Origin of the sequence: Pseudomonas sp. NCIMB 10586 (assembly GCF_023127895.1) — a bacterium.
Classification (GTDB): Bacteria; Pseudomonadota; Gammaproteobacteria; order Pseudomonadales; family Pseudomonadaceae; genus Aquipseudomonas; species Aquipseudomonas synxantha_A.
In genome coordinates this window covers 461372-516369 of sequence record NZ_SPKQ01000018.1, presented here as the reverse complement: position 1 = coordinate 516369, position 54998 = coordinate 461372, and the positions used below count along the sequence as shown (strand labels likewise).

Annotated in this window: 58 protein-coding genes and 5 tRNA genes (2 of these 63 running past the window's edge); 34 read left to right on the top strand and 29 right to left on the bottom strand. The window is 60.2% G+C overall.

All coding sequences use genetic code 11. The annotated features are described in order from the left end of the window. The 5 genes from prfA to E4P01_RS10310 form a co-directional block, all read left to right on the top strand. On the top strand, positions 1-715 hold the 3' portion of the coding sequence (prfA, locus tag E4P01_RS10330; protein WP_032878002.1) for a peptide chain release factor 1. It extends 368 nt beyond the left edge of the window; 715 of the gene's 1083 nt are visible here — the last part of the coding sequence; its start codon lies off the left edge, out of view; it ends in the stop codon at positions 713-715. Then, positions 716-1546 (top strand): peptide chain release factor N(5)-glutamine methyltransferase, encoded by an 831-nt coding sequence (gene prmC / locus E4P01_RS10325; RefSeq protein ID WP_216090716.1) that lies wholly within the window; start codon positions 716-718, stop codon positions 1544-1546. Further along, positions 1540-2295, top strand: a complete 756-nt coding sequence (locus tag E4P01_RS10320; protein ID WP_216090717.1) for a molybdopterin-synthase adenylyltransferase MoeB — start codon at positions 1540-1542, stop codon at positions 2293-2295. Before prmC ends, E4P01_RS10320 begins: the two co-directional genes overlap by 7 nt. Beyond that, the gene (gene murI / locus E4P01_RS10315; protein ID WP_078820239.1) at positions 2288-3082 is read left to right on the top strand and encodes a glutamate racemase; all 795 of its coding nucleotides are present in this window, start codon (positions 2288-2290) and stop codon (positions 3080-3082) included. The genes E4P01_RS10320 and murI overlap by 8 nt, the downstream gene beginning before the upstream one ends. 110 nt (positions 3083-3192) lie before the next feature. Then, entirely contained in the window at positions 3193-3711 is a 519-nt protein-coding gene (locus E4P01_RS10310) for an acyloxyacyl hydrolase (protein WP_005784623.1), read from the top strand. Positions 3712-3848: 137 nt separating this feature from the next. On the opposite strand, the gene E4P01_RS10305 is transcribed toward E4P01_RS10310, so the two are convergent. From E4P01_RS10305 to E4P01_RS10250, 12 genes are all read right to left on the bottom strand, one after another. After that, a complete protein-coding gene (locus E4P01_RS10305) occupies positions 3849-4154 on the bottom strand; it encodes a YkgJ family cysteine cluster protein (RefSeq protein ID WP_032803249.1) in 306 nt (101 codons plus the stop codon). A gap of 54 nt (positions 4155-4208) precedes the next feature. Further along, on the bottom strand, positions 4209-4700 hold the full coding sequence (locus E4P01_RS10300) for a DUF2878 domain-containing protein (RefSeq protein ID WP_078820240.1): 492 nt from the start codon (positions 4698-4700) through the stop codon (positions 4209-4211). Then, positions 4693-5964 (bottom strand): cyclopropane-fatty-acyl-phospholipid synthase family protein, encoded by a 1272-nt coding sequence (locus E4P01_RS10295; RefSeq protein WP_078820241.1) that lies wholly within the window; start codon positions 5962-5964, stop codon positions 4693-4695. The genes E4P01_RS10300 and E4P01_RS10295 overlap by 8 nt, the downstream gene beginning before the upstream one ends. Then, complete coding sequence (locus E4P01_RS10290) at positions 5951-6760, bottom strand: DUF1365 domain-containing protein (RefSeq protein ID WP_032877996.1); 810 nt, start codon at positions 6758-6760, stop codon at positions 5951-5953. The genes E4P01_RS10295 and E4P01_RS10290 overlap by 14 nt, the downstream gene beginning before the upstream one ends. Next, positions 6757-8004 carry an FAD-dependent oxidoreductase gene (locus E4P01_RS10285; protein ID WP_216090718.1) on the bottom strand — a complete coding sequence of 416 codons (1248 nt, stop codon included), beginning with the start codon at positions 8002-8004 and terminating at the stop codon, positions 6757-6759. The genes E4P01_RS10290 and E4P01_RS10285 overlap by 4 nt, the downstream gene beginning before the upstream one ends. Next, the gene (locus tag E4P01_RS10280) at positions 8001-8783 is read right to left on the bottom strand and encodes an SDR family NAD(P)-dependent oxidoreductase (protein ID WP_216090719.1); all 783 of its coding nucleotides are present in this window, start codon (positions 8781-8783) and stop codon (positions 8001-8003) included. The genes E4P01_RS10285 and E4P01_RS10280 overlap by 4 nt, the downstream gene beginning before the upstream one ends. Then, positions 8780-9202, bottom strand: coding sequence for a nuclear transport factor 2 family protein (locus tag E4P01_RS10275; protein ID WP_032877993.1), 423 nt, complete (start codon positions 9200-9202; stop codon positions 8780-8782). The genes E4P01_RS10280 and E4P01_RS10275 overlap by 4 nt, the downstream gene beginning before the upstream one ends. Beyond that, complete coding sequence (phrB, locus tag E4P01_RS10270; RefSeq protein ID WP_216090720.1) at positions 9195-10637, bottom strand: deoxyribodipyrimidine photo-lyase; 1443 nt, start codon at positions 10635-10637, stop codon at positions 9195-9197. Before phrB ends, E4P01_RS10275 begins: the two co-directional genes overlap by 8 nt. Then, on the bottom strand, positions 10638-11567 hold the full coding sequence (locus E4P01_RS10265; RefSeq protein ID WP_032877991.1) for a MerR family transcriptional regulator: 930 nt from the start codon (positions 11565-11567) through the stop codon (positions 10638-10640). Positions 11568-11570: 3 nt separating this feature from the next. Next, positions 11571-12530 (bottom strand): DUF523 and DUF1722 domain-containing protein, encoded by a 960-nt coding sequence (locus E4P01_RS10260; protein ID WP_005784633.1) that lies wholly within the window; start codon positions 12528-12530, stop codon positions 11571-11573. 112 nt (positions 12531-12642) lie between these two features. Further along, positions 12643-12858: a TIGR02450 family Trp-rich protein gene (locus E4P01_RS10255; RefSeq protein ID WP_005784634.1), complete on the bottom strand. Its 216-nt coding sequence runs from the start codon at positions 12856-12858 to the stop codon at positions 12643-12645. After that, positions 12855-13841, bottom strand: a complete 987-nt coding sequence (locus E4P01_RS10250) for an FAD-dependent oxidoreductase (RefSeq protein ID WP_032877989.1) — start codon at positions 13839-13841, stop codon at positions 12855-12857. Before E4P01_RS10250 ends, E4P01_RS10255 begins: the two co-directional genes overlap by 4 nt. A gap of 212 nt (positions 13842-14053) precedes the next feature. Between E4P01_RS10250 and E4P01_RS10245 the strand changes: the two genes are divergently transcribed. Further along, entirely contained in the window at positions 14054-14953 is a 900-nt protein-coding gene (locus E4P01_RS10245; RefSeq protein WP_216090721.1) for a TIGR01777 family oxidoreductase, read from the top strand. A 14-nt stretch (positions 14954-14967) separates the two neighbouring features. Continuing rightward, the gene (gene hemH / locus E4P01_RS10240) at positions 14968-15993 is read left to right on the top strand and encodes a ferrochelatase (RefSeq protein WP_005784637.1); all 1026 of its coding nucleotides are present in this window, start codon (positions 14968-14970) and stop codon (positions 15991-15993) included. Between the two features lie 127 nt (positions 15994-16120). Here hemH and E4P01_RS10235 read toward each other — a convergent pair whose 3' ends face one another. Next, entirely contained in the window at positions 16121-18214 is a 2094-nt protein-coding gene (locus tag E4P01_RS10235; RefSeq protein WP_216090722.1) for a TonB-dependent siderophore receptor, read from the bottom strand. A gap of 110 nt (positions 18215-18324) precedes the next feature. Beyond that, on the bottom strand, positions 18325-19485 hold the full coding sequence (algW, locus tag E4P01_RS10230) for a Do family serine endopeptidase AlgW (RefSeq protein WP_005784639.1): 1161 nt from the start codon (positions 19483-19485) through the stop codon (positions 18325-18327). A 101-nt stretch (positions 19486-19586) separates the two neighbouring features. Here algW and E4P01_RS10225 point away from each other — a divergent pair, with 101 nt between their 5' ends. The 3 genes from E4P01_RS10225 to cysN all read left to right on the top strand — a co-directional run bounded on the left by E4P01_RS10225 (position 19587) and on the right by cysN (position 23430). After that, positions 19587-20345, top strand: a complete 759-nt coding sequence (locus tag E4P01_RS10225; protein ID WP_078820249.1) for a Nif3-like dinuclear metal center hexameric protein — start codon at positions 19587-19589, stop codon at positions 20343-20345. A 259-nt stretch (positions 20346-20604) separates the two neighbouring features. Beyond that, positions 20605-21522, top strand: a complete 918-nt coding sequence (cysD, locus tag E4P01_RS10220) for a sulfate adenylyltransferase subunit CysD (protein WP_005784641.1) — start codon at positions 20605-20607, stop codon at positions 21520-21522. A gap of 9 nt (positions 21523-21531) precedes the next feature. Further along, complete coding sequence (gene cysN / locus E4P01_RS10215; protein ID WP_005784642.1) at positions 21532-23430, top strand: sulfate adenylyltransferase subunit CysN; 1899 nt, start codon at positions 21532-21534, stop codon at positions 23428-23430. 193 nt (positions 23431-23623) lie between these two features. On the opposite strand, the gene E4P01_RS10210 is transcribed toward cysN, so the two are convergent. The 3 genes from E4P01_RS10210 to E4P01_RS10200 all read right to left on the bottom strand — a co-directional run bounded on the left by E4P01_RS10210 (position 23624) and on the right by E4P01_RS10200 (position 26993). Further along, the gene (locus E4P01_RS10210) at positions 23624-24523 is read right to left on the bottom strand and encodes an acyltransferase (RefSeq protein WP_216090723.1); all 900 of its coding nucleotides are present in this window, start codon (positions 24521-24523) and stop codon (positions 23624-23626) included. Continuing rightward, entirely contained in the window at positions 24524-26623 is a 2100-nt protein-coding gene (gene pta, locus E4P01_RS10205) for a phosphate acetyltransferase (RefSeq protein ID WP_078820253.1), read from the bottom strand. A 79-nt stretch (positions 26624-26702) separates the two neighbouring features. Next, positions 26703-26993, bottom strand: a complete 291-nt coding sequence (locus tag E4P01_RS10200) for a DUF3565 domain-containing protein (RefSeq protein ID WP_078820254.1) — start codon at positions 26991-26993, stop codon at positions 26703-26705. Between E4P01_RS10200 and E4P01_RS10195 the strand changes: the two genes are divergently transcribed. Then, the gene (locus E4P01_RS10195) at positions 26992-27477 is read left to right on the top strand and encodes a peptidylprolyl isomerase (RefSeq protein WP_003171645.1); all 486 of its coding nucleotides are present in this window, start codon (positions 26992-26994) and stop codon (positions 27475-27477) included. The two genes, E4P01_RS10200 and E4P01_RS10195, sit on opposite strands and share 2 nt — an antisense overlap. Positions 27478-27741: 264 nt before the next feature. Here the strand turns inward: E4P01_RS10195 and rpsT are convergent, their stop codons facing one another. Continuing rightward, positions 27742-28020: a 30S ribosomal protein S20 gene (gene rpsT / locus E4P01_RS10190; protein ID WP_003188401.1), complete on the bottom strand. Its 279-nt coding sequence runs from the start codon at positions 28018-28020 to the stop codon at positions 27742-27744. 253 nt (positions 28021-28273) lie between these two features. On the opposite strand from rpsT, the gene murJ reads away from it, so the two are divergent. The 6 genes from murJ to ispH all read left to right on the top strand — a co-directional run bounded on the left by murJ (position 28274) and on the right by ispH (position 35791). After that, on the top strand, positions 28274-29812 hold the full coding sequence (gene murJ, locus E4P01_RS10185; RefSeq protein ID WP_216090724.1) for a murein biosynthesis integral membrane protein MurJ: 1539 nt from the start codon (positions 28274-28276) through the stop codon (positions 29810-29812). Between the two features lie 119 nt (positions 29813-29931). Then, on the top strand, positions 29932-30870 hold the full coding sequence (gene ribF, locus E4P01_RS10180; RefSeq protein WP_003188404.1) for a bifunctional riboflavin kinase/FAD synthetase: 939 nt from the start codon (positions 29932-29934) through the stop codon (positions 30868-30870). A gap of 14 nt (positions 30871-30884) precedes the next feature. Next, the gene (gene ileS, locus E4P01_RS10175; protein ID WP_078820256.1) at positions 30885-33716 is read left to right on the top strand and encodes an isoleucine--tRNA ligase; all 2832 of its coding nucleotides are present in this window, start codon (positions 30885-30887) and stop codon (positions 33714-33716) included. After that, complete coding sequence (lspA, locus tag E4P01_RS10170) at positions 33709-34221, top strand: signal peptidase II (RefSeq protein WP_032877979.1); 513 nt, start codon at positions 33709-33711, stop codon at positions 34219-34221. Before ileS ends, lspA begins: the two co-directional genes overlap by 8 nt. Positions 34222-34228: 7 nt before the next feature. Further along, positions 34229-34666: an FKBP-type peptidyl-prolyl cis-trans isomerase gene (fkpB, locus tag E4P01_RS10165; protein ID WP_177327426.1), complete on the top strand. Its 438-nt coding sequence runs from the start codon at positions 34229-34231 to the stop codon at positions 34664-34666. A 177-nt stretch (positions 34667-34843) separates the two neighbouring features. Further along, positions 34844-35791 carry a 4-hydroxy-3-methylbut-2-enyl diphosphate reductase gene (ispH, locus tag E4P01_RS10160; RefSeq protein ID WP_005784653.1) on the top strand — a complete coding sequence of 316 codons (948 nt, stop codon included), beginning with the start codon at positions 34844-34846 and terminating at the stop codon, positions 35789-35791. Here ispH and E4P01_RS10155 read toward each other — a convergent pair. Next, positions 35745-36326: a GspH/FimT family pseudopilin gene (locus tag E4P01_RS10155; RefSeq protein ID WP_216090725.1), complete on the bottom strand. Its 582-nt coding sequence runs from the start codon at positions 36324-36326 to the stop codon at positions 35745-35747. The genes ispH and E4P01_RS10155 overlap by 47 nt on opposite strands. Before the next feature lie 206 nt (positions 36327-36532). Here E4P01_RS10155 and pilV point away from each other — a divergent pair, with 206 nt between their 5' ends. The 5 genes from pilV (at position 36533) to thiO (ending at position 39843) form a co-directional block, all read left to right on the top strand. After that, on the top strand, positions 36533-37018 hold the full coding sequence (gene pilV / locus E4P01_RS10150; RefSeq protein ID WP_216090726.1) for a type IV pilus modification protein PilV: 486 nt from the start codon (positions 36533-36535) through the stop codon (positions 37016-37018). Further along, positions 37015-37722, top strand: a complete 708-nt coding sequence (locus E4P01_RS10145; RefSeq protein WP_078820258.1) for a prepilin-type N-terminal cleavage/methylation domain-containing protein — start codon at positions 37015-37017, stop codon at positions 37720-37722. Before pilV ends, E4P01_RS10145 begins: the two co-directional genes overlap by 4 nt. Positions 37723-37727: 5 nt before the next feature. Further along, entirely contained in the window at positions 37728-38258 is a 531-nt protein-coding gene (locus E4P01_RS10140) for a PilX N-terminal domain-containing pilus assembly protein (RefSeq protein WP_078820259.1), read from the top strand. Positions 38259-38269: 11 nt separating this feature from the next. Continuing rightward, positions 38270-38671, top strand: coding sequence for a type IV pilin protein (locus tag E4P01_RS10135; protein WP_032877965.1), 402 nt, complete (start codon positions 38270-38272; stop codon positions 38669-38671). Between the two features lie 62 nt (positions 38672-38733). Then, positions 38734-39843 carry a glycine oxidase ThiO gene (gene thiO, locus E4P01_RS10130; protein ID WP_005784658.1) on the top strand — a complete coding sequence of 370 codons (1110 nt, stop codon included), beginning with the start codon at positions 38734-38736 and terminating at the stop codon, positions 39841-39843. Here thiO and E4P01_RS10125 read toward each other — a convergent pair. Beyond that, positions 39830-40063, bottom strand: a complete 234-nt coding sequence (locus tag E4P01_RS10125; RefSeq protein WP_005784659.1) for a PP0621 family protein — start codon at positions 40061-40063, stop codon at positions 39830-39832. The genes thiO and E4P01_RS10125 overlap by 14 nt on opposite strands. 127 nt (positions 40064-40190) lie before the next feature. Further along, on the bottom strand, positions 40191-41216 hold the full coding sequence (locus E4P01_RS10120) for an outer membrane protein assembly factor BamD (RefSeq protein ID WP_005784660.1): 1026 nt from the start codon (positions 41214-41216) through the stop codon (positions 40191-40193). A 149-nt stretch (positions 41217-41365) separates the two neighbouring features. On the opposite strand from E4P01_RS10120, the gene rluD reads away from it, so the two are divergent. From rluD to E4P01_RS10085, 7 genes are all read left to right on the top strand, one after another. Further along, on the top strand, positions 41366-42328 hold the full coding sequence (gene rluD, locus E4P01_RS10115) for a 23S rRNA pseudouridine(1911/1915/1917) synthase RluD (RefSeq protein WP_005784662.1): 963 nt from the start codon (positions 41366-41368) through the stop codon (positions 42326-42328). Continuing rightward, on the top strand, positions 42325-43050 hold the full coding sequence (gene pgeF / locus E4P01_RS10110; protein ID WP_032877959.1) for a peptidoglycan editing factor PgeF: 726 nt from the start codon (positions 42325-42327) through the stop codon (positions 43048-43050). Before rluD ends, pgeF begins: the two co-directional genes overlap by 4 nt. A gap of 135 nt (positions 43051-43185) precedes the next feature. Next, positions 43186-45750 carry an ATP-dependent chaperone ClpB gene (clpB, locus tag E4P01_RS10105; protein WP_005784667.1) on the top strand — a complete coding sequence of 855 codons (2565 nt, stop codon included), beginning with the start codon at positions 43186-43188 and terminating at the stop codon, positions 45748-45750. A gap of 295 nt (positions 45751-46045) precedes the next feature. Beyond that, positions 46046-46121, top strand: a tRNA-Asn gene (locus E4P01_RS10100). Between the two features lie 9 nt (positions 46122-46130). After that, a tRNA-Pro gene (locus tag E4P01_RS10095) sits at positions 46131-46207 on the top strand. Positions 46208-46212: 5 nt separating this feature from the next. Then, positions 46213-46288 (top strand) — tRNA-Lys (locus tag E4P01_RS10090). A 94-nt stretch (positions 46289-46382) separates the two neighbouring features. Continuing rightward, positions 46383-46459: transfer RNA gene (locus E4P01_RS10085), tRNA-Pro, on the top strand. A gap of 178 nt (positions 46460-46637) precedes the next feature. Here E4P01_RS10085 and E4P01_RS10080 read toward each other — a convergent pair. Genes E4P01_RS10080 through E4P01_RS10070 form a run of 3 tightly spaced genes read right to left on the bottom strand, consistent with a single transcriptional unit; the run spans position 46638 to position 48853 of the window. Continuing rightward, on the bottom strand, positions 46638-47936 hold the full coding sequence (locus E4P01_RS10080) for an NAD(P)/FAD-dependent oxidoreductase (RefSeq protein WP_078820261.1): 1299 nt from the start codon (positions 47934-47936) through the stop codon (positions 46638-46640). A 60-nt stretch (positions 47937-47996) separates the two neighbouring features. After that, the gene (locus tag E4P01_RS10075; RefSeq protein WP_005784671.1) at positions 47997-48170 is read right to left on the bottom strand and encodes a DUF3094 family protein; all 174 of its coding nucleotides are present in this window, start codon (positions 48168-48170) and stop codon (positions 47997-47999) included. A gap of 53 nt (positions 48171-48223) precedes the next feature. After that, the gene (locus E4P01_RS10070) at positions 48224-48853 is read right to left on the bottom strand and encodes a DUF1780 domain-containing protein (protein WP_003188431.1); all 630 of its coding nucleotides are present in this window, start codon (positions 48851-48853) and stop codon (positions 48224-48226) included. Positions 48854-49127: 274 nt separating this feature from the next. Here E4P01_RS10070 and E4P01_RS10065 point away from each other — a divergent pair, with 274 nt between their 5' ends. Together E4P01_RS10065 and E4P01_RS10060 are read left to right on the top strand one after the other, a co-directional pair. After that, entirely contained in the window at positions 49128-49817 is a 690-nt protein-coding gene (locus E4P01_RS10065) for an energy-coupling factor ABC transporter permease (RefSeq protein WP_216090727.1), read from the top strand. Positions 49818-49883: 66 nt separating this feature from the next. Further along, on the top strand, positions 49884-50099 hold the full coding sequence (locus tag E4P01_RS10060; protein WP_003171680.1) for a hypothetical protein: 216 nt from the start codon (positions 49884-49886) through the stop codon (positions 50097-50099). Here E4P01_RS10060 and yacG read toward each other — a convergent pair. Genes yacG through E4P01_RS10040 form a run of 4 tightly spaced genes read right to left on the bottom strand, consistent with a single transcriptional unit; the run spans position 50096 to position 52984 of the window. Next, on the bottom strand, positions 50096-50296 hold the full coding sequence (gene yacG / locus E4P01_RS10055) for a DNA gyrase inhibitor YacG (protein WP_003188437.1): 201 nt from the start codon (positions 50294-50296) through the stop codon (positions 50096-50098). The two genes, E4P01_RS10060 and yacG, sit on opposite strands and share 4 nt — an antisense overlap. After that, positions 50293-50916 carry a dephospho-CoA kinase gene (gene coaE, locus E4P01_RS10050; RefSeq protein WP_032877844.1) on the bottom strand — a complete coding sequence of 208 codons (624 nt, stop codon included), beginning with the start codon at positions 50914-50916 and terminating at the stop codon, positions 50293-50295. The genes yacG and coaE overlap by 4 nt, the downstream gene beginning before the upstream one ends. Next, positions 50913-51779 carry an A24 family peptidase gene (locus E4P01_RS10045; protein ID WP_282442910.1) on the bottom strand — a complete coding sequence of 289 codons (867 nt, stop codon included), beginning with the start codon at positions 51777-51779 and terminating at the stop codon, positions 50913-50915. Before E4P01_RS10045 ends, coaE begins: the two co-directional genes overlap by 4 nt. Continuing rightward, positions 51776-52984, bottom strand: a complete 1209-nt coding sequence (locus E4P01_RS10040; protein WP_078820264.1) for a type II secretion system F family protein — start codon at positions 52982-52984, stop codon at positions 51776-51778. The genes E4P01_RS10045 and E4P01_RS10040 overlap by 4 nt, the downstream gene beginning before the upstream one ends. Positions 52985-53183: 199 nt before the next feature. On the opposite strand from E4P01_RS10040, the gene E4P01_RS10035 reads away from it, so the two are divergent. From E4P01_RS10035 to E4P01_RS10025, 3 genes are all read left to right on the top strand, one after another. Continuing rightward, positions 53184-53597 (top strand): pilin, encoded by a 414-nt coding sequence (locus E4P01_RS10035; RefSeq protein WP_005784685.1) that lies wholly within the window; start codon positions 53184-53186, stop codon positions 53595-53597. 63 nt (positions 53598-53660) lie between these two features. Beyond that, positions 53661-53733: transfer RNA gene (locus E4P01_RS10030), tRNA-Thr, on the top strand. Between the two features lie 150 nt (positions 53734-53883). Next, the gene (locus E4P01_RS10025; RefSeq protein ID WP_216090728.1) at positions 53884-54189 is read left to right on the top strand and encodes a DUF6388 family protein; all 306 of its coding nucleotides are present in this window, start codon (positions 53884-53886) and stop codon (positions 54187-54189) included. Positions 54190-54263: 74 nt separating this feature from the next. Here E4P01_RS10025 and nadC read toward each other — a convergent pair whose 3' ends face one another. Next, positions 54264-54998: the 3' portion of a carboxylating nicotinate-nucleotide diphosphorylase gene (gene nadC, locus E4P01_RS10020; protein WP_032877839.1), read on the bottom strand. The gene runs 114 nt beyond the window's last position; only the last 735 of its 849 coding nucleotides appear in the window; the start codon falls outside the window, past its right edge; its stop codon occupies positions 54264-54266.

The window sequence follows — 54998 nt, the reverse complement described above, 5'->3', positions numbered from 1 at the left end:
CGACGAGGCGGCGATTTTCTCCGGCGACCTGTTCCGCATGTATTCGCGCTACGCCGAACGACGCGGCTGGCGGGTCGAGATCCTGTCCGAGAACGAAGGTGAACACGGTGGCTATAAAGAAGTCATTGCTCGGGTCGAAGGTGACAACGTCTACGGCAAGCTGAAGTTCGAATCCGGCGCCCACCGTGTGCAGCGTGTCCCTGCGACTGAGTCCCAGGGCCGTATCCATACCTCGGCGTGCACCGTGGCGGTGTTGCCTGAGCCGGACGAGCAGGAAGCCATCGAGATCAACCCCGCGGACTTGCGCGTCGACACCTACCGCTCGTCGGGCGCCGGTGGCCAGCACGTCAACAAGACCGACTCGGCGATTCGGATTACCCACTTGCCGTCGGGCATCGTGGTGGAATGCCAGGAAGAACGTTCCCAGCACAAGAACCGGGCGCGGGCCATGTCCTGGCTGTCGGCCAAATTGAACGACCAGCAAACCAGCGCCGCCGCCAACGCGATTGCCAGCGAGCGTAAGCTGCTGGTGGGCTCGGGCGATCGCTCCGAGCGCATCCGAACTTACAACTTTGCCCAAGGCCGGGTGACCGACCATCGTGTCAATCTCACCCTTTATTCCCTGGACGAGATTCTCGCTGGTGGCGTGGATGCGGTAATCGAGCCGTTGCTCGCCGAATATCAGGCCGATCAACTGGCCGCGATAGGTGAATAAATGACCATCATAGCCAGCCTGCTGCGCGCGGCCGACCTGCCCGATTCGCCCACCGCGCGCCTGGATGTGGAACTGCTGCTGGCCGCCGCCCTGGGCAAGTCCCGCAGCTACCTGCACACCTGGCCGGAAAAGATCGTCAGCAGCGAAGACGCCCTGACCTTTGCCGACTACCTGCAGCGCCGCCGCAGCGGCGAGCCGGTGGCCTATATCCTCGGCCAGCAAGGCTTCTGGAAGCTGGATCTGGAAGTCGCGCCGCACACGCTGATTCCGCGTCCGGAAACCGAATTGCTGGTGGAAGCCGCTCTGGAACTGCTGCCTGCTACCCCGGCCAAAGTCCTGGACCTGGGCACCGGCAGTGGCGCCATTGCCTTGGCGTTGGCCAGCGAACGCCCGGCCTGGCAAGTCACCGCCGTTGATCGCGTGCTCGAAGCGGTGGCCCTGGCCGAGCGCAACCGCCAGCGTCTGCACCTCAATAACGCGACGGTGCTGAACAGCCATTGGTTCAGCGCCCTGCAAGGCGATCGCTTTGACTTGATCATCAGCAACCCGCCCTACATTGCCGACAACGATCCGCATCTGGTGGCGGGGGATGTACGGTTTGAGCCGGCGAGCGCCCTGGTGGCCGGGCCTGATGGCCTGGACGATTTGCGCCTGATCATCAATGAATCACCTGCCTATCTGAATGCTGGCGGCTGGCTGTTGCTTGAGCACGGCTACGACCAGGCCTTGGCTGTGCGTGACTTGTTGTTGAGCCAGGGTTTTGAAGGCGTACACAGTCGTATCGATCTTGGCGGTCACGAACGTATCACCCTGGGGCACCGACCGTGCTGACCGATCAGGAGCTGTTGCGTTATAGCCGGCAGATTCTGTTGCAGCATGTCGACATCGAAGGGCAGTTGCGCCTGAAACAGAGCCGCGCGTTGATCGTCGGCCTCGGTGGCCTGGGCGCTCCGGTTGCGCTCTACCTCGCCGCTGCCGGTGTAGGTGAGCTGCACCTGGCGGATTTTGACACGGTCGATTTGACCAACCTGCAACGCCAGATCATCCATGACACCCACAGCGTAGGGCAGACCAAGGTTGATTCGGCCATGCGTCGCCTGAACGCGCTCAACCCTGAAATCACCCTGACCGCCCATCGCGTGGCGCTGGATGCTGACTCGCTGGTCTCTGCAATCGGCGCGGTGGATGTGGTGCTCGATTGCAGCGACAACTTCTCTACCCGCGAAGCGGTGAATGCGGCCTGCGTCGTGGTGGGCAAGCCATTGATCAGTGGCGCGGCCATTCGCCTTGAGGGGCAATTGTCGGTGTTCGACCCGCGTCGCGCCGACAGCCCGTGCTACCACTGTTTATACGGGCACGGCAGCGACACCGAACTGACCTGCAGCGAAGCCGGTGTGGTCGGGCCGTTGGTGGGGCTGGTCGGTAGCCTGCAAGCGCTGGAAGCCTTGAAGCTGCTGGCAGGTTTCGGTGAGCCGCTGGTGGGTCGCCTGTTGCTGATCGACGCCTTGACCACGCGTTTTCGCGAATTGCGCGTCAAGCGCGACCCGGGTTGCAGCGTGTGTGGAACCCGGCATGGTTAAGGGCGCGCCCATCGGTGTGTTCGACTCCGGCGTCGGCGGCCTGACGGTGCTGGAGGAAATCCAGCAGTTATTGCCCCATGAATCGCTGCTGTATGTGGCCGACTGCGGGCATATCCCCTATGGAGAGAAAACGCCCACTTTCATCCTTGAGCGTTCTCGAACCGTCGCCGAGTTTTTCCGCGAGCGCGGTGCCAAGGCATTTGTGATCGCGTGTAACACCGCAACGGTCGCCGCCGTTGCCGATTTGCGCCAGGACTACCCAGATTGGCTCTTGGTCGGCATGGAGCCTGCGGTCAAGCCCGCTGCTGCCGCTACCCGCAGCGGCGTGGTGGGTGTGCTCGCCACCACCGGCACGCTGCAAAGCGCCAAATTCGCGGCCTTGCTCGACCGCTTCGCCACTGATGTACGAGTGGTGACCCAACCCTGTCCGGGCCTGGTGGAGCTGATTGAAGCCGGCGACCTGAACAGCCCGGCTTTGCACATACTGTTGCAGGGCTATATCGAGCCACTGCTCAGCGCCGGTTGCGACACCATCATCCTGGGTTGCACCCACTATCCCTTCCTCAAGCCGCTCCTGGCGCAGATGCTGCCCCCCAGCATTATCCTGATCGACACCGGCGCCGCCGTGGCGCGCCAGCTCAAGCGCTTGCTGGATGGGCGCGACCTGCTGGCAGCTGGCAATCCCGACACTGCACAGTTCTGGACCAGCGGCGATCTGACCCACCTAAGAAATATCCTACCGACACTTTGGAAACATCCCGGAGTTGTGCGAAGCTTTGGCTCGTGAAAATTTCGTGAAATGGTGCTGATAAAAGCTGAACTTCCGGCTCTACGTCAGCTTCTATAGCCAGTTAGCCTGTTTAAAACTATATAACTTCGTTTGGAAGGATGTTTCTTATGAAGCGCTTGTTCTGTTTGGCTGCGATTGCGGCCGCTGTGTTGGGACACTCTGTTTCAGCCCAGGCCGCCGGCCTGGAGTTCGGGTTGGGGAGTACCAGTGATTCGACGTTGACCTATCGACTGGGCCTGACTTCGGATTGGGATAAAAGCTGGATGCAAAGCGATGTTGGCCGTCTGACCGGCTACTGGAGCGGCGCCTACACGTATTGGGAAGGTGATGACCGTGCAGGTGCCAGCAGCCTGTCGTTCTCGCCGGTGTTTGTGTATGAGTTTGCCGGCCAGTCAGTCAAGCCCTACATCGAAGCCGGTATCGGCGTGGCGGTGTTCTCCCGCACTCGGCTGGAAGACAACAACATCGGCCAAGCCTTTCAGTTCGAAGACCGCCTGGGTTTCGGCCTGCGGTTTACCGGTGGGCATGAAGTGGGTATTCGCGCCACGCACTATTCCAACGCCGGCATCAGCAGCAATAACGATGGGGTAGAGAGCTACTCGTTGCACTACACCATGCCGTTGTAATTCAACAACAACGAAGCCCCCCCTGTGGGAGCGGGCTTGCTCGCGAAAGCGGTGTATCAGCTAGCACATGCATAGACTGACCCACCGCCTTCGCGAGCAAGCCCGCTTCCACATTTAGATCTTTGCTCATTGCAGGATCAGCGGTAGACCGTCGCGATGCCTTCTCGCTCTTCAAGACACTCCGGCGCTCCCATCTCGAACTCCCGGCAAATCAGCGGTCGAAGCGCATAGATCGTGCACATCATCGTGTCTCGATCCAGTGCCGCGCACCAGCCGTCGTCCAGGCGCAGCATCACTTCGCCGCCCCACTCATCGGTATCGATAAAGCGCTGCGGCACGCCGGTGTCGGTGATCAGCATGACTTCCAGCTGACAGCAGCAGGCCGCGCACGTCGAGCAGGTGACGGCCGGTTCAGTGATTTGGATATGGGGGATGTTGGTCATAGCCGCGCAGTGTAAGGCAAGTGCGTTAAACGTGTATGAATGCTCGGACAAGCGTCAGTGTTCTAGCTTGCGCGCGAGCCCGTGCAGCAAGGGGAACAGCATGGCCCATAACAACGCCAGACCGGTCAGAGTGGCTGCCGTGCCGTAGCCAAAACCCACACCGGCCAATTGGCTGCCGGCGTAATAAGACAAAGGCCCACCCACTGCGCCCAACAGGCCGGCCAGCCACCAGGGCCGTGCACTCCAGGCCAGGCAATGGCGCAGGGTCGTGGCCAGCAGCGCCCACAGTACGATCAACCAGAATGGAATCAACGGCCCAGGCTCGCTGAAGTGGAAAACGCCCAGGGTGCGCAACAGCGTGTCCAGCAGTGTGCCCGCCAGTGTCACGTTGAGCACGAGCATGCCGTCATCCGCCGGCGAACTTATCCACAGCAGATGCACGCCCAGTGCCGCCAAACCCACCAGCAGCCATGGGCTGTCGCCGCCGAGTACGCAGGCAAACCAGCCGCATTGGAACAGCGCGGCATTGGCCAGGGTTTTAAGCACTGAAGCGCCCAAGCAATGGCGGGTTGATCGCCGCGGGTTTGGCCAGCAGCAGTTGTGCGGTACCAATGGTGCGTTCCATAAACCCGCCTTCGCAATAGCACAGGTAGAACTCCCACAAACGCAGGAAATATTCGTCGTAGCCCAATTCCATGAGACGGCCATGGGCGCGGCGGAAGTTTTCATGCCACAGGCGCAGGGTACGGGCGTAGTGCAGGCCGAAGTCCTCCATGTGCAGCAGGTTCATGTCGGTGTCGCGGCTGACGATGTGCAGCATGTTCTGTACACAGGGCAGGGCGCCACCGGGGAAAATGTAGCGCTGGATGAAGTCGACGCTGCGCTTGGCCTGCTCAAAGCGCTGTTCGCGAATGGTGATGGCTTGCAGCAGCATCAGGCCGTTGGGCTTGAGCAAGTGCGCACATTGTTTGAAATAGGTCGGCAGGAACCGATGGCCCACCGCTTCGATCATCTCGATCGACACCAGCTTGTCATACTCGCCGGTGAGGTCGCGGTAATCGCTGAGCAGCAAGGTCACTTGATCTTGCAGGCCCTGCGTCTGGATGCGTTTTTCGGTGTAGGCGAATTGCTCCTTGGACAGGGTCGTGGTGGTGACCTTGCAGCCGTAATGCTGCGCCGCATACAACGCCATGCTGCCCCAGCCGGTGCCGATTTCCAGCAGATGGTCGCTGGGCTTGAGCGCCAGTTTCTGGCAGATGCGCTCCAGCTTGTTCAGTTGCGCTTGTTCCAGGCTGTCATCGGGTGTCAAAAACTGCCCCGCCGAGTACATCATGGTCGGGTCGAGAAACTCTTCGAACAGGTCGTTGCCCAGGTCGTAATGGGCGGCGATGTTTTTCTGCGAGCCCTTGCGTGTGTTGCGGTTGAGCCAGTGCAGGCCTTGGGTGAACGGGCGGGCCATGCGTGCCAGGCCACCTTCCATGGCGTCGAGCACTTCCAGGTTGCTGACCATCACCCGGACCACGGCGGTGAGGTCGGGACTGGTCCAGTAACCATGGATAAACGCCTCGCCGGCGCCGATCGAACCATTGGCGGCCACCAGGCCCCATACCGCCGAGTCGAGAATCTGAATTTCGCCTAACAGGTGCGCTTCCCGCGCGCCGAACACTTGTCGCTCGCCGTCTTCGATCACCACCAACTGGCCGTGACGCAGTTGGCTGAGCTGGCGCAGCACCGCCTTGCGCAACAGCGCAGCGGTCATGCCATTGACGTTCAGGCGGTTAGCCTTGACCGATAAACTAGGGTGTTTCATGGCGGCGATCCTTGGTGTACCCGACTGCGGTGCGAGAGGCGCCATCGGCGGCCCGGTGGGAAAAAATCGGTGTGCGCTTGAGCAGCAGGCGCAAGGCTTGCCAGTAGATTGCCAGGCAGGTCTTGGCGGTCATCCAGGGGAAACGCCACAAATATTGATGCAGGCTTGCGCGGCTGAGTGAGTGTTTTTCCAGGCTCAAGGTGGCGTCGAAAACCTTTTGCGTGCCCTGCCAGTCGGCCATGTGCACGCCGAGCCGGGCAGATGGAGGGCTGAAACTCATGCGATATTCCAGGTCGCGCGGTAAGAAGGGCGACACATGGAACCCCTTGGCCACGGCGAAGTGCTGATGCTCATCGGCGTCGAGGGGCTGGGCCGGCAGCACGTAGTGATAGCGCTCGCGCCATGGCGTGTTGGTCACTTCACACAGAATCGCGGCCAACTGCCCGTCGGCCTCGAAGCAGTAGAAGAAACTCACCGGGTTAAACGCCAGGCCCCAACTGCGGGCCTGGGTCAGCAGGCAGATAGCGCCCTGGGGTGTTCGCCCCAGAGCTTTGCCGACTTCGTGGCGCACGGCATCGCTCAAACTCATGCCGTGGCGCGTGAGTTCACGCAGGTAATCCTGCTGGCGAAAGCCGAAAGGCGCCAGGCGACCAGTGCCGGCCAGGGGTGAAAGCCCGAGTACTGCATCCTGTTCGCTGAGGTCCAGATACAGCAGGCCGATGCGGTAGCGAAAAGCGTGGGCCCTGGGCGTAAACCGGCGATGGGCGATCCAGCCGCTATACAGGGCGCTGTTCACAGGCTTTCCCCGAACGCCTGGGCCACGCGCAGGGCACTGACCACGCCGTCTTCGTGGAAGCCGTTGGCCCAGTACGCGCCGCAGTAGAAGGTGTTGCGGGTGCCGTGCAATTCTTCCCAGCGTGCTTGAGCGGCCACGGCGGCCAGGCTGTACTGCGGATGGGCGTAGGTGTAGCGCGCGAGGATCTTCAACGGGTTGATCACTTGCGTCTGGTTGAGGCTGACACAAAACGTGGTGTCGCTGTCGATGCCCTGCAGGATGTTCATGTCGTAGGTGACGGCGGCCTGATTCTGCGAGTGGCCGGTCAGCCGGTAATTCCAACTGGCCCAGGCCAGCTCGCGGTCAGGCAGCAAGCGCGTGTCGGTGTGCAGCACTACGTCGTTGTCGGCGTAGCGCAGGGCGCCGAGGATCTCTTGTTCGGCCTGGCTCGGGTCATCAAGCAATGCCAGGGCCTGATCACTGTGGCAGGCCAATACCACCCGGTCGAAGGTTTCGCTGCCGTACGGGCTGTGGATAACCACTCCATCGTCGGTGCGTTGCACTTTATGCACAGGGCAACCGAGGCGCACACGCTCGCGAAAACTGCGGGTCAGCGGTTCGATGTAGCTGCTTGAACCGCCTTCGATCACGCACCATTGCGGCCGGTTGTTGACCGACAACAAGCCGTGGTTCTTGAAGAAGCGCACGAAGAATTGCAGTGGGAAACCGAGCATGTCCGAAAGGGACATTGACCATATCGCAGCCCCCATTGGCACGATGTAGTGGCGGATAAACCTTTGGCCGTAACCGCCGGCTGCGAGGTAGTCACCGAGGGTCATCTCGGCACTGATACGCTGCTCTTGCAGGTCCAAAGGCGCTTGGCGGTTGAAGCGCAGGATATCGCGCAACATGCCCCAGAACCCGGGCGACAGAATATTGCGGCGTTGGGCAAACAAGCTGTTGAGGTTGTTGCCGTTGTACTCGAACCCGCTGCTTTGGTCACACACCGAAAAGCTCATTTCGGTGGGTTTGAACGTCACGCCGATCTGGCCCAGCAACTGGATGAAGTTGGGGTAGGTCCAGTCGTTGAACACAATAAAGCCGGTGTCCACGGCATAGCGTTCGCCCTCTACGGTAACGTGGACTGTGTGCGTGTGCCCGCCGATGCGGTCGCCCGCTTCGAACACCGTGATGTCGTGGCGGCGGCTGAGCAGGTAGGCGCTGGTCAGCCCGGCGATACCGCTGCCGACAATGGCGATCTTCACGGAATGTCCTTTTTCGGTGGCGGGCTGCGCAACATGCGCTTGCCGATGATCAATTGCGCGCGGTTAGGCAACTTCGACAGCGGCCACAGGGTGGCAATGAACATGGCCGGGAAGGCAATTTCCAGCGGGCGTTTCTCCAGTTTCGCAAAGATGTGCCGCGCCGCCTTGTCGGCGGACCAGCTCAGGGGCATCGGGAAGTCATTGCGTTCGGTCAGCGGTGTGTCAACAAAGCCTGGGCTGATCACGGTGACGTCGATGTTTTCCGGTGACAGGCTGATGCGCAGGGACTCGAACAGGTAACGCAGGCCGGCCTTGGATGCGCCATAGGCTTCGGCGCGTGGCATCGGCAGGTAAGTCACGGCGCTGGCCACGCCCACCAGGTGCGGGGTACGCCCGGCGCGCAACAGCGGCAGCGCGGCCTCGATGCAATAACTGCTGGCCAACAGATTGGTACGCACCACATGTTCGATGATCGAAGCGTCAAATTGCCGGGCGTCGACATATTCACAGGTGCCGGCATTGAGGATCACCGTGTCCAACTCACCCCAGACCTGGGCGATGTGTTCACCGATCTCGCGCACGGTCTGGCTGTTGGTCAGGTCGCCGGCCACCACCAGCACTTGCCCCGGATAACGATGGGCGAGTGCTTCCAGCGGGCCTTTGGTGCGGGAACTGAGGGCCACATGGGCGCCACTGTTGAGCAGTTCTACGGCCAATGCGGCGCCGATGCCACTGCTGGCGCCGGTCAGCCAATAACGGCGGGGCGATGCAAGGCTCATCCCATTCTCCTTTTCAGCCAACTGATGACGCGGCCGAGAATCGGCACATGTTCATAAAGCAGTGCGCCCGCATCGAAGTAATCGCGATGCCGGTAGACCTTGTCGCGCCACATCAAGTGGGAACAGCCCTCTACCCGGATCATCTTGCCTGCGGCCAGGCGCGGATGACGAAAACTCATGATCCAGCGCAGGTAGCCTTCGCCTTCGGCCGTCTGGTCGATACCCTGAAACTCGAAATCCAGTTGGCTGACGTTGCTGTATAGCTGAGCGAAATAACGCTGCAGTTCGGGCAGCCCATGGACTTCATGCAGCGGGTCGGCAAATACAATGTCATCACTGTACAAACTGCCAAGCAGGTGCAGGTTGTGCTTGTCCAGCGTAGTGAAGGCTTCGGCGAAGCGGCGCAGGAAGTCACTCATGATCGGCCATCTCCTGACGTGAAGGCAGGCGGCGAAAGGCAGCCAATGCGCGTTCCCGAGAGGCTTTGAGGTCGACGATGGCGCAGGGGTAATCCGCCACGCCAAACAAACCGCCAGCCGCTGCCGGGTGATGCACTTCTTTTTTATTCAGCGTGGCCAGTTCCGGCAGCCAGCGCTTGATGAAAATGCCGTCGCCGTCGAATTTCTCCGATTGGCTCAACGGGCTGAAAATCCGGAAGTACGGTGCCGAGTCGGTACCGGTCGATGAGCTCCACTGCCAACCGCCATTATTGGCCGCCAGGTCACCGTCGATCAGGTGGCGCATAAAAAAGCGCTCGCCTTCGCGCCAGTCGATCAGCAGGTTCTTGGTCAGGAACATCGCCACCACCATGCGCAGGCGGTTGTGCATCCAGCCGGTCTCCAGCAATTGGCGCATGGCCGCGTCGATGATCGGCAAACCCGTGCGCGCCTGTTGCCAGGCCGTGAGGTCTTCGGGGGCATTGCGCCAGGCCAGCGCTTCGGTTTCCGGGCGAAAGGCGCGGTGGCGGGACACCCGTGGGTAGCCGACCAGAATGTGTTTATAGAACTCGCGCCATAGCAGCTCGTTGATCCAGGTGATGGCGCCGATGTCGCCGCTCTCGAACTCGCCCTGATTGGTTTGCAGCGCAGCGTGCAAGCACTGGCGCGGCGAAACCACACCGGCGGCGAGGTAGGCCGAAAGCTGGCTGGTACCGGGTTTGGCTGGGAAGTCGCGCTCGTCCTTGTAATAGCTGATCTGCTCGTCGGTGAAGGCGTCGAGGCGGCGGCGCGCCTCGTCTTCACCGGCTGGCCACAGGGCGCGCAAGGTTTCGCTGGGCGACTCGAAACCGTCGACCGTGGTCGGCACCGGATCGCTTTTCACGTCGAGCCTGGCCTGAGCTTTCGGCGTTGCCACCTGGCGCGGCAGGGCGCTGTGCAGGCGGTTGTAGCAAACCTTGCGAAACTGGCTGAACACTTGGAAATAGGTGCCGGTCTTGGTCAGTACGCTACCGGGTTGGAAAAACAGTTGGTCCAGGTAGCTGTGAAACGCGATTCCCTGCGTTTGCAGCGTCTCTGCCACGCCAGCATCACGCTGGCTCTCGTGGATGCCGTATTCCTCGTTGACGTGCACAGACTCCACCGACAGTTCCCGGCACAGTTCGCTCAGTGCAGCGGGCGCCTGGTCCCAGGTCGCGGCGTAGCGGATCAATAAAGGGATGTTCAGTTCGCCCAGCGCCTGGCTCAAGTGCTGCAGGTTGCGCAGCCAGAAATCGATTTTGCACGGCGCGTCATCGTGGGCCAGCCACTGCTGGGGAGTGATCAGGTAAATGGCCGCGACGGGGCCACGCTGGCACGCAGCAGCAAGGGCCGTGTTGTCGTGCAGGCGCAAGTCGGTGCGCAGCCAGATCAGATGCATTTAGACGATTCCACGCTGGATCAATAATTGGTGGGCCGACAACGGGTCTTGCGCCATGAACAACTCAGGGATGTCGCGGGTGAGTACGGACAACTCGGCGTTGTGAATGCGCACCGTCGGGCCGGCAATCACTATTGGGCAACTGACGTCGCCCAATAGTTTTGTCAGTGTCGACAAATGGAGGGTCTTGCTCGAATACAACAGCACGGCGCGTGGTTGCAGGTGTTCCACCGCCAGGGCCAGTTCGCCGGCAGGCAGCGGCCAATCGAATACTTCCACCGGGCAGTCGGCGCTGCTCGCCAGCCAGGCGCTGAGCCACAGGTGCGGTTCCAGCGGTAAGTCGGAATGGTTGACCAGCAGCAGCGGCGCGCCGTGGAGTTGGCGATTGTTGTGATAAATCCGCGCGCCGAACTTGCTGCGCAGCCACGACAGGAAAAACGCCCGCTCCATCTGCGCGCCGAACTGGCCCTGCCACCGTTGTTCCAGCTCCTTGAGCAGCGGCAGCATCAATTGCTCGCACAAGGTGCGTGGCGGGTAGAGCGCCATGGCCTGGTTGAAGGCGTCATCGACCCGGCGTTCGGCCAGTTCGCTGATGGCATCCACCAAATGCTGGCGCAGGGCGTGCCACTCGTTTTCCATGGGCGCGGGGCTGGCCTGGGCTGAGTCGATCAAGCCTTTGACCTGACTGACCGGCACGCCTCGATTGAGCCAGGTGAGGATGGCGTGGATGCGTTGTACATGTTCGGCACTGAACAGCCGGTGCCCCTTGGGCGTGCGCTGGGGCACGATTAGGCCGTAGCGGCGCTCCCAGGCGCGCAGGGTCACGGCGTTGACGCCGGTCTGGCGCGCCACTTCGCGGATTGGCAACCAGCCGTTTTCAATGGCCAGGGCAATGTCTTCGCCGGGTTCGTCAAGCAGGGCAGCTTTCATGGGTTATATCGCATTACGCAGGCTGAGGTTTTCCGGGTGCGGTTGCAGGTAGGCCTGCTGCGCGATGTAACGGTCCGGATGTTGGCGAAAGTGATGCTTGAGCAGGGTGAGTGGCACTACCAGCGGCACGATGCCTTGACGGTACTGGCCGATCACGGTTTGCATTTCCTGTTTGTCATCGGCGCTGATGACTTGCTTGAGGTAGCCGCTGATGTGTTGCAGCACATTGCTGTGTGTGCCGCGGGTGGCGCACTTCTTCAGGCCCGTCATCAGCTCGCCGAAGTAGCCGTGGGCCAGAGCCTGGAGATCGACGTCCTTGCCCATGCTGCCGAGCAAATGGCCCAGGCTTTTGTAATGCGCCGGGCTGTGGGCCATCAGCAGGTACTTGTAGCGCGAGTGAAACGTCAGCAAGCCGTGGCGGGTGAGCCCCTCGGCCAGCAGTTGTTGCCAGCTGGCATACACGAATACGCGGGTCAGGAAGTTTTCCCGCAACACAGGGTCGTTCAGCCGGCCGTCTTCTTCTACCGGCAGGTTAGGGTGGCGCGCACAAAACGCCTGGGCGTAAATGCCGCGGCCGCCACCGTCAACGGGCGTGCCGTTGGCGCGGTACACCTTGACCCGCTCCAGGCCGCACGATGGCGACTTCTGCATGAAGATATAACCGCACAGGTCGGTGTGTGCCTGGGCCATTTGCTGGCCGTAGTCGTGCAGTGGCTGCGTGACGTTGAGTTCACGGTTTACCGTGCCAACGGCTTGCGGCTGCGCAGGGTCGCCTACCAGCCGGATTGGCTCGCGGGGGATGCCCATGCCGATGGCAACTTCCGGGCACAACGGCACGAAGTCGAAGTAGTCGCTGAGTGTCTGGGTGCACAGCAGCGACTGTTTATGCCCACCGTTAAAGCGCACGTTTTCGCCAAGGAGGCAGGCGCTGATGGCGATCTTCGGTTTTGTACTACTCGACATACCCAAAACCTCTGCAATAATCCTGTACAACTTATAAAGTTTGTACAACTACGTCTCATCATAGATTCGATGTTGTACAAGTCAAATAGTTTGTATAGGTTTTTTTGCAGTGTTACTTCCAGCCGATTTTCCAGCACTCGGCGTTTTGCAGGGTCTGCCATGGCAGGCGTTCGGCACGGTGGGTCAGCACCGCTTGCAGCTCGATTTCCAGCACCGTGCCTTCGTCATCACGAAACAACTCGGTGACCAAAAAGTGTTTTTCCTTGTTGCGTGGCTGTGCTGCCGTCCATTTCGACAGCAGCAGCTTGCTGGGGTTGAGGCGGTTCATTGCAGGTGTGCGATCAAGCGTCGTGCCGCTTCCTGGCCACTGAGCCAGGCGCCTTCCACCCGGCCCGAAAGGCACCAGTCGCCGCAGACGAACAGGCCCAGGTCGGCATCGGCCAGTACGCCGAACTCATGGCTGCCCGACGGGCGAGCGTAGAGCCAGCGGTGTGCCAGGCTGAATGACGGCGCGGGCATGGCGCTGTGCAGCAGTTCGGCGAAGGCGCCGTGCAAGTGCTCGATTACCGCTTCCTTGGGCAGGTCCAGGTGCGCCTTGCTCCAGGCGCTGGTGGCGTGCAGCACCCAGGTGTCGAGGGTGGTGTCGCGCCCGGGTTTGCTGCGGTTGCGCGCCAGCCAGTCAAGGGGGCTGTCTTGCACGAAGCAGCCCTCCATCGGTGTATCCAGGGGCTTGTCGAAGGCCAGCGCAATGGCCCAGGTCGGGTCCATTTTCACCCCGGCGGCGGCACTTGCCAGCTTGGGGGCAGCGGCCAGCAGGGCAGTGGCCTGAGGGGCCGGTGTGGCGATGATCACATGGCTGAAGGGGCCGTGACTCTCACCGTCGGCGTCGAGCAGGTTCCAGTGCTGTGTGCCCTGGAACACCTCGGTGATGCGGCAACCGAACTCCACCGGCAGGTCATCGAGCAGTGCGCGGGTGATCGCGCTCATGCGCGGTGTACCGACCCAGCGGATCTGTTCATCGGGGGAAGGCGTCAGTTGGCCGGACTTGAAGTTGTACAGCTGGGGCTTCCACTGTTCGGCCCAGCCATTGCTTTGCCAGCGCTGCACTTCGTTGACGAAGCGCCGGTCGCGGGCGGTGAAGTATTGCGCGCCCATGTCCAGCGCGCCGGCATCGCTGCGCTTGCTGGACATGCGGCCACCGCTGCCGCGGCTTTTATCGAAGAGTTGTACGGTGTGGCCCGCGTCTTTTAACGCTCGGGCGGCGGAGAGACCGGCTATGCCGGTGCCGATGATCGCGATGGGGACAGTCATGGGAGGCCTCGTTTTACCGTTGGGTACAGACTACGCCGACACCAATAGCTGTACAATATTGTTTTTTGGTATAAGTTTTGGCGTGCCTGATTGTGTGGCGTGACCTATGGTTAAGCTCAGGCTTGAACGCGCGTCACGCTCGATTATCAAATTGATCCCTGCTTATAAAATAGACCAGTGAGCGGCGGCGAACGTTACATGAGGAGAGTCCCATGCATATTTTGCTGACCGGCGGTACCGGCCTGATTGGCCGTCAACTTTGCCAACACTGGCTCGCCCAGGGTCATCGCCTGACGGTGTGGAGCCGGCAACCGGAAACGGTCGCCAGGGTCTGCGGCGCACAGGTGCTTGGGGTGGCTCGCCTGCAAGAGGTGATTGGCGCGGTGGACGCGGTGGTCAACCTTGCGGGTACACCCATCGCTGACCGGCCCTGGACCCACAAGCGCAAGGCATTGCTGTGGAGCAGCCGCATCAACCTCACCGAAACCCTGCTGGCCTGGATCGACAGCCTGGAGCAGAAACCGGCGGTACTGATCTCCGGCTCCGCAGTGGGCTGGTATGGCGACGGCGGCGAGCGCGAATTGACCGAAGCCAGCGGGCCGGTGCTGGACGATTTTCCCAGCCAGTTGTGTATTGCCTGGGAAGAAACCGCCCAACGTGCCGAAGCCCTGGGCGTTCGCGTGGTGCTGGTGCGCACCGGCCTGGTGCTGTCGGCGCAGGGCGGCTTTTTGTCGCGCCTGTTGCTGCCCTTCAAACTGGCGCTGGGCGGGCCGATCGGTAACGGTCGGCAGTGGATGCCATGGGTGCATATCAAGGATCAAATCGCCCTGATTGATTTTCTTCTGCACAAGACTGACGCCAGCGGTCCTTATAATGCCTGCGCGCCACACCCGGTGCGTAATCGCGAGTTTGCCAAGACCCTCGGCCAGGTGTTGCACCGCCCGGCGTTCATGCCGATGCCGGCGTTTGCACTGAAGGTTGGCCTGGGCGAATTGTCTGGTTTGTTGCTGGGCGGGCAGAAGGCCTTGCCTGAACGGCTGCTGGCGGCGGGTTTCACTTTCCAGTTCACTGAGTTGCGTGCGGCTCTGGACGACCTGTCCAGCCGCCTCTAAAGATAGGATGTTGCATGACCGATCACGCGTTGTTACTGGTCAACCTGGGTTCGCCAAAGTCCACTTCGGTGGCTGATGTGCGCAGCTACCTCAATCAGTTCCTGATGGACCCTTATGTGATCGACCTGCCATGGCCGGTGCGGCGTTTGCTGGTGTCGCTGATCCTGATCAAGCGCCCTGAGCAGTCTGCCCATGCTTATGCGTCGATCTGGTGGGATGAGGGCTCGCCGTTGGTGGTCTTGAGCCGTCGTCTGCAACAGCAGATGACTGCGCAGTGGACCCAGGGCCCTGTGGAACTGGCAATGCGTTATGGCGAGCCGTCGCTGGAAACCGCCCTGACACGGCTGGCCGCCCAGGGTATCGGCAAGGTGACACTGGCGCCGCTGTATCCGCAATTTGCCGACAGCACCGTGACCACGGTGATAGAAGAAGCCAGGCGCGTGGTGCGCGACAAGAAACTCGCTATCCAGTTTTCGATCCTGCAGCCTTTTTACGACCAGCCCGAGTACCTCGATGCTCTGGTAACCAGCGCACGCACTTACCTGGAGCAGGATTTCGATCACTTGCTGCTCAGTTTCCATGGTCTGCCCGAGCGCCATCTGAAAAAGCTCGACCCTACCGGCGGGCATTGCTTCAAGGATGCCGACTGCTGCAAGAACGCATCGCCAGAGGTGCTCGCCACCTGCTATCGCGCCCAATGCTTCAGCGTCGCCCGGGATTTTGCCGCGCGTGCCGGTTTGCCCGATGGCAAGTGGTCGGTGGCGTTTCAATCGCGCCTTGGCCGGGCCAAGTGGATCGAGCCCTACACCGAGGCCCGCCTGGAGGCGCTGGCCCAGCAGGGCGTGAAGAAGCTGCTCGTGATGTGCCCGGCGTTTGTCGCCGACTGCATCGAGACCCTGGAAGAAATTGGTGATCGCGGGCGGGAGCAGTTCCGCGAGGCGGGGGGCGAGGAGTTGGTGTTGGTGCCGTGCTTGAATGATGACCCGCAATGGGCGGCGGCGCTCAATACCCTGTGCGAACGAGCGCCCGTTGCCTTGTAGTCAAGCCTTGCGGTGACTCAAATGTGGGAGGGGGCTTGCTCCCGATGGCGGTGGATCAGTGACAGATATACTGCCTGATACTCTGCTATCGGGAGCAAGCCCCCTCCCACATTCAGTTCCATGCTCGTCAGAGATTGAGGGTCAGGCTGACGGTGAGGTTGCGCGGTTCACCGGGGTTGGTCCAATAGCGGCTGTAGGAGCGCTCGTAGTACTTCTCATCGAACAGGTTATTCAGGTTCAGCCCCACGGTGACATTCTTCGTGGCCTTGTAGTGGGCCAGTAAATCCACGGTGTGGTAGGCCGGCAGTTCGAAGCCTGTGCCCGCCTCGCCGGAACGGTCACCCACATAAGTAAACGCCGCCCCCAGGTCTGAACCGCGCAACGCCCCATCCTGGAATTCATAAACGCCCAACAGACTGCCGCTGCGCTTGGCGACCCCGAGAATGCGACTGCCCGTGGGGATGGCTTTGTCGCCCTTGGTCACTTCGGCGTCGATATAGGCCAGTGCGCCAATCACGCGTATGGCGTCGGTCACTTGCCCGGTCACCTGCAGGTCAAACCCCTGGCTGCGCGCCTTGCCAATGGCGCGGTCGGTGTTGGTTGCCGGGTCCAGGGTGAGGACGTTTTCCTTTTCGATATGGAAGGCCGCGAGCGTCGCGCTGAGGCGCTCGTCAAACAGCTCGCTCTTGATACCCACCTCATAGCCCACGCCTTCTTCTGGCTTGAAGGATTTGCCGCCGGCATCCAGGCCGCTGTTTGGCCTGAACGAGGTGGATGCGTTGGCAAATACCCCGACTTGTGGTGTGAGCTGATAGAGCAGGCCGGCGCGTTGGGTCAGGGCGTCGTGGGTCTGGCGGCTTTTGGCGTGGTTGCGGGCGAAGTTCTCGGTGCTCTGTTCGAAGTGCTCGAAGCGCGCACCGATCATGCCTCGCAGGCGGTCGGTGAAGATGATCTGGTCTTGCAGGTTCAGCGCGTGGCTTTTGGTCTGTTCGAAGAAGTCGGTGCCGGAGCGTGCGCCATTGGGTTTGGCCTGGCCGTAGACCGGTTTATAGATGTCGATAGGGTAGTCACCGCCAATCGCCGTCACGCGTTCCTTTTTACGGTAATCCTCGTATTCGGTGCCGATCAGCAGTTCATGCTGCCAGCTGCCGATATCGAACAGGCCGCGCAGTTCCAACTGGGTGATGCTGTCATGCCAACCGGTGGAGCGTTCACGGTAGCGACGGCTGAGGGTGTGGCCATCCCCTTTCAATGCACGGCTTTCCGACGCATCGCCCCACAGGCTGCCCTGCTTGTAGTGGCTGGCCAGGCGCAGCTTCCAGGCGTCGTTGAGGTGGTGTTCCAGCGCGGCCTGGATGCGGTTGTTGTGGTTGCGGATATTGCCGTCGTTGGGCTCGCCGAGAAAGGTGGAATGGGACATGCCAGTATCGGCGACGATGCCCCGGTCGAAGGTGGAGCTGTGGCGCACGAATTCGCTTTCGACCAGCAACTGAGTGTCCGGGGTCAACTGCCAACTGAACGACGGCGCGACGAACACTCGTTTAGCGTCCACGTGATCGCGGAAACTGTGCTTGTCTTCAACCGCCAGATTCACCCGTGACAAGACGCGCCCCTCGCTGTCCAGCGGCGTATTCACATCCAGCGCAGTGCGGTAGCGGTCCCAACTACCAGCACTGGTTTGCAAGGTGGTGAACGCTTCGGGCTGGGGTTTCTTGGTGATGATGTTCACCGTGCCGCCAGGATCGCCACGCCCATACAAGCTGGCGGCGGGGCCTTTGAGAACTTCAATACGTTCGATATTTGCCGCGTCCGGCGTACTGGGGTAACCGCGGTTGGCGCTGAAACCGTCCTGGTAGAACTCAGACGTGGTGAAGCCGCGCACGCTGTATTCGTAGAGGGTCAGGCCACCGAAGTTGTTTTGCTTGGATACGCCGCCGGCAAATTCCAGGGCGCGCTCCACGCTGGTACTGCCCAGGTCCTTGAGCACCGTGGCGGGGATCACGCTGATCGATTGCGGTATGTCGCGAAGGGCGGTATCCGTTTTGGTGGCACTGGCAGAGCGGGTGGCGCGATAGCCTTGGACCGGGCCTGTGGCGGACTCATACGCCTCGGAGGTTACGCTGATGGTGTCCAGTTCCAGGGTGTTTTCTTCGGCGTAGGCAGGGTCGAGCAGCAAACCCAAGGCCAGGCCGGCCAAGGGCACAAACTTTCGAGACGGCATGATAGAGCGTTCCAATAGCGATATTGAAACAATATAACATGCCCAATGAGAATGAGTCGCCGCAAAAGTGGCCTTGCATGTGCCCGCGGACGGGCACTTGGGCGTATCGGCTACTGCTCTTCTTTTATCGGTGCGGTCGCCGGTGGCGGACGCAGGCCGATTTCCGCCGAGAGCTTGATCTCCTTGCCGTTACGCATGACCAGGATCGCCACCTTGTCGGTCGGCTTTATCCGCGCCACCTGGTTCATCGACTTGCGGCCATCACCGGCCGGTGCACCGTCGATGCTGAGGATTACATCGCCCAACTCCAGGCCGGCTTTCTGCGCCGGGCCATCGCGGAAGATCCCGGCGACCACGATGCCTGGGCGTCCGGTCAGGCCAAACGACTCGGCCAGTTCCTTGGTCAAGGGTTGCACTTCAATGCCCAGCCAGCCGCGAATGACCTGGCCGTGTTCGATGATCGACTTCATCACTTCCATCGCCAGCTTCACCGGGATCGCAAAACCGATGCCTTGGGAGCCGCCGGACTTGGAGAAAATCGCCGTGTTGATGCCGGTCAGGTTGCCATTGGCATCCACCAGCGCACCGCCGGAATTGCCCGGGTTGATGGCTGCGTCGGTCTGGATGAAATCTTCGTAGCTATTAAGGCCCAACTGGTTGCGCCCGGTGGCGCTGATGATGCCCATGGTGACCGTCTGGCCCACGCCGAACGGGTTGCCGATCGCCAGTGCTACATCACCCACGCGCAACCCGTCGGAGCGACCGAGGGTGATCGATGGCAGGTTCTTCAAATCGATTTTCAGTACTGCGAGGTCGGTTTCCGGGTCGCTGCCCACCACACGGGCCAGGGTTTCGCGGCCATCACGCAGGGCGACCACGATCTGGTCGGCGCCGGTAGTCACGTGATTATTGGTGAGGATGTAGCCTTCGGGGCTCATGATTACCCCGGAACCCAGGCTCGACTCCATGCGGCGCTGCTTGGGGCCGTTGTCACCGAAATAGCGGCGAAACTGCGGGTCCTCGAACAGCGGGTGCGCCGGTTTGTTGATGACCTTGGTGGTGTACAGGTTGACCACCGCAGGGGCCGCAATGGTGACCGCGTCGGCATAGGTGACCGGGCCCTGCACCACCGTGTTGGTTTGCGGTGCTTGTTGCAGGTTCACATCCAGGGTAGGCAGGCCCACCCATTGGGGATAACGCTGAATAATCAGCATCGCGATCAGCACGCCAGCCAACAATGGCCATCCAAAAAAACGCAGTGCCTTGAGCATCAAGTAAGTCCTGACAGGTTGCAGGGGGCGGGCGAGCGCCCATAATGTCGCGCATTATACGAGGCTGCGATGCCTGCGAACCGGATATTTAGGAGTCTTTTATGGCCGTCCCTCTTACCACCCTCGTTGAGGAAGCCGACCGCTACCTTGGCAGTGCCAAAATTGCCGATTATTGCCCCAATGGCTTGCAGGTCGAGGGCCGCCCGCAGGTGATGCGCATCGTCAGCGGTGTGACCGCAAGCCAGGCGCTGCTGGACGCCGCCGTCGAAGCCGGGGCCGATCTGGTGCTGGTGCATCATGGTTATTTCTGGAAGGGCGAGAGCCCATGTATCACCGGCATGAAGCAGCGCCGCCTGAAAACCCTGCTCAAGCACGACATCAGCCTGTTGGCCTATCACCTGCCATTGGACCTGCACCCTGAGGTGGGCAATAACGCGCAGCTGGCCAAACAACTGGACATCACGGTTGAAGGCCCGTTGGACCCGAGCAACCCCAAGGTGGTCGGCTTGGTGGGGTCGCTGGCCGAACCTTTGTCACCGCGTGATTTCGCCCGCCGTGTGCAGGATGCAATGGGGCGCGAACCGCTGTTGGTCGAAGGCAGCCAGATGATCCGCCGCGTCGGCTGGTGCACCGGAGGTGGCCAGGGCTATATCGACCAGGCGATTGCCGCCGGGGTCGACCTGTACCTGAGCGGCGAGGCATCCGAGCAGACCTTCCACAGCGCCCGTGAAAACGACGTCAGCTTCATTGCTGCCGGTCATCACGCCACCGAGCGCTATGGGGTGCAGGCGTTGGGCGATTACCTGGCGCGACGCTTTGCCCTGGAGCATTTATTTATCGACTGCCCGAACCCGATCTGAGCCTTAGAGCGCGACTGAATGTGGGAGGGGGCTTGCTCCCGATGGCGATGGATCATTGAAATATGTACTAACTGACACACTGCTATCGGGAGCAAGCCCCCTCCCACACTTGAGTCTATTTGCGGCCAAACTGGTCGGTATATTCATATACCGTTTCGATCTAGATGGCGCCCTGAATAGAAGAAGGTGCTGTGCTAGCATGCCCCGCTCGAACACGGCCCGCCTGGCCGTCCATAAGATCGTTTTTCCGTGAGTAACCATGGTCGACAAACTGACGCATCTGAAACAGCTGGAGGCGGAAAGCATCCACATCATCCGCGAGGTCGCCGCCGAGTTCGACAACCCGGTGATGCTCTACTCGATCGGTAAAGACTCCGCCGTGATGTTGCACCTGGCACGCAAGGCTTTCTTCCCGGGCAAGCTGCCGTTCCCAGTGATGCACGTCGACACGCGCTGGAAATTCCAGGAAATGTACAAGTTCCGCGACAAAATGGTCGAAGAGCTTGGTCTGGACCTGATCACTCACGTCAACCCGGATGGTGTGGCGCAGGGTATCAACCCCTTCACCCACGGCAGCGCCAAGCACACCGATATCATGAAGACCGAGGGCCTCAAGCAAGCCCTGGACAAGCATGGTTTCGATGCAGCGTTCGGCGGCGCCCGTCGCGATGAAGAGAAGTCTCGTGCCAAAGAGCGCGTGTACTCGTTCCGCGACAGCAAGCACCGCTGGGACCCGAAGAACCAACGTCCGGAGCTGTGGAACGTTTACAACGGCAACGTCAACAAGGGCGAGTCGATCCGCGTGTTCCCGTTGTCCAACTGGACCGAGTTGGATATCTGGCAGTACATCTACCTGGAAGGTATCCCGATCGTGCCGTTGTACTTCGCCGCCGAGCGCGAAGTGATCGAGAAGAACGGCACGTTGATCATGATCGACGACGACCGCATCCTCGAACACCTGTCCGACGAAGACAAAGCCCGCATCGTCAAAAAGAAAGTCCGTTTCCGTACCCTTGGCTGCTACCCGTTGACGGGCGCGGTGGAGTCCGAAGCCGAGACGCTGACGGACATCATTCAGGAAATGCTCCTGACGCGAACTTCCGAGCGCCAGGGCCGGGTCATCGACCACGATGGCGCAGGCTCCATGGAAGATAAAAAACGTCAAGGCTATTTCTAAGGGGCTGTCATGTCGCATCAATCTGATTTGATCAGCGAGGACATCCTCGCCTACCTGGGCCAGCACGAGCGCAAAGAGATGTTGCGCTTCCTGACCTGCGGCAACGTCGACGACGGCAAGAGCACCCTGATCGGGCGCCTGCTGCACGACTCCAAGATGATCTACGAAGATCACCTGGAAGCCATCACCCGCGATTCGAAGAAGTCCGGCACCACCGGCGATGACATCGACCTGGCCTTGCTGGTCGACGGACTGCAGGCCGAGCGTGAGCAGGGCATCACCATCGATGTTGCCTACCGCTACTTCTCCACCGCCAAGCGCAAGTTCATCATCGCCGACACCCCCGGCCATGAGCAGTACACCCGCAACATGGCCACCGGTGCGTCCACCTGTGACCTGGCGATTATCCTGATCGACGCCCGCTATGGCGTGCAGACCCAGACCCGTCGCCACAGCTTTATCGCCTCGTTGCTGGGCATCAAGCACATCGTGGTGGCCGTCAACAAGATGGACATCAACGGCTTTGACCAAAGCGTATTCGAGTCGATCAAGGCCGATTACCTGAAGTTCGCGGAAGGCATCGCGTTCAAGCCAAGTACCCTGGCCTTCGTGCCGATGTCGGCGCTCAAGGGCGACAACGTGGTGAACAAGAGCGAGCGTTCGCCCTGGTACACCGGCCAGTCGCTGATGGAGATCCTCGAGACCGTCGAGATCGCCAACGACCGCAACTACACCGACCTGCGTTTCCCGGTGCAGTACGTCAACCGCCCGAACCTGAACTTCCGTGGTTTTGCCGGCACTCTTGCCAGCGGCATCGTGCACAAAGGCGACGAAGTCGTGGTGCTGCCGTCACGCAAACGCAGCCGGGTCAAATCCATCGTCACCTTCGAAGGTGAGCTGGAGCACGCCGGCCCAGGCCAGGCCGTGACCCTGACCATGGAAGACGAGATCGATATCTCCCGTGGCGACCTGTTGGTGCATGCCGACAATGTGCCGCAAGTGACCGATGCGTTCGACGCCATGCTCGTGTGGATGGCTGAAGAGCCGATGCTGCCGGGCAAGAAATACGACATCAAGCGCGCTACCAGCTACGTGCCGGGCTCTATCACCAGCATCGTGCATCGCGTGGACGTGAACACCCTGGCCGAAGGCCCGGCGAGTTCGCTGCAGCTCAACGAAATTGGCCGGGTCAAGGTCAGCCTTGATGCCGCCATTGCGTTGGATGGCTATGACAGCAATCGCACCACCGGTGCCTTTATCGTCATCGACCGCCTGACCAATGGCACCGTGGCCGCGGGCATGATCATCGCGCCACCGGCCAGCCAGGGCGGTGCAGCGCAGCACGACAAATTGGCACACGTGGCCACTGAAGAACGTGCCCTGCGTTTCGGCCAGCAACCGGCCACCGTGTTGTTCAGCGGCTTGTCGGGTGCCGGCAAGAGCACGTTGGCCTATGCGGTTGAGCGCAAGCTGTTCGACATGGGGCGTGCGGTGTTCGTGCTGGACGGCCAGAACCTGCGGCATGACCTGAACAAAGGCTTGCCTCAGGACCGTGCCGGGCGTACCGAGAACTGGCGCCGTGCGGCTCACGTGGCGCGTCAGTTCAACGAAGCCGGTTTGCTGACCCTTGCGGCTTTTGTCGCGCCGGATGCCGAAGGCCGTGAACAGGCCAAGGCGCTGATTGGCAGTGATCGCCTGCTGACCGTCTATGTGCAGGCGTCGCCGCTGGTATGTGCCGAGCGTGATCCGCAAGGTTTGTACGCGGCCGGTGGGGATAACATCCCTGGCGAGTCCTTCCCGTACGACGTGCCGTTGAATGCCGACCTGGTGATCGATACCCAGGCCTTGTCGCTGGAAGACAGCGTCAAGCAAGTGCTGGAGTTGTTGCGTCAGCGCGGCGCGATCTAGGCTTTATTGCCGCACAAAAAAGCCCGCCACCGAGTGATCGGTGGCGGGCTTTTTACACATTCTCAAATGTGGACTCGGTCAATGTGGGAGCTGGCTTGCCTGCGATGGCGGACTGTCAGTTTATTTATCCTTAGCTGATCCACCGCTATCGCAGGCAAGCCAGCTCCCACATTGAATTGCATCCACATGCTGATCAGCGGCTGGCTGGAGAGTCTTTGTGCAACTGCTCCAGCAACGCATCCTTGTCTTCCCACAACCGGTTGATCCAGCCCTGGAACGCTAACCGGTACTCCCCATCCTGCTCATAATTCTTGCCAATGAATTCAGCCGGGATCTGCACCTCTTCAAAATGCACCACCACCTCCTTCACATTGCCGCACAGCAAATCCCAATAGCCTGGGCGCCCGGCAGGGTAATGGATGGTCACATTCACCAATGATTTGAGCTGCTCGCCCATGGCATCCAGCACAAACGCAATGCCGCCCGCCTTGGGTTTAAGCAGGTAGCGAAACGGTGACTGTTGCTGCGCATGCTTGCCCGGCGTAAAGCGTGTGCCTTCGGCAAAGTTGAAAATCCCCACGGGGTTGTCGCGAAACTTCGCACAGGTCTTGCGGGTGGTTTCCAGGTCCTTGCCTTTCTTTTCCGGGTGCTTCTCAAGATAAGCCTTGGTGTAGCGCTTCATGAACGGAAAGCCCAGTGCCCACCACGCCAGACCAATCACCGGAACCCAGATCAGCTCTTGCTTGAGGAAAAACTTCAGCGGGCGAATGCGCCGATTGAGCACGTATTGCAGCACCATGATATCGACCCAGCTCTGGTGGTTGCTGGTCACCAGATACGAATGCTGATAGTCCAGGCCTTCAAGGCCGCTCAGGTGCCAGCGTGTGCGGCGCACCAGGTTCATCCAGCCTTTGTTGTTGGTCACCCAGGCTTCGTGGGTGTGGTTCATCAGCCATTCGCTGAAGCGCTTGGCGAAGGGCAGTGCCTTGAACAGCGCGACAATAAACAGGAACGAGCACAGCAGGATCGTGTTCAGCGCCAGCAACAGCGAAGCGATCACCCCGCGTACGGCGGCAGGTAGAAAATCCAGCATTTAGATATCCATAGGTCGGTTGGCGGCTTGGATCGCAGTCAGCGCGATGGTGTACACGATGTCGTCTACCTGGGCGCCGCGCGGCAGGTCGTTGACCGGTTTGCGCAGGCCCTGGAGCATCGGCCCCAGGCTCACGCAATCGGCGCTGCGTTGCACGGCTTTGTAAGTGGTGTTGCCGGTGTTCAGGTCGGGGAACACGAACACCGTGGCCTTGCCCGCCACCTGGCTATTGGGCGCCAATTGCCGGGCCACGCTTTCATTGGCGGCGGCGTCGTATTGCAGCGGTCCGTCGATCAGCAGCGAGCCTTGCTGTTCGTGGGCGAGCAGGGTGGCTTCGCGGACTTTTTCCACTTCTTCGCCGCTGGCCGAATCACCGCTGGAATAGCTGATCATTGCCACCCGTGGCGTGATGCCGAACGCGGCGGCGGAATCGGCGCTTTGCAAGGCAATTTCCGCCAGTTCCGCGGCGCTCGGGTGCGGGTTCATCACGCAGTCGCCGTATACCAGCACCTGCTCGGGGAACAGCATGAAGAACACCGACGACACCAGGGTGCAGCCCGGCGCGGTCTTGATCAGTTGCAGGGCCGGGCGAATGGTATTGGCGGTGGAGTGGATGACGCCGGAGACCAGGCCGTCCACTTCGTCCAGGGCGAGCATCATGGTGGCGATCACCACTGTGTCTTCCAGCTGTTGCTCGGCCATGGGGGCGTTGAGGCTCTTGGTCTTGCGCAAGGCAACCATCGGCTCGACATAGCGCTGGCGAATCAGGTCCGGGTCAAGAATCTCCAGGCCCTCGGGTAGCTCGATACCCTGGGCACGGGCGACCGCTTCGACATCCGCCGGTTTGGCCAACAGCACGCAGCGGGCAATGCCTCGGGCCTGGCAGATGGCGGCGGCCTGCACCGTCAGCGGCTCGCTGCCCTCGGGCAACACGATGCGCTTGTTGGCGGCCTGGGCCCGTTGGATCAACTGGTAGCGGAACACCGCCGGCGACAGGCGCATCTCCCTGGGCGTGCCACACCGTTGGTGCAGCCAGCGTGCGTCGAGGTGGCTGGCGACGAAGTCGGTGATGATCTCCGCGCGCTCACGGTCATCGATGGGGATTTCCTTGTTGAGGCTATTGAGCTGGTTGGCGGTGTCGTAGGAGCCGGTGCTCACCGACAGCACTGGCAACCCGGCCTGGAAGGCGCCGCGGCACAGATCCATGATGCGCGGGTCGGGCAGGGTGTCGCTGGTCAGCAGCAGGCCGGCCAGCGGCACGCCGTTGATCGCGGCCAGGCTGACGGCGAGGATGATGTCGTCGCGATCGCCGGGGGTAACCACCAGGACGCCGGGCTTGAGCAGCTCTACGGTGTTGCGCATGGTACGGGCGCAAATGATGATCTTGGTCATGCGCCGGGTTTCATAGTCACCGGCGTTGAGGACCTGCGCACCCATCAGGTCGGCCACATCGCGGGTGCGCGGGGCATTGAGTTCGGGCTGGTAGGGGATGCAGCCAAGCAGGCGGAAATCGCCGCTGCGCAACAACGGCGAGTGCTCTTTAAGGCGCGCCGAGAATGCCTCCATGCTTTCGTCGGTGCGCACTTTGTTGAGGATCACGCCCAATACTTTCGGGTCTTTGGGGCCGCCGAACAGTTGGGCCTGCAATTCCACCCGGCCAGAGAGCTCGGTGAGCACTTCGTTCTCCGGCGCCGAGACCAGGATCACTTCCGCATCCAGGCTCTTGGCCAGGTGCAGGTTGACCCGCGCGGCGTAGCTGGCGCTGCGGGTCGGCACCATGCCTTCGACGATCAGCACGTCTTTGCCTACGGCGGCCTGCTGATACAGGGTGATGATTTCTTCAAGCAGCTCATCGAGTTGGCCGTCGCCGAGCATTCGCTCCACATGGGCCAGGCCCAGGGGTTGTGGTGGCTTCAGGCCGTGGGTACGTGCCACCAGCTCAGTGGAGCGCTCCGGACCGGTATCGCCCGGGTGTGGCTGGGCAATCGGTTTGAAGAAGCCGACTTTAAGGCCGGCCCGTTCCAGGGTGCGCACCAGCCCAAGGCTGATGGAGGTCAGACCCACACCAAAATCGGTGGGCGCGATAAAAAAAGTCTGCATGCGAATTCTCTGGAGGTGCATGGCTTGGGTGGCGCCCTATGCATGGGCGCCTACCGCGAATCAGGCGTCAAGGTTATCGTTATTCGCGCACTTGCGCACACCAGCCGCACGCAAAGGGTTGGCCTATTTTTTCAAGGCGTTGCGCGGGGTCGACGACCCAGGCGCGCGACTGCCACGGCGGCTGGTGGCGCAGGTGCTGGGTGTGGCCGCAGGACAGCTCGGCAACCCAGTGCCGGTCGTCATCCTGGTGGAATCCGGTGATCGTCGAGACCGTTGGTCGGCCCCGTCTGTCCGGGTTCTGTTCGCTTTCGGGCAAATCCTTGTTTAGACTTGTCCGTTCTTCATTCTTATGCAAAAGGTCTCGCCCCATGACGATCGCCGCTAACAAGGCTGTCTCCATCGACTATACCCTGACCAACGACGCTGGTGAGGTCATCGACAGCTCAGCCGGCGGCGCGCCGCTGGTCTACCTGCAAGGCGCAGGTAACATCATCCCAGGCCTGGAAAAGGCCCTGGAAGGCAAGGCAGTCGGTGACGAACTGACCGTAGCCGTAGAACCTGAAGATGCCTACGGCGAATACTCCGCCGAGCTGGTCAGCACTTTGAGCCGCAGCATGTTCGAAGGCGTTGACGAGCTGGAAGTGGGCATGCAGTTCCACGCTTCCGCGCCGGACGGCCAAATGCAGATCGTCACCATCCGTGACCTGGACGGCGATGATGTGACGGTCGACGGCAACCACCCTCTGGCTGGCCAGCGCCTGAACTTCCAAGTGAAAATCGTTGCCATCCGCGATGCTTCCCAGGAAGAAGTGGCTCACGGCCACGTCCACGGTGAAGGCGGTCATCACCATTGATTGTGGTTTGATCAATCGGTAGCAAAAACGCCCCGACTGGTTCGGGGCGTTTTTTTTTTGCGTTTTAATGTGGGAGGGGGCTTGCTCCCGATAGCGGTGTATCAGTACCAGATATTCTGACTGACACACCGCCATCGGGAGCAAGCCCCCTCCCACAAGGGAAGTTGTGATGAATCTTTGGGCAAACAAAAATGCCCCGGACCTTTCGGTACGGGGCATTTCTTAACTGTTACGCAGCCTGGGCTGCGTGGCAGTTGTTACCACTTAGGCTGCAGCAGGAACGCTCAGAGCCTTGATGTGGCCATTCAGGCGGCTCTTATGGCGAGCGGCCTTGTTCTTGTGGATGATGCCTTTATCGGCCATACGGTCGATAACTGGCACGGCCAGAACGTAAGCAGCTTGAGCTTTTTCAGCGTCTTTGGTGTCGATGGCTTTAACTACATTCTTGATGTAGGTACGAACCATGGAACGCAGGCTGGCGTTGTGGCTGCGACGCTTCTCAGCCTGTTTTGCACGTTTTTTGGCGGAAGGTGTGTTGGCCACCGTCGAGCTCCTCGAAAGACTTTTTAGGAAATAGCAAACAAAATAGGCCGCGAATCATGCCGATGACTTGATGGGTTGTCAAGGGCGGCTGATGCGAACTGCTGAGTGGTCGATCTGAAGAGGCGGGTGATTTATTTCCGGCGCTTGACCTGTAAACTCGCGAGCTTTGGCTCTGTGCTGTTGCAGGCGCGCAGTATCGCATAAGTGGGCGCTTTGTTCGCCTGCTCTTTATCTATAGGCGCAAACTCTTTCAATGAATCTGCTCAAATCGTTGGCTGCGGTCAGCTCTATCACGATGATCTCCCGGGTTTTGGGGTTTGTGCGTGACACTCTGCTGGCGCGCATCTTTGGCGCCAGTATGGCCACGGATGCCTTCTTTATTGCCTTCAAACTCCCCAACCTGCTGCGACGGATCTTTGCCGAAGGCGCGTTCTCCCAGGCGTTCGTGCCGATTCTGGCCGAATACAAGACCCAGCATGGCGAGGAGGCGACTCGTACGTTCATCGCCTACGTCTCGGGTTTGCTGACGCTGGTACTGATGCTGGTAACCATCGTCGGGATGCTCGCCGCGCCCTGGGTGATCTGGGCCACGGCGCCCGGTTTTGCCAATACGCCGGAAAAGTTTGCGCTCACCACTGATCTGCTGCGGGTGACCTTTCCTTATATATTGCTGATTTCCCTGTCTTCGCTCGCCGGGGCGATCCTCAATACCTGGAATCGTTTCTCGGTACCGGCCTTTGTGCCAACCTTGCTGAACGTCAGCATGATTATTTTTGCGCTGTTCCTTACGCCGTATTTCGATCCGCCCGTCATGGCCCTGGGCTGGGCGGTCCTGGCCGGCGGCCTGGCGCAGTTGCTGTACCAACTGCCGCACCTGAAAAAAATCGGCATGCTCGTACTGCCACGCCTGAACCTCAAGGACACCGGCGTCTGGCGTGTGATGCGCAATATGCTGCCGGCGATACTCGGGGTATCGGTCAGTCAGATTTCCCTGATCATCAACACCGCGTTCGCCTCGTTGCTGGTATCCGGCTCGGTATCGTGGATGTACTACGCCGACCGCTTGATGGAGTTGCCATCCGGTGTGCTTGGTGTGGCATTGGGCACGATCCTGCTGCCTACCCTGGCACGCACCTATGCCAGCAAGGATCGTCAGGAGTATTCGCGCATTCTCGATTGGGGCCTGCGTCTGTGCTTTCTGTTGGTGTTGCCATGCGCACTGGCCCTGGGAATCCTGGCCGAGCCGCTGACGGTCTCGCTGTTTCAATACGGGCAATTCGATGCGCACGACGCGTTGATGACCCAGCACGCACTGGTTGCCTACTCTGTCGGTCTGCTCGGCATTATTGTGATCAAGGTGCTGGCACCGGGCTTCTACGCACAGCAGAACATCCGTACGCCGGTGAAAATCGCGATTTTCACGCTGATTGTCACGCAACTGCTCAACCTGGTATTTATCGGTCCTTTGGCCCATGCCGGGCTGGCGCTGGCGATCAGTGCCGGAGCTTGTATCAATGCAGGCCTGCTGTTTTATCAACTGCGCAAACAGCAGATGTATCAACCACAGCCGGGTTGGGGGGTGTTTACCCTCAAGTTGCTCGTGGCGGTGGCTGCGATGTCCGCCGTGCTGGTGGGCTTGATGCACGTGATGCCGGCCTGGGGCGATGGCGATATGCTGGAGCGCTTTATGCGCCTGGGTGTCTTGGTGGTCGCGGGCGTGGCGGTGTACTTCGGGATGTTGCTATTGCAGGGTTTCCGCCTGCGCGATTTCAATCGCAAGTCGCTGGGATAGAGACTTTGCCGCGATAAAACGATTGTTTTATCGATTCGACCCATTTGGCCTGCGCTGTTGCCTGTCGTCCGGGGCTGGGTGTGGTTATAATCGACCACTTTATGAGCAAGAAGCGCGTTATGCAGCTGGTTCGAGGTCTCCACAACCTGCGCCCCGAGCATCGGGGCTGCGTCGCCACTATTGGCAACTTTGACGGTGTTCACCGTGGCCACCAGGCTATCCTGGCAAGGCTGCGCGAGCGTGCGGTCGAGTTGGGTGTGCCCAGCTGCGTGGTGATTTTCGAGCCACAACCGCGGGAGTTCTTTACCCCGGAAACAGCGCCGGCCCGCTTGGCGCGCTTGCGCGACAAGCTGCAACTGCTGGCGGAGGAGGGCGTGGACCGCGTCCTCTGCCTGGCTTTCAACCAGCGTTTGCGCAGCCTCAGCGCCGCCGAGTTCGTCGACCGCATTCTGGTCGATGGCCTGGGTGTACAACACCTGGAGGTTGGTGACGACTTCCATTTCGGTTGCGATCGGGTCGGGGATTTCGATTTCCTGCAACATGCCGGCGTCAACCAGGGCTTTACCGTTGAAGCCGCCCAAACCGTCGAACTGGACGGCCTGCGTGTGAGCAGCACCCAGGTGCGTAACGCCTTGGCTGCCGCCGACTTCGACCTGGCCGAGCGTTTGCTCGGTCGCCCGTTCCGCATTGCCGGGCGGGTACTGCACGGCCAGAAGCTGGCGCGCCAATTGGGCACGCCAACTGCCAACGTGCAACTCAAGCGCCGCCGAGTGCCGCTGACTGGGGTTTACCTGGTGAGCGTCGACATCGACGGCCAATCGTGGCCGGGAGTCGCCAATATAGGCGTCAGGCCCACGGTTGCAGGTGATGGCAAGGCCCACCTGGAAGTTCACCTTTTGGATTTTGCCGGTGATTTATACGACCGGCGTTTGACGGTGGTTTTCCACCAGAAGCTGCGTGAAGAGCAGCGTTTCGCCTCCCTGGAGGCGTTGAAAACGGCGATCAATGCGGATGTCGCCGCCGCCCGTGCACTAGCCGCACCTAGCGCCCATCGCTAACCGAAGAGCCTTAAATGACCGACTATAAAGCCACGCTAAACCTTCCGGACACCGCCTTCCCAATGAAGGCCGGCCTGCCACAGCGCGAACCGCAGATCCTGCAGCGCTGGAACAGTATTGGCCTGTACGGAAAGTTGCGCGAAATTGGCAAGGATCGTCCGAAATTCGTCCTGCACGACGGCCCTCCTTATGCCAACGGCACGATTCATATCGGTCATGCGCTGAACAAGATTCTCAAGGACATGATCCTGCGCTCCAAAACCCTGTCGGGCTTTGACGCGCCGTACGTTCCGGGCTGGGACTGCCATGGCCTGCCGATCGAGCACAAAGTCGAAGTGACCTACGGCAAGAACCTGGGCGCGGACAAGACCCGCGAACTCTGCCGTGCCTACGCCACCGAGCAGATCGAAGGGCAGAAGTCCGAATTCATTCGCCTGGGCGTGCTGGGCGAGTGGGACAATCCCTACAAGACCATGAACTTCAAGAACGAGGCCGGTGAAATCCGTGCCTTGGCTGAAATCGTCAAGGGCGGCTTCGTGTTCAAGGGTCTCAAGCCCGTGAACTGGTGCTTTGACTGCGGTTCGGCCCTGGCCGAAGCGGAAGTCGAATACGAAGACAAAAAGTCGTCGACCATCGACGTGGCCTTCCCGATTGCCGATGACGCCAAGCTGGCCGAGGCATTCGGCCTGGCAAGCCTGGCCAAGCCGGCTGCCATCGTGATCTGGACCACCACCCCGTGGACCATCCCGGCCAACCAGGCGCTGAACGTGCACCCGGAATTCACCTACGCTCTGGTGGATGTCGGTGATCGCCTGTTGGTGCTGGCCGAAGAAATGGTCGAGTCGTGCCTTGCCCGCTACGAGTTGCAAGGCTCGGTGATCGCCACCGCCACCGGCTCCGCGCTGGAACTGATCAACTTCCGTCACCCGTTCTATGACCGTCTGTCGCCAGTGTACCTGGCTGACTACGTCGAGCTGGGTTCGGGTACCGGCATTGTCCACTGCTCGCCTGCCTATGGCGTGGACGACTTCGTGATCTGCAAGAAGTACGGCATGGTCAACGACGACATCATCAACCCGGTGCAGAGCAACGGCGTATACGTGCCTTCGCTCGAGTTCTTTGGTGGCCAGTTCATCTTCAAGGCTGACCAGCCGATCATCGAAAAACTGCGTGAAGTCGGTGCGTTGATGCAAACCGCCGCCATCCAGCACAGCTATATGCATTGCTGGCGTCACAAGACCCCGCTGATCTACCGCGCTACGGCGCAGTGGTTTATCGGCATGGACAAAGAGCCGACCAGCGGCGACACCTTGCGTGTACGCTCGCTCAAGGCCATCGAAGACACCAAGTTCGTCCCGTCCTGGGGTCAGGCGCGCCTGCACTCGATGATCGCCAACCGTCCGGACTGGTGCATCTCCCGCCAGCGCAACTGGGGCGTGCCGATCCCGTTCTTCCTGAACAAGGAAAGCGGTGAGCTGCACCCGCGCACCGTCGAGCTGATGGAAGTCGTGGCCCAGCGTGTCGAGCAGCAAGGCATCGAAGCCTGGTTCAAGCTGGACGCTGCCGAGCTGCTGGGCGACGAAGCGCCGCTGTACGACAAGATTAGCGACACCCTCGACGTGTGGTTCGATTCGGGCACCACTCACTGGCATGTGCTGCGTGGTTCGCACCCGATGGGCCACGAGACCGGCCCGCGTGCCGACCTGTACCTGGAAGGTTCGGACCAACACCGTGGCTGGTTCCACTCGTCGTTGCTCACCGGTTGCGCCATCGACAACCATGCGCCGTACCGCGAGCTGCTGACCCACGGCTTCACCGTCGACGAGACGGGCCGCAAGATGTCCAAATCGCTGAAGAACGTGATCGAGCCGAAAAAGATCAACGACACCTTGGGCGCCGACATCATGCGCCTGTGGGTGGCTTCCACCGATTACTCGGGTGAAATCGCCGTGTCGGACCAGATCCTGGCCCGCAGCGCCGACGCCTACCGTCGTATCCGCAATACCGCGCGATTCATGCTGTCGAACCTGACCGGCTTCAACCCGGCCAGCGACCTGCTGCCGGCCGAAGACATGCTCGCCCTCGACCGTTGGGCTGTGGACCGTACCTTGTTGCTGCAGCGCGAGTTGCAGGAACACTACGGCGAATACCGCTTCTGGAACGTCTACTCCAAGATCCACAACTTCTGCGTGCAGGAGCTGGGTGGTTTCTACCTCGACATCATCAAGGACCGCCAGTACACCACTGGCGCCAACAGCAAGGCGCGCCGTTCGGCGCAGACCGCGCTGTACCACATCAGCGAAGCGCTGGTGCGCTGGATCGCACCGATCCTGGCATTCACCGCTGACGAACTGTGGGAGTACCTGCCGGGCGAGCGTAACGAGTCCGTCATGCTCAACACCTGGTACGAAGGCCTGACCGAACTGCCGGCTGACTTCGAACTGGGCCGCGAGTACTGGGAAGGCGTGATGGCCGTCAAGGTTGCGGTGAACAAGGAACTGGAAGTCCAGCGTGCGGCCAAGGCCGTGGGTGGCAACCTGCAAGCCGAAGTCACCCTGTTTGCCGAAGACGGCCTGACCGCCGACCTGGCCAAGCTGAGCAACGAGCTGCGCTTCGTGCTGATCACCTCTACTGCGAGCCTGGCGCCGTTTACCCAGGCTCCGGCAGATGCGGTGGCTACCGAAGTGCCTGGCCTTAAGCTCAAAGTGGTCAAGTCGGCCTTCCCCAAGTGCGCTCGTTGCTGGCACTGCCGTGAAGACGTCGGCGTGAACCCTGAGCACCCGGAAATCTGCGGTCGTTGTGTCGACAACATCAGCGGTGAAGGCGAGGTTCGCCACTATGCCTAATGCAGACAGTCGTTTCGGACGTCTGGGCTGGCTCGTACTGAGCCTGCTGGTCCTGGTCATTGACCAGGTCAGCAAGGCTCACTTCGAGGGCTCCCTGGAAATGTTCCAGCAAATCGTGGTGATCCCGGATTATTTCAGCTGGACCCTGGCCTACAACACTGGCGCCGCCTTCAGCTTCCTCGCTGACGGCGGTGGCTGGCAGCGCTGGCTGTTTGCTGTGATCGCCGTGGTGGTAAGTGCCGTACTGGTGGTGTGGCTCAAGCGCCTGGGCCGCGACGACACCTGGCTGGCCATCGCGCTGGCCCTAGTGTTGGGTGGCGCGCTGGGCAACCTGTATGACCGCATCGCCCTGGGCCATGTGATCGACTTTATCCTGGTGCATTGGCAGAACCGCCACTACTTCCCGGCGTTCAACTTTGCCGACAGTGCTATCACCGTCGGCGCAATCATGCTGGCGCTGGATATGTTCAAGAGCAAGAAAACCGGAGAAACCGTCAATGACTGATCAGGTATTGGCTGAGCAACGCATCGGCCAGAACACGGAAGTCACTTTGCATTTCGCACTGCGCCTGGAGAATGGCGACACGGTCGACAGCACGTTCGACAAGGCCCCCGCGACCTTCAAGGTCGGCGACGGCAACCTGCTGCCGGGTTTCGAAGCGGCACTGTTCGGTTTCAAGGCCGGTGACAAGCGCACCCTGCAAATCCTGCCGGAAAACGCCTTTGGCCAGCCCAACCCGCAAAACGTGCAGATCATCCCCCGTTCGCAGTTCCAGAACATGGACCTGTCGGAAGGCTTGCTGGTGATCTTCAATGATGCGGCGAACACTGAATTGCCTGGCGTGGTGAAAGCATTTGATGACGCGCAAGTGACCATCGACTTCAATCACCCGTTGGCCGGCAAGACGTTGACCTTTGACGTCGAGATTATCGACGTCAAAGCGCTGTAACCGACCGTACGCGGTCTAAAATGTGGGAGGGGGCTTGCTCCCGATAGCGGTATATCAGCTAAATGTGCAGACTGATATACCTATATCGGGAGCAAGCCCCCTCCCACCTTTGATCTCCATTGTCGGTTGAGTCAGTGTCAAATTGACTCAATATGGCTGCAATACACGAGGCACAGCATGCAAATCAAACTCGCCAACCCCCGTGGCTTCTGCGCCGGCGTGGACCGGGCGATCGAAATCGTCAATCGCGCCCTGGAAGTCTTCGGGCCGCCGATTTATGTGCGCCATGAAGTCGTCCATAACAAATTTGTGGTCGAAGACTTGCGCGCGCGCGGGGCGATCTTTGTCGAAGAACTCGATCAGGTGCCCGACGACGTGATCGTCATCTTCAGTGCCCACGGTGTTTCCCAGGCTGTACGTACCGAAGCGGCGGGCCGTGGCCTCAAGGTGTTCGATGCCACCTGCCCACTGGTGACCAAGGTGCATATCGAGGTGGCGCGCTACAGCCGCGACGGTCGTGAGTGCATCCTGATCGGCCACGCCGGTCACCCGGAGGTAGAAGGCACCATGGGCCAATACGACGCCAGCAACGGCGGTGCTATCTACCTGGTCGAGGACGAGAAAGACGTCGCCAACTTGCAGGTGCACAATCCGGAACGCCTGGCCTTCGTGACCCAGACCACCTTGTCCATGGACGACACCAGCCGCGTAATCGATGCCCTGCGCACGCGGTTCCCGGCCATTGGCGGCCCGCGCAAGGATGACATCTGCTACGCCACGCAAAACCGCCAGGATGCGGTCAAGCAACTGGCAAATGAGTGTGACGTAGTGCTGGTGGTCGGCAGCCCTAACAGCTCCAACTCCAACCGCCTGCGTGAGCTGGCCGAGCGCATGGCTACGCCGGCGTACCTGATCGACGGTGCCGAAGACATGCAGCGCAGTTGGTTCGATGGTGTCGAGCGTATCGGCATCACGGCAGGCGCCTCCGCACCGGAAGTGCTGGTACGCGGCGTGATCCAGCAGTTGCAGGCCTGGGGCGCTACTGGCGCCGATGAGCTGGCAGGTCGTGAAGAGAACATCACGTTCTCGATGCCGAAGGAACTGCGGGTCCGCTCGCTGCTCTGACGCCAACAATGCCGGCATCGGCTCGGCATAATGCCTGCTCGGTCTTGTCACTGCGCAGGCTGATGCGTCCGCTGGGGGCCAGCACGATCTGATACAGGCTCTGTGCCTGGCTCGTGTCGCACACATGCACGGTGCCGGCACGGAAGCCTCCGCCGGCGAAAACCGGTTCTCCCAAGCCGCTGAAACGCACCTGGTTCGTGACCGGGCCATTGCCTGCCACGGGCACGCGACCATCGCCCTGGCGCTCCAGCAGCACCGGGTTGTCGTCGTCCTGATGGCCGCGTCCACTGACATCCAGTATCACCCGCCACCCCAGGCTCCAGTCCCTGTCGTTTGCATGAATGACCACCGCCTGATTGCGCGTGATGGCCTCCATGCGTGCGTAACGCAGTCCGGCGGCAAGTAATTGGGCCACGCTTTGTCGTTGCTGCGATTCAAGCAAACCTTTGAAACCGGGTACGGCCAATTGCGCGAGGAAGCTGGTGACGATCAGCCCCAGCAGCATTTCAATCAGGGTGAACCCTCGTTGTGTCATGTGCGTTCCCTCCGTGGACGCGAGTGAATCTTCGAGTTGCAGACCTAGGTATAGCGCCTGGCCGCGAATGCTGGGTGATGGCCTTTATGTCCAAAGTATTTCCCTTTGTTCCGGCAGCAGCGCTGCTCGAAATCCGCCGCTAGTCTTGGATCGCACAGCAGGGTTTGCCTGCTTTTTTCCGGCCTTCGACATGGATGACGACGGTAATGCCTGCCCGCCCGAATCGATTTTTTCTGCGCTCCGCGCATCGGCACCAATCCGGCATGACGCTGATCGAGGTGCTGATAGCGCTGTTGATCCTGGCTGTCGGCCTGATGGGCGCTGCAATGCTTCAGCTCAACGCGCTCAAGTACACCGACAGCGCCAGGATGATCAGCCAAGCCAGCTTTATCGCCTACGACATGCTCGACCGAATTCGCGCCAATGCTGGTGCGGATTACACGTGGGGGAGGGACGAGTCGGGGCCGCCCAACACTTCGGCCGCCAGTGTGCGCGACCTGGACCTGCACGATTTCGAGGCCAATATCATTGGTTTTGCTGGCAAGGATGCCAAGGGATCCGTGGCGGTAAGCGGGCATGAGGTCACCATCAGCATCAGTTGGGAGGATCGCCGCTCAGCAGGCACCCCAGGAGCACGGGAAACCTTCATGCTGACCAGCCGAGTCACCAGTGAGCAGGGAGCCTTGCAATGAATCGTCATGCCCGAGGTTTCAGCCTGGTGGAGTTGTTGCTGGCACTCGCCGCCGGGCTGGTGCTGGTGTTGGGGGTGAGTCAGGTGCTCATAAGTTCACGATTGACTCACGACAGCCAGCAGGCCGCCATGGTGCTGCAGGATGATGCGCGGCTTGCCCTGGGCAAGATCACACAGGACATTCGTCAGGCAGGCATGTTGGGATGTTTGGCCGCGACCGTTATCGACAACGCCCCGGCTGCCTTCGATCGACCGATAAGCTGGGACGCGTCGGGAAGTTCAAGGTCGCTGACGTTGGTCACCGCGCACCTCGGTGACGGCGCTGGCAAGCCCGACTGGACGGTGTTGTCCGACTGCAAGGAGGCGGCCCAGGCGTATGAGGGGGCAGCACCTGCCGCCGCCCCTGGCCTGATCCGCTTTGGCATACGCCAGCTTACCTACACCTATGAATCGGGCCAGTTGAAGGTCAGTACTCCGGCAGCGCCGGCAAAGGCGGTACTGATTGATAACGTGGGGGCATTCGACATCAGTTTTGGCTTGGCGGCTGAACCTGCATCAACGGTTGTGGTGCGTTACGACAGCCATCCAGCTGACAGTTCTTTGGTACGTAGTGTGCGTATCTCCATGACTCTGCAAGACCCAACTGGGCGGGTTAAGGACCAGACCTACAGTGTCGTTGCGGCGCTGCGAAATCGGTTGGGTTAGGGGCGATGTCGATGCTTGGCGGTATTCGGGTACGGCAGAACGGGATGGTGCTGCTGATCAGTCTGGTATTCCTGCTGTTGTTATCGCAGGTGGGGCTGTCGTCGATACAGGGGGCGGTCGCCCAGCAAAAAGTCGCGAGTAGCCTGTGGCAGCGTAATCAATCCTTTCAGTCTGCTGAAAGCGGTTTGCGGCTGGGGGAGTCGGTTGTGCAGAGGGGCGGCCCTGCGATGCCTGTGTGCAACTCGGTTATTACGTGTGTACCGCCCAATGAAGCATTTTCCTTGACTGGCGCAGGGGCAAACCCTGTCTCAGCGGTCACCTGGTTGGCCTTGAGGGGTGGGTTTTATGGCGTTCAATCCCTGGGGGAAGGAGCAGGGCTGGCTCATTTGCCGCCCGATACACGGGCAGCGCTCTTTCGCATCACTGCCGTGGGCCTTACAGGCCAATCGCGCACGGTGCTGGAGTCGGTTTATGCACGGGTGGAGGAGGGCGGCAACGTCAGGTTTCGACGGATTTCATGGCGGCAACTTCAATAAGGAGCAATGGGATGGGCATGGATAGCCAGGGCTTTACCCTGATGGAGTTATTGATCGCCGTGGCGATCGTTGCGTTGTTGGCCGGCATTGCGTATCCCGGGTACATCGGCCAGGTAAAAAAGGTGTATCGCGCGCAAATAGTCGCGTTGCTGAGCGAGCAAGCCCAGCACCTGGAGCGCGCATATACCAGAAACGGCACTTTTATTGATGCGGGCGGCGCCATTGCGGGTAACGATCACTATAGAATCAGTGTGATTTTAAACCCCCAGGATTTCGACTTGCTCGCTACGCCTGCCGTGGACTCAGTCATGGCGGACGACGCGTGTGCAGCTTTCAGCTTGAGCAGCACCGGTATGCGAAGCAACCCGGGAGCGGCGCCTGAAATGTCGCGCAAAGTCTGCTGGGGGCAGTGATGAGAGTGCTTGAAGAGTGGGCGCCGGGCGCGCCTTTCCCTGTTTATCGGCGGGATCAGATGATGGCAAAGCAACAGCAAGTGGTGATTGTCGGCGGCGGAGTAATCGGGCTGTTGACGGCGTACAACCTTGCCAGAGAAGGGCGTGCAGTCATGCTGCTGGAGCGTGCGGGGCTTGGGCAGGAGTCTTCCTGGGCGGGTGGCGGAATTGTCTCACCGTTGTATCCATGGCGTTATAGCCCGGCCGTGACTGCCTTGGCCCATTGGTCCCAGGATTTCTATCCGCAGTTGGCACAGCGCTTGTTTGCCGCAACCGGTGTCGATCCCGAGGTTCATACCACGGGTTTGTACTGGCTTGACCTGGATGATGAGGCTGATGCATTGGCCTGGGCTGCGCGTGAAGGGCGGCCATTGAGCAAGGTGGACGTGTCCCAGGCTCATGATGCCGTGCCGGCGCTGGGAGGCGGCTACTCCCGGGCGATCTACATGGCCGATGTGGCCAATGTGCGCAACCCTCGCCTGGTCAAATCCTTGAAGGCGGCGCTGCTGGCGTTGCCGGATGTGACGATTCACGAGCACTGCGAAGTGTCGGGTTTTGTGCAGAACAACAATCGCGTGGTGGGGGTGAACACTGCGACGGGACCGGTTTTTGCCGATCAGGTGGTGCTCGCCGCCGGGGCCTGGAGCGGGCAGTTGCTGAGCACACTGGGCATGACCCTTCCCGTGGAGCCGGTCAAAGGCCAAATGATCCTGTACAAGTGCGCGTCCGACTTTTTATCCAGCATGGTCTTGGCCAAGGGGCGCTATGCAATCCCCCGCCGCGATGGGCACATTCTGATTGGAAGCACATTGGAACATGAGGGGTTCGACAAGACGCCGACCGAAACTGCGTTGGCGAGCCTCAAGGCGTCTGCGGTGGAACTGATCCCCGCCTTGGCGGACGCCGAGGTAGTTGGGCATTGGGCGGGGTTGAGGCCCGGTTCGCCGGAAGGTATCCCCTATATCGGAGAGGTTCCCGGCTTTCAGGGCTTGTGGCTCAATTGCGGGCATTACCGCAATGGCCTGGTACTCGCACCTGCCTCCTGCCAGTTGTTCGCCGACTTGCTGTTGGGGCGGGCTCCGATCATTGATCCGGCGCCTTATGCCCCGGCAGGTCGCCTCAACGCTGGATAGACTTCGGCCCTTGTTCCAGGTGCGCCTGGGTGCAGTACCACTCCTGGCGCGAACTCAGTGCGCGATCCTGCGGCAGGTGCACGCCGCAGTGGGCGCATCGCACCATCAGCGCTGCGTTCGGCTCGGCAGGTCGTTGCTGGCGGGCTGCAGGGTTTTTGAATTTGCGCCAGAACCATACCGCGGCAGCAATGACGGCAATCCAGAACAGTAGACGAAGCATGATGGGCAGTTTCTCGACAAGGAATGCGCCAGTTTAGCCAAGCTGGCCACAGGCGCACAGCGCAATAAATACTCGCTCATAAAAAAGGGAGCTCCTTCAGAGCTCCCTTTTGCGTTGCGTCGAACAATCAGTCGAACACACCGAAGGTCATGTAGCTGAACCACGAACGGTCTTCGTTGTTGCCAAGGGCCTGCGGCTCCTCTTCTTCGATAACGTCTCCGTTCTCGTCGTGAGGCTTGAGGTCCGAAGGGATGGCATCCTTGGCGTCCTGGTACTGCTTGATCACGTCCTGGTTGGCGCGGGTTTCACCCGGCGGCAGTGGCGGACGAGACTCGATCAGGCCCAGGGTGTACTTGCTCAGCCACGAACGGTTGTCGGCTTCGGCAACCTGAGGCACGAACTGGCCATCTTTCAGGCTTGGGTGATCTGGGTAGTTGAGCTTCAGGGTTTCCAGGCTGGTGGTCGCCAGGGTGTCCAGGTGCAGACGCTGGTAAGCCTCGGTCATCACCGCCAGGCCGTCGCCCACGGATGGGGTTTCCTGGAAGTTCTCCACAACATAGCGGCCACGGTTGGCGGCAGCTACGTAGGCCTGACGGGTCAGGTAGTAGTGGGCCACGTGGATTTCGTAGGAGGCCAGCAGGTTGCGCAGGTAGATCATGCGCTGCTTGGCGTCCGGCGCGTAGCGGCTGTTGGGGTAGCGGCTGGTCAGCTGGGCGAACTCGTTGTAGGAGTCGCGTGCAGCGCCCGGGTCACGCTTGGTCATGTCCAGCGGCAGGAAGCGCGCCAGCAGGCCAACGTCCTGGTCGAACGAGGTCAGGCCTTTCATGTAGTAGGCGTAGTCCACGTTCGGGTGCTGTGGGTGCAGGCGGATAAAACGCTCGGCAGCGGACTTGGCAGCTTCCGGCTCGGCGTTCTTGTAGTTGGCGTAGATCAGCTCCAACTGGGCCTGGTCGGCATAGCGGCCGAATGGGTAGCGCGACTCCAATGCCTTCAGCTTCGCTGTGGCGCTGGTGTAGCTATTATTGTCCAGGTCTGTCTGAGCTTGCTGGTACAGCTCGACTTCGCTCAGGTTTTCGTCGACGACGTCCTTTGTTGACGAGCAAGCAGCAGTCATGGCGAGGATGGCGATCAGCAGCAGGTGTTTCACTTGCATGGCGGCTTGCGTCCCTATGACGGCCGCTGTCTTGGGCGGGGCCGTCCTGTTATGATGAGCGCCCCGTTGAAAGCCTCGGGGCAAAAGACGCCGTATTTAACCACAAGCGCGCAGCCGAAACCAAAGGCTGTGCCACGCCTAGTCTGAGCATGTCCGATAAAATTGAACTTCGCGCAGAGGTGCCGTCCGAATTGGGCGGCCAACGCCTCGATCAAGTCGCCGCACAATTATTCGCTGAGCACTCGCGCTCGCGCCTTTCCGCCTGGATCAAAGACGGCCGCCTGACTGTGGATGGAGCGGTTATCCGCCCGCGAGACATAGTTCATGGCGGTGCGATTCTTGAGCTGACTGCCGAGCAGGAAGCCCAGGGAGAATGGGTCGCCCAGGACATCGAGCTGGATATCGTCTATGAAGACGACGACATCCTGGTCATCAACAAACCCGCTGGCCTGGTGGTTCACCCGGCTGCCGGGCACGCTGATGGCACTTTGCTCAATGCCCTGTTGCACCACGTCCCGGACATCATCAATGTCCCGCGCTGCGGCATCGTGCACCGTCTGGACAAGGACACCACCGGTTTGATGGTGGTGGCCAAGACCATTCAGGCGCAGACGCAACTGGTTACTCAGTTGCAGAGTCGCAGCGTCAGCCGGATCTACGAGTGCATCGTGATCGGTGTGGTGGTGGCCGGGGGCAAGATCAACGCCCCGATTGGTCGCCATGGCCAGCAGCGCCAGCGTATGGCGGTGATGGAAGGTGGCAAGCAAGCCGTCAGCCACTACCGTGTGCTGGAGCGTTTCCGCTCCCACACCCATGTGCGGGTCAAGCTGGAAACCGGGCGCACCCACCAGATTCGCGTGCACATGGCGCATATCAACTTCCCGTTGGTCGGCGATCCTGCCTACGGTGGGCGCTTCCGTATTCCGCCGGCGGCAAGCCAGACAATGGTCGAGTCGCTGAAGTCCTTCCCGCGCCAGGCACTGCACGCACGCTTCCTGGAACTGGATCATCCGACGAGCGGTAAGCGCATGAGTTGGGAATCGCCACTTCCAGACGACCTGGTCTGGTTGTTGTCGCTGCTCAAGCAGGATCGTGAGGCGTTTATCGGATGAGTGACTGGCTGATTCCTGACTGGCCCGCGCCGTCTCAGGTCAAAGCCTGCGTCACGACTCGTGCGGGCGGTGTCAGTCTGGCGCCGTTCGACAGCCTCAACCTGGGCGATCACGTCGAGGACAGCCTTGAGGCCGTCCTTGAAAATCGCCGTCGTCTGAGCAGCGCCTTCGATATCCAGCCTGCCTGGTTGCGCCAAGTCCACGGTACTCACGTGGTTGAGGCCGATCCAGGCCTTACCGTCGAGGCAGATGGCAGTTGGACCAGCACCCCCGGCATCGCCTGCACATCCATGACCGCCGATTGCCTGCCTGCGCTGTTCTGTAATCGTGCGGGTACCCGGGTTGCCGCAGCCCATGCCGGTTGGCGTGGCTTGGCGGCTGGCGTGCTGGAGGCCGCATTCGAAAGCCTGGATACTGCTCCTGAAGACGTCCTGGTCTGGCTCGGCCCAGCCATTGGCCCGCAAGCCTTTGAGGTCGGCCCGGAGGTACGTGAAGCGTTCATGCAGCAACTGCCGGCCACCGCTGAAGCCTTTGTTCCCAGCCACAACCCCGGCAAGTTCATGGCCGACATCTACCAGCTGGCGCGCCTGCGTCTGGCAGCAAACGGTGTCACCGCTGTATATGGTGGTGGTTTTTGCACCGTGACCGATCCACGCTTCTTTTCTTATCGCCGCAGCCCGCGTACGGGCCGATTCGCCTCCCTTATCTGGCTTGAACGCTAGACTGTCCTGACCTGTATCAACAGTCCGCCGCTTGAAACCCCCAGAATCCACCCCATCTATAAGGGTATCTGGCAGGTTTCTTCATTCAGGATGTGTTTGTTCATAGCTCCGGCCTGCTCAAAAGGAAGGTGACTAATGCGTATTGATCGTTTAACCAGCAAATTGCAGTTGGCCTTATCGGACTCCCAATCCCTGGCGGTCGGCCTCGACCATCCGGCGATTGAGCCGGCGCACTTGATGCAGGCGCTCCTGGAGCAACAAGGTGGCTCTATCAAACCCTTGTTGATGCAGGTGGGCTTTGACATCAACAGCCTGCGCAAGGAGTTGAGCAAAGAGCTCGACCAACTGCCGAAAATTCAAAACCCTACCGGCGACGTGAATATGTCCCAGGACCTGGCGCGCCTGCTCAATCAGGCGGACCGCCTGGCCCAGCAGAAGGGTGACCAGTTCATCTCCAGCGAACTGGTGCTGCTCGCCGCCATGGACGACAACAGCAAGCTCGGCAAATTGTTGCTGGGGCAGGGCGTGAGCAAGAAAGCCCTGGAAAACGCTATCAACAACCTGCGTGGCGGTGAGGCCGTGAACGACCCCAACCATGAGGAGTCGCGACAGGCCCTGGACAAATACACCGTCGACCTGACCAAGCGTGCCGAAGAAGGCAAGCTCGACCCGGTGATTGGTCGTGACGATGAGATTCGTCGCACCATCCAGGTCCTGCAGCGTCGCACCAAGAACAACCCGGTGCTGATCGGTGAGCCTGGCGTGGGTAAAACCGCGATTGCCGAGGGCCTGGCCCAGCGCATCATTAATGGTGAAGTGCCGGACGGCTTAAAAGGCAAACGCCTGTTGTCCCTGGACATGGGGGCCCTGATCGCCGGTGCCAAGTTCCGTGGTGAGTTCGAAGAACGACTGAAATCCCTGCTTAATGAATTGTCGAAGCAGGAAGGCCAGATCATTCTGTTTATCGACGAACTGCACACCATGGTCGGCGCCGGTAAAGGCGAAGGCTCGATGGATGCTGGCAACATGCTCAAGCCGGCCTTGGCGCGGGGCGAGTTGCATTGCGTCGGTGCGACCACGCTCAACGAATACCGTCAGTACATTGAAAAGGATGCGGCCCTTGAGCGGCGTTTCCAGAAAGTGCTGGTGGAAGAGCCAAGCGAAGAAGACACCATCGCGATCCTGCGGGGCCTGAAAGAACGCTATGAGGTCCACCATAAGGTGGCGATCACGGATGGCGCAATCATTGCGGCGGCCAAGCTGAGCCATCGCTACATCACCGATCGTCAGTTGCCGGACAAGGCCATCGACTTGATCGACGAAGCGGCCAGCCGCATTCGCATGGAGATTGACTCCAAGCCGGAAGTGCTCGACCGCCTGGATCGGCGCCTGATTCAACTGAAAGTCGAATCCCAGGCGTTGAAGAAAGAAGAGGACGAGGCAGCGAAGAAACGCCTGGAAAAACTTCAGGAAGAAATCGTCCGTCTGGAGCGTGAGTATTCGGACCTCGAAGAAATCTGGACCTCGGAAAAAGCCGAAGTACAGGGTTCGGCGCAGATCCAGCAGAAAATCGAGCAGTCCCGTCAGGAACTGGAAGCCGCGCGTCGTAAAGGCGATCTGAGCCGCATGGCTGAGTTGCAATATGGTGTGATTCCGGACCTGGAACGCAGCTTGCAGATGGTCGACCAGCACGGCAAGCCTGAGAACCAGTTGCTGCGCAGCAAGGTGACCGAGGAGGAGATCGCCGAAGTAGTCTCCAAGTGGACCGGCATTCCAGTCTCGAAAATGCTCGAAGGCGAGCGCGACAAACTGCTGAAAATGGAAAGTTTGTTGCACCAGCGCGTCATCGGTCAGGAAGAGGCGGTGGTGGCGGTATCCAATGCGGTACGGCGTTCCCGTGCCGGCTTGTCCGACCCGAACCGTCCAAGCGGCTCGTTCATGTTTCTCGGCCCGACCGGCGTAGGTAAGACTGAGCTGTGCAAGGCCCTGGCCGAGTTCCTCTTTGATACTGAAGAGGCCATGGTACGCATTGATATGTCCGAGTTCATGGAGAAACACTCGGTGGCTCGCCTGATCGGCGCACCACCAGGCTATGTGGGCTACGAGGAGGGCGGTTACCTGACCGAAGCCGTGCGACGCAAGCCTTACTCGGTGATCCTGCTGGATGAGGTCGAGAAGGCGCACCCGGATGTGTTCAACATTTTGCTGCAGGTGCTGGAAGATGGTCGCTTGACGGACAGCCACGGGCGTACGGTGGACTTTCGCAATACGGTGATCGTGATGACCTCCAACCTGGGCTCGGCACAGATCCAGGAACTGGTGGGGGATCGCGAAGCCCAGCGCGCAGCGGTGATGGACGCCTTGACCACCCACTTCCGCCCGGAATTCATCAACCGGGTGGATGAAGTGGTGATCTTCGAGCCTCTGGCACGGGATCAGATTGCGGGTATCACCGAAATCCAGTTGGGCCGCCTGCGCAGTCGCCTGGCTGAGCGTGAGCTCGACCTTGAGCTGAGCGGCGAGGCGTTGGACAAGCTGATCGCAGTGGGCTACGACCCGGTGTATGGCGCACGGCCGTTGAAGCGTGCGATCCAGCGCTGGATCGAGAACCCGCTGGCACAGTTGATCCTGTCGGGCAGCTTTATGCCGGGCACTCGCGTCACGGCAACGGTGAAAGACGACGAAATCGTCTTCCACTGAGGCCAGCACCCGGTGTAATAACAAGAGGCCTCGCATTGCGAGGCCTTTTTTTTCGATAGGGCGTTGAACTGTAAGGCAAAGGCTTGTAAAGTGCGCCCCGCAGCAACGTCAGCCCACGGGTTTCTTCTCCCCAAGAAGAAATCAGAAAGAAGCGCAAATCATTGTCTTAAAAGCAATTTAAAGGGTTGACAGGGGTTTTTAAGATTGTAGAATAGCGCGCCTCAGAGACGCTAACGTAGCGATACGGACAGGGTCGAAGAGAAGGTTACACAGCAGTAAATTTGAAATATGTAGTTCCGTGATAGCTCAGTCGGTAGAGCAAATGACTGTTAATCATTGGGTCCCAGGTTCGAGTCCTGGTCACGGAGCCAATTTCAAATCGGGGTATAGCGCAGTCCGGTAGCGCGCCTGCTTTGGGAGCAGGATGTCGGGAGTTCGAATCCCCCTACCCCGACCATATTTGGGTCGTTAGCTCAGTTGGTAGAGCAGTTGGCTTTTAACCAATTGGTCGTAGGTTCGAATCCCACACGACCCACCATTTTTGAGACCAGTTCAGGCTGGAATCGAATCTTAAGATCAGAGGCCAAAAGCGCTGATCGAAGAAGGCGACTGAAAGGTCGCCTTTTTTTTACCGGGGTATAGCGCAGTCCGGTAGCGCGCCTGCTTTGGGAGCAGGATGTCAGGAGTTCGAATCCCCTTACCCCGACCATATTAAAAATCCTCGTATCGAAAGATACGGGGATTTTTTTTGCGCGCGCGAATCTTGAATTCTCCGCAAAACAAATGTGGGAGGGGGCTTGCTCCCGATAGCGGTGGGTCAGCTAAGTATTCATTAACTGACACACCGCTATCGGGAGCAAGCCCCCTCCCACAGGTGTTATGCGTTGTTAGTGGAGTTTGAGGCGCGGTTCTGTGCCTCGCCCAATCTTGCTGCCCAGCATCAGCATCGCCGTGCGGAAGAAGCCGTACAGCGCCATCTGGTGCATACGGTACAGCGACACATAGAACATCCGCGCCAACCAGCCCTCCAGCATCACGCTGCCAGTCAGGTTACCCATCAGGTTACCTACCGCCGAGAACCGCGACAGCGAGATCAGCGAGCCGTAGTCGGTGTACTTGTAGGTCGGCAGATCCTTGCCTTCAATGCGCAATCTCAGCGACTTGGCCAACAACGAAGCCTGCTGATGCGCGGCCTGGGCTCGTGGGGGCACATTGCGGTCGGTGCCCGGTTGCGGGCAGGCGGCACAATCGCCAAAGGCGAAGATGTTTTCATCGCGAGTGGTTTGCAGTGTTTGCAGCACCTGAAGCTGATTGATGCGGTTGGTTTCCAGGCCATCGATGTCTTTGAGAAAACCCGGTGCGCGGATCCCGGCCGCCCATACCTTGAGGCTGGCGGGAATCACTTGGCCGCTACTGGTAATCAGTGCGTCGGCGGTTACTTCGCTGACCGCCGAGTTGGTCAGCACGGTCACCCCGAGTTTTTCCAGGGTTTTATGCACTGGGCCGCCGATCCGCTCTGGCAGGGCAGGCAATACCCGCGGGCCGGCTTCGATCAGGGTGATATGCATGTTTTCCGGTTTGATGCGGTCCAGGCCATAGGCAGCCAGTTCATGGGCTGCGTTATGCAGCTCGGCGGCCAGCTCCACCCCGGTGGCGCCGGCACCGACGATGGCCACGCTGATTTGTTCAACGGCATCGGTTTGCCCGGCATGGGCGCGCAGGTAGTGGTTGAGCAGTTGTTGGTGGAAGCGCTCGGCTTGCTTGCGGGTATCGAGGAACAGGCAATGCTGCGCCGCACCCTCGGTGCCGAAGTCGTTGGTGGTGCTGCCTACGGCAATGACCAGGCTGTCATAGCCCAGTACGCGCGCGGGCACCAGCTCGCGGCCTTCTTCATCGAGGGTGGCGGCCAGCTGGATTTTCTTCTGTTCACGGTCAAGCCCACTCATGCGCCCAAGCTGGAACTCGAAGTGGTTCCATTTTGCCTGGGCGACATAATTGAGTTCGTCTTCCGAAGAATTCAGCGAGCCGGCAGCCACTTCGTGCAGCAGAGGCTTCCAGATGTGAGTCAGGTTGGCGTCCACCAGCGTGATGCTGGCCTTGCCGCGCTTGCCCAGAGTCTTACCCAGGCGGGTAGCCAACTCCAGGCCGCCGGCGCCGCCGCCGACGATAATAATACGATGGGTCATGGGGATATCTCGCAAGGCTAAAAGAAATCGGAGCAGTTACCCCCGCGAGCGCCAGGCAGCTCATAGCGTCAGGTAACTCAATAGGCGGCTCAGCACGCCGAGCCCGATCACCACTACCAGCACCACACAAAGGAGCAGCCATGGCCGGAAAGGCTTGCGTTCGACTCTGTGCTGGGAGAGTTGCAGGTACTCTTGGACATGCTGTTGGTCATCGGGGTTCAGGCGGCTGGTCATAAAGGCCTCGTCAGGTAGACGTTGCAAAAGGGCGCCACGTTACAGCCAAGGGTTCAAAGGCTGATGCCCACATCGAACACTATGCTGCGGCCCAGGTTGTTGCGCAAGAAGTCCGGCGCGTCCGGGTGTGCGAACAGTACGCGCGCGAAGGTTGGCCCCACCAGTGACAGTGAGCGCCAGCCCTGGCGCAGGTATTCGGTTGGCGGCGGAAAGTGGCTGTTGAGGTCCAGCACTTCGCGTTTGAGGCTGGTGAAAGCGATAAGGTCCAACTCCCCCAGATCCATGCCGCGTTCTTTGTAGTTATGTGCTTTTTTGCGCAGTGTCGGTGCCAGGCGCAACAAAAACTCATGGGCGGGAATGCGTCGTGGCTTGGCTTCGCGCCGCACCAGTTGGCTCAAAGAGAACGCGCTACGCCTGCGCAGCAATTCATCGCGCCATTCGTCGTTCAGGCGGCGCCCCTCGTCCAGCACGAAAAACACCTCGAAACTGGCGTCGCGAAACAACACATCCGGCGGCTCCTGGCCCGCAGCGTGAAACTCTTCGACGCGGTAGGGCACATTCAAGCCCTGCAGCAGGCGCTGGCAGACCCAACGCTCACGCTCCCATTTGCGGGCATTGGACAGAAACGCATTGGCTTGTTCGGCTGCTACGGTGAGCAGGCGCAAATAATCTGAGTCATCCATATTCCCAGCTTAGCGTTCAAATGATGACCACAGGAAGTCCTGCTTGCACCGAGTTGATGCTGAAACAGCTGGGTATCTATGCCAGTGAGACCCAAATGTGGGAGGGGGCTTGCTCCCGATCGCAGAGTGCCAGCCAGCACATGTATTGGCTGATAGACCGCTTCGGGAGCAAGCCCCCTCCCACATTTGAATCTCGCTTCGACCCAGACCCATGTTAAAACGCAGGTGTAGACTGCTCACTCGGCAGCAAGTTTTTTGTAGAGGTAGTGCATCTGTGATCAGTGCAGCTGTTCTGGCGCCCATGACCCTCGGCATTGGCTGGCTGTTATATGCGCCGGTGGTGATGTGGGCGACGTTGCGCTCGCCTTGGGTCGAATTGTTCGCCGACCGACGGCGCCAGCATTTGCTGTTCGGTACGGTGTTCGCGTTGTTTATGCTGTGGCTGGTGCGCCGGGATTTCGATACCGGGGTCTCGTACCACTTTATCGGCATGACCGCCGTGACCTTGCTGCTGGATTGGCCGCTGGCAATCGTCGGTGGGTTTGCTGCACAGTTCGGGTTGATGCTGCTGGGGCGCCAGGATCTGGCCGCCCTTGGCGTCAACGGCCTGCTTCTGGTCGGGCTGCCGGTGCTGGTCACCGAAAGCTGCGCGCTGTTGGTCGAACGGGCGCAACCGCGAAACCCTTTTGTGTATATCTTCTGTTCCGGTTTTTTTGCGGCGGCGCTGTCGGCATTGTTGTGCCTGTTGGTCGGCCTGGGCCTGTTGTGGTTGGACGGCCGCTTTGCGATGCCGGAATGGTTGGAGGACTTTGTAGGTTACCTGTGGCTGATCATCTTCCCCGAAGCCTTTATCAACGGCATGGTCATCAGCGCGCTGGTGGTGTTTTGCCCGGAATGGCTGGAGACCTTCAACCGAACTCGCTATCTCTCGGCCCCCTGGAAGGACGACGATTCACGGCGTTGATCCAGGTCAAATGCCGGGCACCGGCGCAGGTCCATGCTCTGCAAAATTTTTTCTGGAGCACCGATCATGAGTGTGTACGAGTGGGCACGGCAGGAGTTGCGCAGAAGCCAGGACGCAGCGCAGGAAATCGGTTTTGACCCCGGCTTGACCTTGCGCGCCATGCTCAGTGCGGTGGTGCAGCAAAGCAAGGGTGTACGTAGTTTTGAAGACCTGGCCGACGAGTTGCAATACCTTGCAGAAAACCTCGACGACCAGCAGGAATATGCCTTTATGCGGCCTTAGTGGCGCGGCGGCAGGTCTTCGGAAAACAGTTCATCTTCGGCGTCCGGGGCCACCGGAATCTTGTGTTCTTCAGCGGCCCAGGCACCCAGGTCGATAAGCTTGCAACGGTCCGAGCAGAACGGCCGGTTGAGGTTGGTCGCTTTCCATTCCACGGGTGCACCGCAGGTTGGGCAGTCGACGGTCAAGGGTTGGCTCATGATCGGCCTCCACGCAAAGTAAGGTAAAAGTGGTGCAGTCGCTCGACCTCGCCGTGCAGCCAGGCAAGGTCCTTATCGTTGACCAGCACGTCATCGGCATGGTTCAGGCGGTCTTCGCGGCTCGATTGGGCCTTGAGAATCGCCTGCACCTGTTGTTCGCTGATGCCATCGCGCTGCAGGGTACGCTGAATCTGCAGCGATTGCGGCACGTCGATCACCAGGATGCGCTGGGTCATGCTGTATTGGCCGGACTCGATCAGCAGCGGTGACACCAGGATCGCGTAAGGCGACTGGGCGCGTGCCAGGTGGCTGCGAATTTCCTCGGCAATCAGCGGGTGCAGCAAGGCTTCCAGCCACAGACGTTCTTGCGGTACCTCAAAGATCAGTTTGCGCAGCGCGGCGCGATCCAGCTGGCCGTCGGGTAGCAGCACGCCGTCGCCGAAATGCTCGGCAATGCGCGCCAGAGCCGGCCGCCCGGGTTCGACGACCCAGCGGGCAGCATGATCGGCGTCCACCAGGTCGATGCCCAGGTCGATAAAGTGCTCGGCCGCAGCGCTTTTGCCGCTGCCAATGCCGCCTGTGAGGCCAAGAATCCAGGGTGTTGCGACAGAAGTGGTCATCTGAAACCGACAGACTGCAAATAGAAGTCGGTTATTTGACCACCCCAGAGCAATGCAATCCAGCCGGCAATTGCCAGGCACGGCCCAAAGGGCATCGGCGTCGACGTTTGGGCCTTGCGCAAACGCAGCAGGATCAGCCCTGCAAACACGCCCATCAGTGAGGCCATCAGCAACGTCATCGGCAGGATCTGCCAGCCACCCCAGGCCCCCAGCAATGCCAATAACTTGAAATCGCCATGGCCCATGCCATCCTTGCCGGTGACCAGCTTGAACAACCAGAACACGCTCCATAGGCTCATGTAGCCAATGACCGCGCCCCACAATGCGTCGGGCAGTGTCGCCAACAGGTCAGCGCTGTTGATAACCAGCCCCAGCCAGAGCAGCGGCAAGACCAGCACGTCCGGCAGCAATTGGTGGTCCAGGTCAATCAGGCTCATTGCCAGCAAGCCCCAGCTCAGCAACATCACCGCAGCGGCTTGCCAGCCGAAGCCGAAATGCCAGGCAACAGCGGCAGTGATCAGCGCGCACGTCACTTCGGTCAGGGGATAGCGGACGCTGATGGGGTCACGGCAATGGGCGCAACGACCCCGGAGCATCAGGAAGCTGAGCAGCGGGATATTTTCCCAGGGCCGAATCGGCTGGTTGCAGCGCGGACAGCAGGAGTTCGGGCGCATCAGGTTGTACACCGGCCCGGCGGGCTCGGTTGGCAGGCCGAGGACCTCATGGGCCTGGGCACGCCATTCGCGTTCGAGCATTCTGGGCAGGCGCCAGACCAGCACGTTGATGAAACTGCCGATGATCAGGCCGAGCACCAGTGCCATGCAGGCAAACGCCCAGTGCTGCTCGCTCAGCAGCAGGCTCAAAAGGCCGTACCCAATTGAAAGACCGGCAGGTACATTGCAATCACCAGCGCGCCGACAATGGCCCCCAGGACAACCATGATCAGCGGCTCCATCAGGCTGGTGAGGTTATCGACCAGGGTGTCTACGTCCGACTCGTAGTGGTTCGCGACTTTTTCCAGCATCCGGTCCAGGGTGCCGGACTCCTCTCCAATGGCGGTCATCTGGATCGCCATGCCGGGAAACAAACCGCAGCTGTGCATGGATTGATTCAACTGCATGCCTGTGGATACATCGTGGCGCATACGTTCGATTGCCTGTTTGAAGGGGTCATTGCCGACGGCTCCGGCTACCGAGCCCAGTGCCTGGACCAGCGGGACACCCGCTGCAAACGTGGTCGAAAGCGTGCGGGCGTAGCGGGCGACGGCGGTTTTTTGCAGCAGTTTGCCTGCCAGAGGCGCTTTCAACAAACTCGCTTGCAGCCAATGGCGAAAGCCAGGGTAACGGCGGTAGGCGTGGCGCAGCCCGCCCACCCCCACGGCCAGGCTCAGCACGAGTATCCACCACGCTTGTTGCAAGAACTCGGACAGGGCAATGACCCCCAGGGTAAACCCGGGCAGTTGGCTGTCGACCCCGGCAAACAGATGCTGGAACTGAGGCACGACGTGTATCAACAGCACTGTGCTGACCAGTGTCGCGACTACCAGGACTGCGACAGGGTAAGTCATGGCTTTTTTGATCCTGGCTTTGAGCTGTTGGCTTTTTTCCAGATGAATCGCCACGCGCTCCAGCAGGGTTTCCAGAGCCCCGGCCTGTTCTCCGGCAGCTACCAGGTTGCAGTACAGGTCATCGAAATAACGCGGGTGCAGGCGTAGCGCTGCGGCCAGGTTATTGCCGCTGGCGATCTGTTGTTTCAACGCCTTGACCAGTTCACGCACCTGCTGGTTTTCAAAACCCTCACTGATGATGTCGAAGGCTTGCAGCAGCGGGATCCCGGCTTTGAGCAAGGTCGCCAACTGTCGGGTAAACAGGGCGATATCGGCTGGCAGGATTCGCGGGGTGAAAGCCGAACGTGATCGAGGCCTCTTGCGCACACGCTCGGGGCAGATCCCTTGCTGGCGCAGTTGTGCCTTGATCAGCGCAAGGCTGTCGCCAGCGGTTTGCCCGGTCACCCTGCGTCCTTTGCGGTTGATGCCTTCCCAGGCATAGATCGTTGACGTGTCGTTCATATCGGTTTGCGCACCCGGCAGTGAAGAATTTATAGCGTAGTCAGGTGGCGGATTCGGGGCGGCTGGTGTTATGGGATAAAGTGTCAGAATGTGCGTCTTGCTGGCGATGGGCTTCGTGGTGGTGGGTACACTGGCGCCGTTGCACACTTCGGGGCGCAGGACGCGCCTTGTCATGGTTTTATTCTGGAGAGTGAAAGAGATGCGTCAAAAAGGCTTTACCTTGATCGAGTTGTTGATCGTTGTGGCAATCATCGGCATTTTGGCCACGATCGGTTTGCCCATGTACACCAAGCACCAGGCCAAGGCCAAGTTTACGGCGGGGCTGGCTGAAATCAGCGCGTTGAAGGCCGGTTATGAAGACGTCATCAACCAGGGCACTGTGCCCACTGTGTCGTTGATCGGTGGCAACAGCCCCACTGCCAATTGCAAGATCGACGTGACAGGAGATGTAGCCTCGGGCGCCGGCTCCATCAGCTGTGAAATCCTCGATGCGCCAGCGCCCGTGCTCGGCAAGACCATCACCTTGACCCGCAACGCAACCAGCGGATGGACCTGTGCTACCACAGCGGATCCGCAGTACGTTGCCAAGGGCTGCTCTGCCAACGGCGCGTGATGGCGCCGGGCGGTGAGCGAGTCAGTTGCTGCATGACCAATGCAGTGCTAGCTTTAGCCCACCGCCCGTGTAGCTCAGCCGGTAGAGCAGCGCACTCGTAACGCGAAGGTCGCAGGTTCGATTCCTGTCTCGGGCAAAAGCGCACCACTGCTTCAAAGGCAATGTTTTCAGATGATCCCAGAATGGTTCTGAAGGCCAGACGAGTCGGCATTCGTGCTCGCTCTTTTGTATCTGCGCAACCTAGATGACCCAGATGCATCCCCATTCCTCGATCCAAGAGAACGACATGACCACGACTGAGATGACCCAGGAAGTTCGGCACCAAGCAGCTCTCGAGAAATACCTTGAGGCGACGCCGCAGCTTAAAGAAGAGATCAAGGACCTGAGCGCTGACGACCAGCGTGATCAGATTCAGTGGGCATTCGAGGACGAGGCAGAGAGCCAGAGCCTCCAGCCTTGGGAGTTGACCCTCAAGTACACCTCGACGCCGGAAGAATTCGAAGCTGCGCGGTTGGCCTTGCATAAAGAGGCGGCCGAGGTGCTGGGCGTCGAATGGGAAGAGTACTGCGAGATGAATAATCTTGTAGTTTAAAAGCAGGCGCGAGTTTCAAGCTGCAAGCGGCAAGTTGTCTCGCAGCCTTCTTGCAGCTTGCAGCTGGCAACTACTCAGATACTGAGGCGCATCGACAGATCCACTGCCTTCACATCCTTGGTCATCGCGCCGATGGAGATGAAGTCCACACCGGTTTCAGCGATAGGCAGCAGGGTGCTTTCATTGATCCCGCCGCTGGCTTCCAGCTTGGCCTTGCCGGCGTTCAAGCGCACGGCCTCGCGCATGTCTACCAGGCTCAGTTCATCGAGCATGATGATGTCGGCTCCCGCCGCCAGGGCTTCGCGCAACTCATCCAGGTTTTCCACTTCGATTTCCACCGGCTTGCCTGGGGCGATCTTGTGGGCGGCCGTAATCGCCTGGGCAATGCCACCGCAGGCGGCAATATGGTTTTCCTTGATCAGGAACGCGTCATACAGCCCGATGCGGTGATTGTGGCAACCGCCACAGGTGACCGCGTATTTTTGCGCCAGGCGCAGGCCCGGTAATGTCTTGCGGGTGTCCAGCAGCTTGACCTGGGTGCTGGCGACAAAGTCCGCGAGGAACTGCGCTCGGGTGGCTACACCTGACAGCATCTGCAAAAAATTCAGCGCACTGCGTTCACCTGTGAGCAGCGAGCGTGCCGGGCCTTCAAGGTGGAACAGCGCCTGGTTGGGGCTCACACGTTCACCGTCGGCCACCTGCCAATGCACGGCGACCCGTGGGTCCAGTTGGCGAAATACCGCATCCACCCAGGCCGTACCGGCAATAACAGCCGCTTCGCGGGTAATGATCGTGGCCTTGGCCAGCCG

Coding starts and splice junctions, on each gene's coding strand:
- prmC (WP_216090716.1), top strand. CDS start 716: ATGACCATCATAGCCAGCCTGCTGCGCGCGGCCGACCTGCCCGATTCG.
- murI (WP_078820239.1), top strand. CDS start 2,288: ATGGTTAAGGGCGCGCCCATCGGTGTGTTCGACTCCGGCGTCGGCGGC.
- E4P01_RS10310 (WP_005784623.1), top strand. CDS start 3,193: ATGAAGCGCTTGTTCTGTTTGGCTGCGATTGCGGCCGCTGTGTTGGGA.
- E4P01_RS10305 (WP_032803249.1), bottom strand. CDS start 4,154: ATGACCAACATCCCCCATATCCAAATCACTGAACCGGCCGTCACCTGC.
- E4P01_RS10295 (WP_078820241.1), bottom strand. CDS start 5,964: ATGAAACACCCTAGTTTATCGGTCAAGGCTAACCGCCTGAACGTCAAT.
- E4P01_RS10280 (WP_216090719.1), bottom strand. CDS start 8,783: ATGAGCCTTGCATCGCCCCGCCGTTATTGGCTGACCGGCGCCAGCAGT.
- E4P01_RS10275 (WP_032877993.1), bottom strand. CDS start 9,202: ATGAGTGACTTCCTGCGCCGCTTCGCCGAAGCCTTCACTACGCTGGAC.
- phrB (WP_216090720.1), bottom strand. CDS start 10,637: ATGCATCTGATCTGGCTGCGCACCGACTTGCGCCTGCACGACAACACG.
- E4P01_RS10265 (WP_032877991.1), bottom strand. CDS start 11,567: ATGAAAGCTGCCCTGCTTGACGAACCCGGCGAAGACATTGCCCTGGCC.
- E4P01_RS10260 (WP_005784633.1), bottom strand. CDS start 12,530: ATGTCGAGTAGTACAAAACCGAAGATCGCCATCAGCGCCTGCCTCCTT.
- E4P01_RS10255 (WP_005784634.1), bottom strand. CDS start 12,858: ATGAACCGCCTCAACCCCAGCAAGCTGCTGCTGTCGAAATGGACGGCA.
- E4P01_RS10250 (WP_032877989.1), bottom strand. CDS start 13,841: ATGACTGTCCCCATCGCGATCATCGGCACCGGCATAGCCGGTCTCTCC.
- E4P01_RS10245 (WP_216090721.1), top strand. CDS start 14,054: ATGCATATTTTGCTGACCGGCGGTACCGGCCTGATTGGCCGTCAACTT.
- hemH (WP_005784637.1), top strand. CDS start 14,968: ATGACCGATCACGCGTTGTTACTGGTCAACCTGGGTTCGCCAAAGTCC.
- E4P01_RS10235 (WP_216090722.1), bottom strand. CDS start 18,214: ATGCCGTCTCGAAAGTTTGTGCCCTTGGCCGGCCTGGCCTTGGGTTTG.
- algW (WP_005784639.1), bottom strand. CDS start 19,485: ATGCTCAAGGCACTGCGTTTTTTTGGATGGCCATTGTTGGCTGGCGTG.
- E4P01_RS10225 (WP_078820249.1), top strand. CDS start 19,587: ATGGCCGTCCCTCTTACCACCCTCGTTGAGGAAGCCGACCGCTACCTT.
- cysD (WP_005784641.1), top strand. CDS start 20,605: ATGGTCGACAAACTGACGCATCTGAAACAGCTGGAGGCGGAAAGCATC.
- cysN (WP_005784642.1), top strand. CDS start 21,532: ATGTCGCATCAATCTGATTTGATCAGCGAGGACATCCTCGCCTACCTG.
- E4P01_RS10210 (WP_216090723.1), bottom strand. CDS start 24,523: ATGCTGGATTTTCTACCTGCCGCCGTACGCGGGGTGATCGCTTCGCTG.
- pta (WP_078820253.1), bottom strand. CDS start 26,623: ATGCAGACTTTTTTTATCGCGCCCACCGATTTTGGTGTGGGTCTGACC.
- E4P01_RS10195 (WP_003171645.1), top strand. CDS start 26,992: ATGACGATCGCCGCTAACAAGGCTGTCTCCATCGACTATACCCTGACC.
- E4P01_RS10200 (WP_078820254.1), bottom strand. CDS start 26,993: ATGGGGCGAGACCTTTTGCATAAGAATGAAGAACGGACAAGTCTAAAC.
- murJ (WP_216090724.1), top strand. CDS start 28,274: ATGAATCTGCTCAAATCGTTGGCTGCGGTCAGCTCTATCACGATGATC.
- ribF (WP_003188404.1), top strand. CDS start 29,932: ATGCAGCTGGTTCGAGGTCTCCACAACCTGCGCCCCGAGCATCGGGGC.
- ileS (WP_078820256.1), top strand. CDS start 30,885: ATGACCGACTATAAAGCCACGCTAAACCTTCCGGACACCGCCTTCCCA.
- lspA (WP_032877979.1), top strand. CDS start 33,709: ATGCCTAATGCAGACAGTCGTTTCGGACGTCTGGGCTGGCTCGTACTG.
- ispH (WP_005784653.1), top strand. CDS start 34,844: ATGCAAATCAAACTCGCCAACCCCCGTGGCTTCTGCGCCGGCGTGGAC.
- E4P01_RS10155 (WP_216090725.1), bottom strand. CDS start 36,326: ATGACACAACGAGGGTTCACCCTGATTGAAATGCTGCTGGGGCTGATC.
- pilV (WP_216090726.1), top strand. CDS start 36,533: ATGCCTGCCCGCCCGAATCGATTTTTTCTGCGCTCCGCGCATCGGCAC.
- E4P01_RS10145 (WP_078820258.1), top strand. CDS start 37,015: ATGAATCGTCATGCCCGAGGTTTCAGCCTGGTGGAGTTGTTGCTGGCA.
- E4P01_RS10140 (WP_078820259.1), top strand. CDS start 37,728: ATGTCGATGCTTGGCGGTATTCGGGTACGGCAGAACGGGATGGTGCTG.
- E4P01_RS10135 (WP_032877965.1), top strand. CDS start 38,270: ATGGGCATGGATAGCCAGGGCTTTACCCTGATGGAGTTATTGATCGCC.
- thiO (WP_005784658.1), top strand. CDS start 38,734: ATGGCAAAGCAACAGCAAGTGGTGATTGTCGGCGGCGGAGTAATCGGG.
- E4P01_RS10125 (WP_005784659.1), bottom strand. CDS start 40,063: ATGCTTCGTCTACTGTTCTGGATTGCCGTCATTGCTGCCGCGGTATGG.
- E4P01_RS10120 (WP_005784660.1), bottom strand. CDS start 41,216: ATGCAAGTGAAACACCTGCTGCTGATCGCCATCCTCGCCATGACTGCT.
- rluD (WP_005784662.1), top strand. CDS start 41,366: ATGTCCGATAAAATTGAACTTCGCGCAGAGGTGCCGTCCGAATTGGGC.
- pgeF (WP_032877959.1), top strand. CDS start 42,325: ATGAGTGACTGGCTGATTCCTGACTGGCCCGCGCCGTCTCAGGTCAAA.
- clpB (WP_005784667.1), top strand. CDS start 43,186: ATGCGTATTGATCGTTTAACCAGCAAATTGCAGTTGGCCTTATCGGAC.
- E4P01_RS10080 (WP_078820261.1), bottom strand. CDS start 47,936: ATGACCCATCGTATTATTATCGTCGGCGGCGGCGCCGGCGGCCTGGAG.
- E4P01_RS10075 (WP_005784671.1), bottom strand. CDS start 48,170: ATGACCAGCCGCCTGAACCCCGATGACCAACAGCATGTCCAAGAGTAC.
- E4P01_RS10070 (WP_003188431.1), bottom strand. CDS start 48,853: ATGGATGACTCAGATTATTTGCGCCTGCTCACCGTAGCAGCCGAACAA.
- E4P01_RS10060 (WP_003171680.1), top strand. CDS start 49,884: ATGAGTGTGTACGAGTGGGCACGGCAGGAGTTGCGCAGAAGCCAGGAC.
- yacG (WP_003188437.1), bottom strand. CDS start 50,296: ATGAGCCAACCCTTGACCGTCGACTGCCCAACCTGCGGTGCACCCGTG.
- coaE (WP_032877844.1), bottom strand. CDS start 50,916: ATGACCACTTCTGTCGCAACACCCTGGATTCTTGGCCTCACAGGCGGC.
- E4P01_RS10040 (WP_078820264.1), bottom strand. CDS start 52,984: ATGAACGACACGTCAACGATCTATGCCTGGGAAGGCATCAACCGCAAA.
- E4P01_RS10035 (WP_005784685.1), top strand. CDS start 53,184: ATGCGTCAAAAAGGCTTTACCTTGATCGAGTTGTTGATCGTTGTGGCA.
- E4P01_RS10025 (WP_216090728.1), top strand. CDS start 53,884: ATGACCACGACTGAGATGACCCAGGAAGTTCGGCACCAAGCAGCTCTC.